This is a genomic window from Ensifer sp. Root142 (assembly GCF_001426785.1).
In the GTDB taxonomy this organism is placed as follows: Bacteria; Pseudomonadota; Alphaproteobacteria; order Rhizobiales; family Rhizobiaceae; genus Ensifer; species Ensifer canadensis.
The window spans coordinates 226343-284013 of sequence record NZ_LMFK01000048.1; the positions used below are offsets into that span (position 1 = coordinate 226343).

Sequence of the window (57671 nt, forward strand, 5' to 3'; positions counted from 1 at the left end):
GTCGCGGTCGGAAGACCGCTGGAAGCCAAGAACATCGCCGACAGCGAGCGAACCCGCGGTCGCCTGCAGGAAATCTGGTCCGTCGTCGGCAAGCCGGGCGCATTGCCCGGGCTGAAGCCGAAGAACATCGCCGATATCGCTGCGATCGAGCACCAGTTCTTCGGCGAAGGTTTTGCCATCGTCGACAGCGTCGTTTCGGTCGGCAGGCATACCGGGCATTACCCGATGACAGCGGAGCAATTCACCGACCGCTACGTTCCGAAGATGAAGCCACTCGAGATCCTTCGCCGCGATTTCATGGATGCCACGGTCGAGAGGCTCGCCAGCAGCAAGACGCAGGCTTCGGTCAAGCTGGCGATCGCCACCACCGCAACCTTCGCCCTGTTCATCGTTCTTCTCGTTCTCATGCGCCGCGCGCGATCGCTGGTCTTCGAGCCGCTGCTGCTTGCGCGCCACAGCATCATCGAGCTTGCCCATGACCGCCCGATCGCCCGATTGAGCGGCAAGGGCGGCGAAGGCGAAATGGGACGGCTGTTCGATGCGATCGACGTGCTGCGTCAGAGGCTCGACGAGCGCACGCTCCTGATGAAGCACCTCGAACGCCAGGCCGAGACCGACGAACTGACCGGTCTGCTCAACCGTCGCGCGCTGGAACTCATCGGCGGCGCCGAGGATGCGGCGGGTAACGACAAGAACGCCTGCCTGATCCTCATGGACATCGATCACTTCAAGCAGATCAACGACACCCACGGCCATCTTGTCGGCGACATCGTGCTGAAGGAAACCGCCCGCATCATCCGCTATTCCGTGCGCTCGTCCGATCTCGTCGCGCGTTTCGGCGGCGAGGAATTCGCCGTCATTACCCCAGGCGACGATCTCGAGGCAGCGCGCGCCCTTGCCGAACGCATCAGGTCCAATCTTGCGCGCGCGCCAATCACCTTTGCCGACGGCAAGGAGCTGAACGTCACCGCAAGCTTCGGCGTCGCCGGGGCCGACGCCAATCCGGGCTGGAAAGGCCTGATCGAAAGCGCCGACACCGAGCTCTACCGCGCGAAATCCGAAGGACGCAATCGCGTCTGCGGCTGACCCGACAGCCGGACACCCCGTCTCCTCGTCACCCGGACAACCGTGCTCGCGCTGCCAGAAAATCGAGCATCACCCTGACGCGGGACGGAAGCGCCCCGCCCTGGCCCTGAAACACGGCGTGAAAGGTCTCGCGGTCCCCCGGATTGAGATGCTCGACCAGCGGCACCAGCCGGCCGGCATCGATGTCATCCCTAACGGTAAAGGTCGCCATCCGTGCCAGTCCAACGCCGGCAAGCACCAGCCGGCGCAACCCCTCCCCGTCGCTCACGCGCAGCTTCTCGCTCGGCGGCAGCAATATCGCTTCGCCATTGGACAATAGCGGCCAGCCGTCGACGGACCTGATATAGCTGAGGCTTAGGCGATTGTGCGCCATCAGCGCGTCAAGGCTCTCGGGCCTGCCGCAGCGCTCGAGATAGGACGGCGCCCCAACGATGGTCATCGACGTGCTGCCGAGCTTGCGTGCAATCAGCCTCGAGGCTTTGAGCGGACCGGCGCGGATTGCGATGTCGACGCGCTCCGCCATGAGGTCGACGACGGCATCGGTCTGGATGATGTCAACCGAAAGCTCCGGATAGGCGCTCAGAAATTCCGGCAGCAGCGGCATCAGCACATGCGTGGCAAACGATGCGCTGGCGTTGAGACGAACGCGGCCCGCCGGTGCATCGCCAGCAGCCGCCTGTCTCTCCGCGTCATCGATATCGGCGAGAATGCGGGCCGCTCGCTCGTGGAAGGCGCAGCCCTCCGGCGTCAATTGCAGTTGCCGCGTCGACCGGTTGATCAGCCGAACGCCGAGCCTTTCTTCCAGCCGCTGCACCAGCTTGCTCACCGCCGATGGCGTCATGCAGCATTCGCGTGCCGCCGCCGAGAAGCCGCCGAGCTCGACAGCCCTGACGAAGACGGCCATTTCGCCGGATCGGTTGATCGAATTTCGCGACATGTGACTTCAACTCACAAATGATGTTCCTGCAGACGGTCTACCTCTCAAATGCCAGAGACACCACCTTCCTCCTGCCAATGCAGGCACGAACGCAACGAGGAGTTAGAATGATGGAATACAGACGGCTTGGCTCATCAGGATTGAAGGTTCCAGCGCTCAGTTTCGGCGCCGGCACCTTCGGCGGCAAGGGCCCGCTTTTCAGCGCCTGGGGCAACAGCGACAATGCCGAGGCACGCCGTCTTGTCGACATCTGCATCGAGGCCGGCGTCAATCTTTTCGACACGGCAGACGTCTATTCCGACGGTGCCTCCGAAGAGGTGCTCGGCGCAGCCATCAAGGGACGGCGCAACGACGTGCTGATCTCCACCAAGATGTCACTGCCGATGGGCGACGGTCCGAACGATGCCGGTTCGTCGCGCTCGCGGTTGATCAAGGGGATCGACGATGCCCTGCGCCGCCTCGGCACCGACACCATCGACCTGATGCAATTGCACGCCTTCGATGCCGGCACGCCGGTCGAAGAGGTGCTTTCGACGCTCGATACCTTGGTGCGCGCCGGCAAGCTGCGCTACGTCGGCGTTTCCAATTTCGCCGGGTGGCAGCTTATGAAGTCGCTCGCCGCGGCGGAAAAACAAGGATATCCGCGCTACGTCGCCCATCAGGTCTATTACTCGCTGGTCGGACGCGACTATGAATGGGAACTGATGCCGCTTGGGCTCGACCAGGGCGTCGGCGCACTCGTCTGGAGCCCGCTCGGTTGGGGCCGCCTGACCGGCAAGATCAGACGTGGCCAGCCCTGGCCGGAAGGAAGCCGCCTGCACGATACCGCCTCCTTCGGCCCGCCGGTCGATGACGACAAGCTCTACGATATCGTCGACGTGCTCGACGAGCTGGCGGCTGAGACCGGCAAGACCATCCCGCAGATCGCCATCAACTGGCTGCTGCAGCGCCCGACGGTGTCGAGCGTCATCATCGGCGCCCGCAATGAAGAGCAGTTGCGCCAGAACCTGGGTGCCGTCGGCTGGTCGCTGACACCTGACCAGATTGCACGGCTCGACAAGGCCAGTCAGAAGACGCCCACCTACCCGCACTTCCCCTATCACCTCCAGGAAGGCTTCGCCCGCCTGAACCCGCCGGCAGTGTGAACGCCTCCGCCCGCCGATCGACGCGCCGGAGAAATCCGGCGCTGTCTTTCGCGCTTGCTTTCTCCCTTCGCATTGCACAAACTTCCTTTGAATGGCGGCGCTAGACTTGCCATCAAGGGGACAAAATCCGGTATGTCGATCAAGGCAAGTATCTACCACCTGACCCACTATACCTATGACCGCCCGATCAGGCTTTCACCGCAGATCATCCGGTTGAAACCGGCGGCCCACTCCAAGACCAAGGTCATCAGCCACTCGCTGAAAGTCTCGCCTGCCAACCACTTCGTCAATCTGCAGCAGGACCCCTACGGCAACTACCTCGCCCGTTACGTCTTCCCGGATCCGGTGACCGAACTGAAGGTCGAAGTCGATCTCGTCGCCGACATGACCGTCTACAACCCCTTCGACTTCTTCATCGAGGAAGAGTCCGAGCATTGGCCCTTCGCCTATCCTGAGGACCTAATCGACGACCTGAAGATCTACATGACGCCGGAACCGATGGGGCCGGCGCTGTCTTCGTTCATGGCGACCGTCGATCGCTCCCGGCAACGGACCATCGACATGGTCGTCGGCCTCAATGCCCGGCTCCAGCAGGACGTCGGCTACGTCATCCGCATGGAGCCGGGTGTCCAGCCGCCGGAGGAAACGCTGACGTCGGCCAGAGGGTCGTGCCGCGATTCGAGCTGGCTGTTCGTCCAGATCCTGCGCAATCTGGGTTATGCCGCCCGCTTCGTCTCGGGCTACCTCATCCAGCTGGCGCCCGATCTCAAGGCGCTCGACGGCCCGTCCGGCACCGAACACGATTTTACCGACCTGCATGCCTGGGCCGAGGTTTATCTGCCCGGCGCCGGCTGGGTCGGGCTTGACCCGACCTCCGGCCTTCTGACCGGCGAAAGCCATATTCCGCTCGCCGCCACGCCGCATTACCGCAACGCCGCCCCGATTTCCGGCGGCTTCTTCGGCGATCTTGAAACTCGTACCGACTTTGCCTTCGACATGAAGGTCTCGCGCGTCGCCGAGCATCCGCGCATCACCAAGCCGTTCTCCGATGAAAGCTGGCAGGCCCTCAACGCGCTCGGCGAGCAAGTCGACCAGGTGCTGTCCGAAAACGACGTGCGCCTGACGATGGGCGGCGAGCCGACCTTCGTATCGATCGACGATTTCGAAGCAGAGGAATGGAACACCGAAGCTGTCGGGCCGACCAAGCGCGAGAAGGCGGATATCCTCATCCGTCGGCTGCGCGAACGCTTCGCGCCCGGCGGTTTTCTGCATTACGGCCAGGGCAAGTGGTATCCGGGCGAAAGCCTGCCGCGCTGGACCTTCTCGCTCTACTGGCGAAAGGACGGCGTGCCGATCTGGCGTCAGGCCGATCTCATTGCCGAGGAGAACGGCCAGCATGACGTGACGGCAGAAGATGCCGAACGCCTGCTGCATGTGGTGGCAGCCGAATTGAGCGTGCCGACTGAGATGGTCGTGCCGGCTTTCGAAGACCCGGCCGATTGGCTGCTCAAGGAAGCAAACCTTCCCGACAACGTCGATCCGGCCAATTCCAAGCTGAAGGATCCAGAGGAACGCAGCCGCATGGCCCGCGTGTTCGAGCGCGGCCTGACGGCACCGACCGGCTACGTGCTGCCGGTGCAGGCCTGGAATGCGCGTGCCACCGGCGTGCGGTGGATGAGCGAGAAGTGGCAGACCCGCCGCGGCCGCATCTTCCTCGTTCCAGGCGACAGCCCCGTCGGCTATCGCCTGCCGCTCGGCGCCCTGCCCTATGTCGCTCCGTCCGCCTATCCCTATATCCATCCGGTCGACCCGACCGTTCCGCGCGACGATCTGCCCGATTTCGCCGAAACCAGCGCCCGCCCGCAGCATTCGCGCTTCCAGGCCTCGGAAGCGCCTGAAACCCCGCAACCCCAGCCACGCGACGAGATCGCCGGGCTGGTGCGCACGGCGATCAGTGTCGAGCCGCGCGACGGCAGGCTCTGCGTCTTCATGCCGCCGACGACGAGCATCGAGGAATATCTCGACCTGATCGCTTCGACCGAACGGGCCGCCGCCGCACTCGGCCTGCCGCTTCACATAGAAGGTTACGCGCCGCCACACGACGAGCGCATCAATGTCATCCGCGTGGCACCCGATCCCGGTGTCATCGAGGTCAACATCCATCCGGCCGCCAGCTGGCAGGAGTGCGTCGATATCACCACCGCGATCTACGAAGAGGCACGTCAAAGCCGGCTCGGCGCCGACAAGTTCATGATCGACGGCCGCCACACCGGCACTGGCGGCGGCAATCACGTCGTCGTCGGCGGCGCCAATCCCAATGACAGCCCGTTCCTGCGCCGGCCCGACCTGTTGAAGAGCATTGTCCTCTATTGGCAGCGCCATCCGTCGCTCTCCTACCTGTTCTCCGGCATGTTCATTGGGCCGACCAGTCAGGCCCCGCGCATCGACGAGGCTCGGCACGATCAGCTCTACGAGCTGGAGATTGCGCTCGCGCAGGTCCCGCTGCCGGGTTCCGCAACACCGCCGCCCCTGCCCTGGCTGGTCGACCGGCTGTTCCGCAACCTGCTCGTAGACGTCACCGGCAACACCCACCGTGCCGAAATCTGCATCGACAAATTGTTTTCGCCCGACGGGCCGACCGGCCGCCTCGGCCTCGTCGAATTCCGCGGCTTCGAGATGCCGCCCAATGCCCGCATGTCGCTTGCGCAGCAGCTGTTGGTGCGCGCGCTCATCGCCCGTTTCTGGAAACACCCGCTCGACGGCCGCTTCGTGCGCTGGGGAACCGCCCTTCATGACCGCTTCATGCTGCCGCATGACGTCTGGCAGGATTTCCTCGAAGTGCTCGCCGATCTGCGCGCCCATGGGTTCGATCTTCGGCCGGAATGGTTCGAGGCCCAGCTCGAATTCCGCTTCCCCTTCTGCGGAGAGGTCGAATACGAAGGCGGCAGGCTGGAAATTCGTCAGGCACTGGAGCCTTGGCATGTCATGGGCGAACAGGGCGCAATCGGTGGCACCGTGCGCTATGTCGACAGCTCCGTCGAGCGGCTGCAGGTCAGGCTCGACACGCCAAATCCCGAGCGCTACACCGTCACCTGCAACGGCCGTCCCGTGCCTCTCGCCAAGACGGGTGTCAATGGCAGCGCCGTTGCCGGCGTTCGCTACAAGGCCTGGCAACCGGCCGCCGGCCTTCACCCGGTTTTGCCCGTGAACACTCCCCTTACATTCGATATCTATGATACATGGTCGAATCGGGCGATTGGCGGATGCGTCTACCACGTCGCCCATCCGGGCGGGCGCAGTTACGAGACATTTCCGGTCAACGGCAACGAGGCAGAAGCGCGGCGACTGGCGCGGTTCGAGCCCTGGGGCCACACTCCGGGAGGCTACCTGCTTCATCCGGAAAGCCCGTCGATGGAATTTCCGATGACGCTTGATCTCAGGCGTCCGCCAGGAGCGTAAATGGCGAAGAAGCAGACAGCAGCGGCAGGCCGGCTGGGCATCGATGACGATCCGGTTTTCGGCTACCGTGCACTTCCAGGCATTGCCGACGAGATGCTCGACGCGCACGGCAATGTCCGGCCCGTCTGGCAGCGGCTGCTTTCGACGCTCGGCCGCCTCGACGAAACGGACCTTGTCAATCGCTTCGCACGCGCCGACCGCTATCTGCGCGACGCCGGCGTCTTCTATCGGGTCTATGGCGGCAAGGACAGCTCGGAGAGAAGCTGGCCGCTGTCGCATATCCCGGTCCTGATCGACGAGCACGAATGGGCGACGGTCTCGCAAGGCCTCATCCAGCGCGCCGAACTTCTGGAGAAGGTCGTCGCCGACGTCTACGGCGAAAACCGCCTGGTGCGCGAAGGCCTGCTGCCGCCGGCATTGATCGCCTCCAACCCCGATTTTCTCCGACCGCTCGTCAGCGTCAAACCGGCCGATGGCCATTTCCTGCAATTCATCTCCTTCGAGATCGGCCGTGGGCCTGATGGTAACTGGTGGGTCCTCTCGGATCGCACAGAGGCGCCGTCCGGTGCCGGCTTCGCGCTGGAAAACCGGGTCGCCACCACGCGTGCCTTCTCCAATCTCTATGCCGAAACGCATGTGCATCGCCTCGCCGGCTTCTTCGGCGCCTTCCGCGACACGCTGCAGGCGCGCAAGCTGCATCCGGACGATCGCATCGCCGTGCTCTCGCCCGGGATCGCCAACGAGACCTATTTCGAGCACGCCTATATCGCCCGCTATCTCGGCTTCATGCTTCTGGAAGGCGAAGACCTGACTGTTGTCGGCGGACGGGTGATGGTGCGCACGGTCGCCGGGCTGAAGCCGGTCGGCGTGCTCTGGCGCCGCCTCGACGCCGCCTTCGCCGATCCGCTGGAATTGAACCAGTCGTCGCACATCGGCACCCCCGGCATCGTCGAGGCTCTGCGGGCCGGTTCCGTCGCGATCGTCAACGCGCTCGGCTCCGGCATCGTCGAAACGCGCGCCTTCCTCGCCTTCCTGCCGGCCATCTGCCGGCATCTACTCGGCGAGGAACAGAAGCTGCCATCGATCGCCACCTGGTGGTGCGGCCAGACATCCGAGCGTGCGCAGGTCGCCGCCAATATCGAGCGCATGGTCATCGGCCCGGCCTATGCGACGCGCCCGTTCTTCGACGACAACGGCCAGTCGGTGCTCGGAGCGTCACTGGGCGAAAAGGACAAGGCGTCGATCTCCGATTGGCTCGATGCCGAGGCCGGAAAACTTGTCGGCCAGGAGGCGGTCACGCTGTCGACCACGCCGGCCTGGGTGCGCGGCCGCCTGACGCCGCGCCCGATGAGCCTGCGCGTTTTTGCCGCCCGCACCCGCGATGGCTGGCAGATCATGCCCGGCGGCTTTGCCCGCATCGGATCCGGCGACGATGTTGCCGCGATCGCCATGCAGGCCGGCGGCACGGCGGCCGACGTCTGGATCGTCAGCGACCGGCCGGTCGAACGCACCACCTTGCTGCCGGCCGAGGAAAGCTTCACCCGCAACATGCCGGGAAGCCTGCCGAGCCGGGCGGCCGACAACCTGTTCTGGCTTGGCCGCTATATCGAGCGCGCGGAAGGGGCGTTGCGCATCCTGCGCGCCTGGCACGGCCGGTTTGCCGAGACTGCCGACCCGAGCCTGCCGCTGCTTCAGGACGTCACCGATTATCTTGCCGCCCTCGATATCGATACCCGCCAGGCGGTGCCCGACAGCCTGCTGGCCAATATCGCAAGCGCGCTCTTCAGCGCCGGCAACATCCGCGACCGCTTCTCGCCGGACGGCTGGCTGGCGCTCAACGATCTGTCGCAGACGGCACGAAAGTTTCATGCGACCGTGCAGTCGGGCGACGATGCCACCCGCGCCATGACCGTGCTTTTGCGCAAGCTCGCTGGGTTTGCCGGTCTCGTGCACGAAAACATGTATCGCTTTACCGGCTGGCGCTTTCTGTCGATCGGCCGCTACATCGAACGTGGGCTGCACATGACGCGGCTGCTTGGTCATATGTCCGGCCCCGACGCCCCCGATGGCGCCTACGACATGCTGCTTGAGATCGGCGACAGCGTCATGACCCACCGCCGGCGCTACAACGTCAACACCGCGGCACTCACCGTGACCGACCTGCTGGCGCTCGACCCGCTCAACCCACGCTCGGTGCTCTACCAGCTGAACGAGATCAAGACCGAGGTGGAGCTTCTGCCGAACGCCTATGTCAACGGCCAGATGTCGCCCTTCTACCGCGAGGCGATGCGCCTGCATTCCGGCCTTGCGGTCATGACGCCGGAGGCGATGAACCTCGGCGTCTACAACAGGCTGGAGCGGGACCTGGAAGCGCTCTCCAATATTCTCGCCAACACCTATCTCGGCTGACCGGCAGGATACACCCATGCTCTATGATATCAGCCTGAAGATCACCTACGGCTACGAAGTGCCGGTGTCCGGCGGGCGCCACCTCGTGCGCGTCATGCCGGCGACGCTGCCCGGCCGGCAGCGGCTCGTCGTCGGCTCGCTCAGTTGTCACCCGATGCCGGCGGAACGCTCCGAAAGCGTCGATTTCTTCGCCAATCCCTTCACCGCGATCCTGTTTCGCTCCGCCCATGACGACCTCGTGATCCGCATGCAGGCGCGGGTGCAGGTGGAGTCGTTGCCGCTGACGGCCGACTTTTCGGCCGATCTGTCGCGCCTGCCGACGGAGCTCGCCGCCTCGTGGTCCGTCGACCCGGAAGCGCCGCATCATTTCATCGGCCCCAGTCCGCTTCTGACGGAGGTCCCGGAGATTGCGGCCTACGCACAAGCCGTGGTCACTCCCGGGATGACGATCCGCCAGATCGCAACGGCAATCTGCGCCCGCATCCACCGGGACTTCGTCTACGACGCCGAGGCGACGACGGTAAGCACCACACCGGCGGAAGCATTCGAACTCAAACGCGGTGTCTGCCAGGATTTCACCCATGTGATGATCGTGGCGCTCAGGAGCCTCGGCATTCCCGCTGGGTATGTTAGCGGATTCTTGAGAACGATTCCTCCCGCCGGCAAGGAGCGCCTGGAAGGGGCTGACGCCATGCACGCATGGGTTCGTATCTGGTGTGGCACCACCGCTGGTTGGCTTGAACTCGATCCGACCAACAATATCCCTGCTGGAACCGACCATATCGTCGTCGGTCATGGTCGCGACTACGGCGACGTTGCACCCGTCATCGGCGTGCTGAAGAGCTATGGCGGGCAGAAGACCGAACAGGCCGTTGACGTCATTCCGGTCACCTGACCCGATTTGAGACACGACGTTCCCGTTTTCGCACGCCTCCGTGTCGCGTGAACCCGCTGTAACCACTGGTTTTCCTGCATTCCGCTAAAATTGAATCGATCGCCTGAACGATATCGTAAGTCACCCCCGCTAATGTCCCCCTCAAGCTTGCAACGCGTTCCTTGGGGTGTGCAGAGATGGGAAAACGATCCACGATCAACCGGTCCTTCATGGCTATGCTGAAGGACCGCGGCGGCAATTTCGGCATGATGGCGGCTTTGGCAACGCCATTGATACTTGCGGCCGGTGGCGTCGCCATCGACCTGGCGAACATGGTGACGATGAAGAACCAGATGCAAGATGCGGCCGACGCCGCAGCGTTGGCCGCAGCGTCTGCACTGGTGTCGAAAACTCCGCCTACGCCGGAAGAGGCCAAGGAAATCGCATTGAACTTCCTGAAGGCTCAGTCCACGGCCGCAGGCAGTGCCACTGACGGCTGGGGCGAGAATGGCGGAACTGCGGCATCGTTCAAATCCGCCGCCGATCCGGCCGCAGAAGACAAGCCGCCCGTCGATGAGGCAACCGTCGACATCATCGAGGGCAGCAACGGCGCGACGGGCAAGACCTTCAAAGTCTCGATCGTCAACAAGCACACGATCGAATTCAACGCGATGACCCGCCTGCTCGGGCGGAAATGGACCCAGCTCGAAACCCGGGCCACCGCGGACAGCGCAACCGAAACCAAGAACGCGCTGTCGATGTATCTCGTGCTCGATCGCTCCGGCTCGATGGCCTGGAAGACCAACGCGTTGGACACGACGAAAACGTCGTGCGCCAACTACACCGAGGACAACTGGAGCAAGTATCCGAACCTGAAGGCGACCAAGCCCTGCTACGTCACCAAGGTCGATGCGCTCAAGACCGCGGTCAAGGATCTGCTCGCGCAGTTGAAGATTGCCGACCCGAAGGATCTCTATGTCCGCACGGCAGCCGTTTCCTACAATTCGGCGCAGGATACGGCCGGTAATCTCGATTGGGGCACGACGGGAACGGCAACCTATGTCAACGCCCTCGTTGCAACCGGCGGCACAGCATCGGGCAATGCCTTTAAGACCGCATACAACAAGGTCACTGCCGCGACGGAAAATACCGCGCACAAGGCCAAGAACGGTCAGGTACCGACAAAATACATCGTGTTCATGACCGACGGCGACAACAACAACACGAGCGACGACACGACGACACTGACGTGGTGCGATACGGCACGCAAGAACAACATCCAGGTCTATACCGTCGCCTTCATGGCACCGGACCGCGGCAAAGCACTGCTCAAGTCCTGCGCCACCACCACCGCCAACTACTTCCAGGCGGAAGAAGCCGCCGACCTGATCGCGGCCTTCAAGGCGATCGGCGAGAAGGCTTCGGCCATGGCGACCCGCCTGACCAAGTAAACAACAAAAGCGCGCACCACTGTGCCGCCCGGTCCCGCCGGGCGGCATTTTTCGTTCGCGCAATCGTCAAGCCCATGGCTCTTCGTCGCGTATCCCTTCTATTCAGGCAATTCTAATCCTTTTAAAAACAGCTGTTGCAAGCGCTTCGGATCGATGCATAAATTGCCCATCCCCGGTCGGTTCCGGCCTGCGACCTCCCAACGCAAAAGGGTAAGACAGTTCTGATGATGAATAAGATTTCCGCCAACGAACTGCCGCAGCCCGCACTTCGTTCTTCCGAACCCGATCAGCTTGCCGTCGAAATTCTCGAACGCCTGAAGTATCGTATCGGTAAGGATCCGAAGGTCGCCAAGCCGCATGACTGGCTGACCGCGGCTATCCTCGTGGTGCGCGACCGCATCACCGACAAGTGGATGGATTCGACCCGCCAGACCTACGCGACCGGTGCCAAGCGCGTCTATTATCTGTCGCTGGAGTTCCTTATCGGCCGCCTGATGCGCGATGCCATGACCAATATCGGCCTGATGGAGGAGATGCGCGATGCGCTCGCCTCGCTCGGTGTCGATATCGATGTCATCGCCCTGCTCGAGCCCGACGCAGCACTCGGCAATGGTGGTCTCGGCCGTCTTGCAGCCTGTTTCATGGAATCGATGGCGACGGTGGACGTTCCAGCCTATGGCTACGGCATCCGCTACATGCACGGCCTGTTCCGCCAGCAGATGGCCGATGGCTGGCAGGTAGAGCTGCCGGAGACCTGGCTTGCCCATGGCAATCCCTGGGAGTTCGAGCGGCGCGAAAGCTCCTATGAGATCGGCTTCGGCGGCGTTGTCGAAACCGCCAATGTCGACGAGGAGATCCAGCGCTTCGTGTGGAAGCCGGCCGAGCGTGTGATCGCCACCGCTTTCGACACGCCTGCCGTCGGCTGGCGCGCCAAGCGCGTCAATACGCTCAGGCTCTGGACGGCGCAGCCGATCGACCCGATCCTGCTCGATGCCTTCAATGCCGGCGACCACATCGGCGCGCTGCGCGAAAGCAACAAGGCCGAAAGCCTGACCCGCGTGCTCTACCCCGCCGACGCGACGCCCGCCGGCCAGGAGCTTCGCCTGCGCCAGGAATATTTCTTCTCGTCCGCGTCTCTGCAGGACATCCTGCGCCGCCACCTGCAGCAGTATCCCGACTTCACCTCGCTGCCCGATGCCGTCGCGATCCAGCTCAACGATACGCATCCGGCGGTCTCGATTGCCGAACTGATCCGGCTGCTGACGGATCTGCACGGCCTAGATTTCGAACAGGCCTGGGAGATCACCCGCCGGACCATTTCCTACACTAACCACACGCTTTTGCCCGAAGCGCTCGAAAGCTGGCCCGTGCCGCTCTTCGAACGTCTGCTACCGCGCCACATGCAGATCGTCTATGCGATCAACGCCAAGATCCTGATCGAGGCGCGCAAGCAGAAGGGCGCCACCGACCAGGAAATCCGCAACATCTCGCTGATCGACGAAAGCGGCGACCGCCGGGTGCGCATGGGCAACCTTGCGTTTGTCGGCTCCCATTCGATCAACGGCGTGTCGGCGCTGCACACCGAGCTGATGAAGGAAACGGTCTTTGCCGACCTGCACAGGCTCTATCCAGATCGCATCAACAACAAGACCAACGGCATCACCCCCCGCCGCTGGCTGATGCAGTGCAATCCCGGCCTGTTCAGCCTGATCCGCGAGGCGATCGGCGACGAATTCATGGACAATACCGAGGCGCTGCAGGCACTCGATGCCTTCGCCGACAAACCGGATTTCCAGGAGCGGTTTGCCGCGGTCAAGCGCGCCAACAAGGTGAAGCTGGCGCAGCTTGTGCAAAGCCGCCTCGGCCTCAGGCTCGACCCGTCGGCGATGTTCGACATCCAGATCAAGCGCATCCATGAGTACAAGCGCCAGCTCCTCAATATCATCGAGGCGGTGGCGCTCTACGACCAGATCCGCTCGCATCCCGAGCTCGACTGGGTGCCGCGCGTCAAGCTGTTCGCGGGCAAGGCGGCGCCGAGCTACCACAACGCCAAGCTGATCATCAAACTGGCCAACGACGTCGCCCGCGTGGTCAACAACGACCCGGCGGTGCGCGGTCTTCTGAAGATCGTCTTCGTACCGAACTACAACGTCTCGCTGGCCGAGATCATGGTCCCCGCAGCCGACCTGTCCGAGCAGATCTCGACGGCCGGCATGGAGGCCTCCGGCACCGGCAACATGAAGTTTGCGCTGAACGGTGCGCTGACGATCGGCACGCTCGACGGCGCCAATGTCGAAATGCGCGACTGGGTCGGCGAGGAAAACATCAAGATCTTCGGCCTGACGGCCGAGGAAGTCACCAACGCCCGCGCCGAAGGCCACAATCCGCGCGCCATCATCGAAGGGTCGCGCGAGCTGTCGCAGGCGTTGCAGGCGATCGCTTCGGGTGTGTTTTCGCCCGATGACCGCAACCGCTTCACCAGCCTCGTCGATGGCCTCTACAATCACGACTGGTTCATGGTCGCGGCCGACTTCGAAGCCTATGCCCGGGCGCAGCGTGAAATCGACCAGCTGTGGACGACGCCGTCGGCGTGGTATTCGCAGGCCGTACGCAACACCGCGCGCATGGGCTGGTTCTCGTCCGATCGGACCATCCGGCAATATGCCGGGGAAATTTGGAGAGCCGGATGACCCCTTCGGCCGGCAAGGACCCGGAACCCGCAGCCGCAGCCCTGCTGTCAATGCCGGCCATTGCGGCCATTCTTTCGGGCACGCACGACGATCCCTTTGCCGTTCTTGGCGTGCATCCGGCGGGAAGAAACTACGTCGCCCGCTGCTTCATCCCGGATGCCGCTAGCGTCGTTGCGGAAACGCTGGCGGGCAAGGAACTCGGAACCCTCGAGCGGCGCGACGACGCCGGCTTCTTCGAGGGACCGGTCTCGCTGCGCAAGATCCAGCCGGTGCGTTATCGCGCCCGCAACGATGGCGGCGAGTGGATCGTCGTCGATCCCTACAGCTTCGGCCCCGTACTCGGACCGATGGACGACTACTACATCCGCGAGGGCTCGCATCTCCGGCTGTTCGACAAGATGGGCGCCCATCCGACCGACCATGAAGGCGCTCAAGGCTACCATTTCGCCGTCTGGGCCCCGAACGCCAAGCGCGTGTCGGTGGTCGGCCAGTTCAACGGCTGGGACGGGCGGCGCCATGTCATGCGGCTGCGGACCGACACCGGCATCTGGGAAATCTTCATCCCCGGTGTCGAGGCGGGCCTTGCCTACAAATACGAAATCCTTGACCGCCAAGGTACGCTGCTGCCGCTGAAGGCGGATCCCTTCGCACGCCGTTCGGAGCTTCGGCCCAACACCGCCTCGGTGACGACGCCTGAGATCGCACAGGTGTGGGAAGACGAGGCGCACCGCGCCCATTGGGCATCGACTGACGCCCGCCGCCAGCCGATCTCGATCTACGAGGTCCACGCCGGCTCGTGGCAGCGCCGCGACAATGGCGACATGCTGTCCTGGGATGAGCTCGCCGACCGGCTGATCCCCTACTGCGTCGACATGGGTTTCACCCATATCGAATTCCTGCCGATCTCCGAATTCCCCTACGATCCCTCCTGGGGCTACCAGACGACAGGCCTCTATGCGCCGACGGCACGCTTCGGCGAGCCGGAAGGGTTTGCGCGTTTCGTCAACGGCTGCCACAAAGTCGGCCTCGGCGTCATCCTCGACTGGGTGCCCGCGCATTTCCCGACCGACGAGCACGGGCTGCGCTGGTTCGACGGCACCGCGCTCTACGAGCATGAGGATCCGCGCCAGGGTTTCCACCCCGACTGGAATACGGCGATCTACAATTTCGGTCGGCAGGAAGTGCTGTCGTTCCTCGTCAACAACGCGCTCTATTGGGCGGAGAAATTCCACGTCGACGGGCTGCGCGTCGATGCCGTCGCCTCGATGCTTTACCTCGACTATTCGCGCAAACACGGCGAATGGGTGCCGAACGAATACGGCGGCAACGAGAACCTGGAGGCGGTCCGCTTCCTTCAGACGATGAACACCGAAATCTACGGCGTCCACAAAGGCATCCTGACGATCGCCGAGGAATCGACGTCCTGGCCCAAGGTGTCCCATCCGGTCCATGCCGGCGGTCTCGGCTTCGGCTTCAAGTGGAACATGGGCTTCATGCACGACACGCTGCAATACATGTCGCGCGAGCCGATCCACCGTCGCCACCACCACAACGACCTGACGTTCGGGCTGCTCTACGCCTTCAGCGAAAACTTCGTGCTGCCGCTGTCCCATGACGAGGTCGTGCACGGCAAAGGTTCGCTCATTGCCAAGATGACCGGCGACGATTGGCAGAAGTTCGCCAACCTGCGCGCCTACTACGGCTTCATGTGGGGCTACCCCGGCAAGAAGCTCCTGTTCATGGGGCAGGAGTTTGCGCAGTGGCGCGAATGGTCGGAGGAGCGCGCGCTCGACTGGAACCTGCTGGAATATCACCTGCATGAGGGCATGCGCCGACTGGTGCGCGATCTCAACGGCACCTATCGCTCGAAGCCGGCGCTGCATGCGCGCGACTGCGAAGGCGACGGATTCGAATGGCTGCTCGCAGACGACCGGGACAACTCGGTCTTTGCGTGGCTGCGCAAGGCGCCGGGTGAAAAGCTCGTCGCCGTCATCACCAATTTCACGCCCGTCTATCGGGAAAACTACACGATCCCGCTTCCGGTCGCGGGTCGCTGGAAGGAAATATTGAACACCGATGCGGAAATCTATGGGGGGAGTGGCAAGGGCAACGGCGGCGCCGTTCAGGCACAAAAGGATCAGACAGGAGCAATAGCAGCCACCATCACCTTGCCGCCTTTGGCAACGCTGATGCTGGAGCAGGACTAGAGCATCCCGCTTTCAAGTGGAATCACTGAAAGCGGATAAGATGCTCTAGAATCAAAGTGCTAGAGCGTCCTTTGTGCGTTCATCTGAACGCACAGTGCGAAGCGGTTTTCCGTCAGGAAATGCGCAAAAACAAAGGGATAGAGCGTTTCTTCGACTTGGTTCAAATCGGAAATGCTGCTGCATGTTTCCTTAAATCCTATTCGATTTAAGGATAAAAACATGCAGCAATTCAAAGTGCTACAGCGACCTTTGCGCGTCTAAGTCTAATAAGACGCGCGGCGCTGCAGAGTGTTCCAGCCCGACGGGGTGAACCGGACGGCGGGAGTGCAAGAAGAAATTTCGAGGGCCGCAAGGCGTCGCCAAAGGTCGCCGTGACGATCCCGAAGAACAATGATTTTGGGGAGGACAAATGGTGGAAAAGCGTACGCAACCCTTGGCCCGTGATGCCATGGCCTATGTTCTCGCTGGCGGCCGCGGCAGCCGCCTGAAGGAATTGACCGACCGACGGGCAAAGCCGGCCGTCTATTTCGGCGGCAAGGCCCGCATCATCGACTTCGCACTCTCGAACGCCCTCAACTCCGGCATCCGTCGCATCGGCGTCGCCACGCAGTACAAGGCCCATTCGCTGATCCGCCACCTGCAGCGCGGCTGGAACTTCTTCCGCCCCGAGCGAAACGAAAGTTTCGATATCCTGCCGGCAAGCCAGCGCGTTTCCGAAACGCAGTGGTACGAAGGCACCGCCGACGCGGTCTACCAGAACATCGACATCATCGAGGATCACGGCGTCGAATACATGGTCATCCTGGCGGGCGACCACATCTACAAGATGGACTACGAACTGATGCTGCAGCAGCACGTCGATTCCGGCGCCGACGTCACCATCGGCTGCCTCGAAGTGCCGCGCATGGAAGCAACCGGCTTCGGTGTGATGCATGTCGACGACAAGGATCGCATTATCGCCTTTGTCGAGAAGCCGGCCGATCCGCCGGGCATTCCCGGCAATCCCGAGATGGCGCTCGCCTCGATGGGCATCTACGTGTTCCACACCAAGTTCCTGATGGATCTGTTGCGCCGCGACGCGGCCGATCCGAAGTCGAGCCGCGACTTCGGCAAGGACATCATCCCGTATATCGTCGACAACGGTAAGGCGGTCGCCCACCGCTTCAACCAGTCCTGTGTGCGCTCGGACTTCGAACGCGAAGCCTACTGGCGCGACGTCGGCACGATCGATGCCTATTGGCAGGCCAATATCGACCTGACGCATGTAACGCCCGAACTCGACATCTACGACAGCACCTGGCCGATCTGGACCTTCGCCGAGATCAAGCCGCCGGCAAAGTTCGTGCATGACGACGAGAACCGCCGCGGCTCCGCGACCTCGTCGCTGGTGTCGGGCGACTGCATCATCTCGGGCGCTGCCCTCAATCGCAGCCTGCTTTTCACCGGCGTCAGAGTAAATTCATATTCGCGACTGGAAAATGCCGTCATACTGCCCGATGTGAAGATCGGTCGCCGCGCGCTGCTCAGCAACGTGGTGATCGACAGCCGCGTGGTCATTCCGGAGGGCCTCGTCGTCGGTGAAGACCCGGAACTGGATGCGAAGCGCTTCCGCCGTTCGGAAAACGGCGTTTGCCTGATCACCCAGACAATGATCGACAAACTGGGAATGTAGGTCCGCCGCTGATGAACATCCTCTCCGTTGCGTCCGAAGTGTATCCGCTGGTCAAGACCGGGGGGCTCGCCGATGTCGTCGGCGCCCTGCCGGCCGCACTGTCGCCGCACGGCATCCGCACCCGCACCCTGGTGCCCGGCTATCCCGCGGTGCTGCAGAAACTGAAGAAGAAAAAGAAGGTCGGCAGTTTTGCCAATCTGTTCGGCAGCCCGGCCTCGGTTCTCGCGGCCGATCTTGACGGCCTCGACCTGCTGGTGCTCGATCTGCCTGCCCTCTACGAGCGCGACGGCGGCCCCTATGTCGACGCCACCGGCCGCGATTATGTCGACAACTTTCGCCGCTTCGCCGCCCTGTCGCTGGCTGCGGCCGAAATCGCCGCCGGCGATGTCGTGTCCGGCTGGAAGCCCGATATCGTCCATGTGCACGACTGGCAGACGGCACTGACGCCGGTCTATATGCGCTTTGGCCGCGCCGCCTCGACGCCGACAGTGTTGACGATCCACAACATCGCCTTCCAGGGGCAATTTGGGCCGGAAATCTTCGCCGAGTTGGCACTTCCGCCCGAAGCCTTCTCGACGCAGTTCGTCGAATATTACGGCGATGTCGGCTTCCTCAAAGGTGGCCTGCAGACCGCAAATGCGATCACCACCGTCAGCCCATCCTATGCGCAGGAGATCCTGACTCCGGACTTCGGCATGGGTTTTGAAGGCCTGCTCAAGAGCAGGGTTTCCGACCTCTCCGGCATCGTCAACGGCATCGACGCCGACGTCTGGGATCCGGCCAGCGACCCCTTTATCGCCCAGCATTTCAGCGCGACGACATTGAAGCAGCGCGCCGCCAACCGCCGGGCGCTGGAGGAACGCTTCGGGCTCGAACAGGGTAACGGCCCGATCTTCTGCGTCATCAGCCGGCTGACCTGGCAAAAGGGTATGGACCTTCTCGCCGAAGTCACCGACGAGATCGTCGCGATGGGCGGCAAGCTCATCGTTCTCGGCTCCGGTGACACGGCGCTCGAAGGCGCGCTTCTCGCCGCCGCCTCGCGCCATCGCGGCCATGTCGGCATGGTTACCGGCTATAACGAACCGCTGTCGCACCTGATGCAGGCGGGATCCGACGCAATCCTCATTCCGTCGCGCTTCGAGCCCTGCGGGCTGACCCAACTCTACGGCCTGCGCTACGGTTGCGTGCCGGTGGTTGCCCGTACCGGCGGCCTCGCCGACACCATCATCGACGCGAACGAAGCCGGGTTGTCAGCCAAGGTGGCGACCGGATTCCAGTTCACGCCGGTCACCGCCGACGGGTTGCGTCTTGCGATCCGGCGCGTCTTCCGTGCATACAACGAACCGAAAGTCTGGGCGCGTCTGCAGACCCAGGGCATGAAATCGGACGTTTCCTGGGCCAGAAGTGCCGAGCGTTACGTCTCACTATATTCCGGTCTTCTCGGGAAAGGCTAAGTCAGAATGATAAGAACAGTCACCACCACACCCTATGGCGATCAGAAACCCGGCACGTCGGGCCTGCGCAAGAAGGTTCCGGTGTTCCAGCAGAAGAACTATGCCGAGAACTTCATCCAGTCGATCTTCGACGCGCTCGAAGGCTTTGCCGGTCAGACCCTGGTGATCGGCGGCGACGGCCGCTTCTACAACCGCGAAGTCATTCAGATCGCCATCAAGATGGCGGCCGCCAACGGCTTCGGCCGCGTACTCGTCGGCCGCGGCGGCATTCTGTCGACGCCGGCCGCCTCCAACGTCATCCGCAAATACGAAGCCTTCGGCGGCATCGTGCTCTCCGCCAGCCACAACCCCGGCGGCCCGACCGAAGACTTCGGCATCAAGTACAATATCGGCAATGGCGGTCCGGCACCGGAGAAGGTCACCGACGCGATCTATGCCTGCAGCCAGGTGATCGACACCTACAAGATCTCGGATGTCGCCGACGTCAACCTCGATGCCGAGAGCTCGCAGGAGATCGACGGCATGACTGTGACCGTCATCGACCCGGTGGCCGACTACGCCGCGCTGATGGAAAGCCTGTTCGACTTCGGCGCTATCCGCAAGCTGATCTCGGGCGGCTTCCGCGTCGTCTTCGATGCAATGAGCGCGGTCACCGGGCCTTACGCCAAGGAGATCATCGAGAAGCGTCTGGGCGCGCCGAAGGGCTCGGTCATGAACTTCATTCCGCTGCCGGACTTCGGCGGCCATCACCCGGACCCGAACCTCGTACACGCCCGCGCGCTCTACGAGACAATGATGGCGCCCAACGCCCCCGATTTCGGCGCAGCCTCCGACGGCGACGGCGACCGCAACCTCGTCATCGGCCGCGGCATCTTCATCACCCCGTCCGACAGTCTGGCGATGCTGGCCGCCAACGCCCATCTGGCGCCGGGCTATGCCAAGGGACTTGCCGGTATCGCCCGTTCGATGCCGACAAGCGGCGCCGCCGACCGTGTCGCCGAAAAACTCGGCATCGGCCTCTACGAAACGCCGACCGGCTGGAAGTTCTTCGGCAACCTTCTCGATGAAGGCATGGCAACGATCTGCGGCGAGGAAAGTGCCGGCACCGGCTCCAACCACGTCCGCGAAAAAGACGGCCTCTGGGCGGTCCTCCTGTGGCTCAACATCCTTGCCGTGCGCAAGGAAAGCGCGCTCGACATCGCCCGCAAGCACTGGGCGACCTACGGCCGCAACTACTACTCGCGCCACGACTACGAAGAAGTGGACAGCGATGCCGCCAACGGCCTAGTGGCAGCGCTCCGCGACCAGCTCGCGACCCTGCCCGGGAAATCCTTCGGCGCGCTCAAGGTCGCGACATCAGACGACTTTTCCTATCACGATCCGGTCGACCATTCCGTCAGCAAGAACCAGGGTATCCGCATCCTGTTCGAGGGCGGATCGCGCGTCGTCTTCCGCCTGTCGGGCACCGGCACATCAGGCGCAACGCTGCGTGTCTACATCGAGCGTTTCGAGCCGAATCCGGCCCGCCATGATATCGACACCCAGGAGGCGCTCGCCGACCTGATCCTCGTTGCCGATGAGATCGCCGGCATCAAGACCCGCACCGGCCGCACCGAGCCGAGCGTGATCACCTGACGGAGCGCCCATCAGGGGCGCGCAAGAGACTGATATAGCAAGAAAACCCGAGGGGTGACTGATTAATGCCGACCGATGCATTGTTACCCCTCGGCGCCACGCTTACCCCTGACGGTACACGGTTTGCCGTCTGGTCGCGCAATGCTGCGTGCATCGACCTCTGCCTGTTCGACAAGGCGGGCGCCAAGGCATTGCGTCAGCTGCCGATGTTGCGCGACGGCGATGTGCATAGCCTGATGGTTGCCGATGCGCCGAAGGGAACCCGCTACGGTTTTCGCGCTGATGGGGTCTATTCGCCCGACCACGGCCTCTGGTTCGATCCAGCGAAGCTGCTCGTCGACCCCTACGCCATCGAACTCGACCGGCCTTTCCGGCACGATCCGAGGCTCACCATCTTCGGCGAGGACACCGCCGATCTGGTGCCTAAGGCAATCGTCAGGGACGTCAAGACAGCCAAGCCGAAGCCGCCGATCTTCAGGGCGGGCGGGTTGATCTACGAGATCGCCGTCAAACCCTTCACAGCGCTGCATCAAGGCATTCCCGAGGCGAAACGCGGCACTGTCGCAGCGCTCGCCGAGCCCGTCATCATCGACCATTTGAAGCGGCTCGGCGTTTCCGCCGTCGAACTGATGCCGATCGTCGCCTGGATCGACGAACGTCACCTGCCGCTACTGGGGCTCAGCAATGGCTGGGGCTACAATCCGATCGCGCCGATGGCGCTCGATCCACGGCTGGTGCCGGGCGGGTTGAAGGAACTTCGCCAGACTGTCGAGGCACTGCGCAAGGCCGGCATCGGCGTCATCCTCGATCTGGTCTTCAACCATTCCGGGGAAAGCGATCGGCTCGGCACGACGCTGTCGATGCGAGGGCTCGACAACCTCGCCTATTATCGCCACGTCACCGACAGGCCGGGCGATCTCATCAACGACACCGGCTGCGGCAACACGATCGCCTGCGACCACCCTGTCGTCCAGGCGCTGATCCTCGACAGCCTGCGCCACTTCGTGCTGGCCGCCGGCGTCGATGGCTTCCGTTTCGATCTCGCCTCTGTCCTCGGCCGCGACATGACCGGTTTCCATCGGAACGCTCCCCTGTTTGAGGCAATCCAAGCCGATCCGGTGCTTGCCGACCGCGTGCTGATCGCCGAGCCCTGGGATGTCGGCCCCGGCGGTTACCAGCTCGGCAATTTTCCCGCTCCGTTTCTGGAATGGAACGACCGGGCGCGCGACGACGTCAGGCTCTACTGGCGCGGCGACCGGCACGTGATCGGTGCGCTTGCGACAGCGCTTGCGGGCTCTTCGGATACGTTTTCCCGCTGGGGCGACACCGGCACCCGAACGGTCAACTTCATCGCCGCCCATGACGGTTTTGCGCTTGCCGACATCGTTGCCTATGCCGGCAAGCATAACGAGGCCAACGGCGAAGAGAACCGTGACGGCCACAACGAGAACCATTCCTGGAACAACGGCGCCGAGGGCGCGACAACCGACCCCGAGATCACGGTTGCGCGCCGGCATGACGTGGCGGCGCTTCTCGGCACCCTGTTTGCGTCCCGCGGCACGATCATGCTGACCGCCGGCGACGAAGGCGGACGCAGCCAACGTGGCAACAACAATGCCTATTGCCAGGACAACGCCATCACCTGGATCGACTGGAGCGCGATGGATGAGACGCTGGTCGCCCATACGGCAGCGCTTTCGTCGCTGAGGAAGCGCTTCGGTGTGTTCGGCGAGACGACATTCTTTACCGGCAAGGACGATGTCGAATGGCTGCGCCTCGATGGTCGCCCGATGGCGGTGACCGATTGGGAGCACCCGGCAACGGACAACCTGACGATGGTGCTTGCCACACGCGACGGCAAGAAGACGCGATCGACGCGGCTTGCCGTCGTCGTCAATCGCAGCCACGCGCCGCACCCGATCCATCTGCCCGAAAGCCTCGACGGCCAGTGGCAAGATGCGCTTTCTGCAGAACTCCCACCCACCTTTGTCCCTCCTCGCTCCGTTTCCTTCTTCGTCGAAAATTTCTGAACTATTCCCACCACTTGCTAGAACTCACCCGACCGTCCTATAGATTCGTTGGGGGGCCACTTTCAGGACAGCCATATGCTGAAGGATATTTCACTTTCCGAAATCAGACCGCTGGTCGGCACCGAGATCGGCGTCTCCGACTGGATCACGGTCACGCAGGACACGATCGACAAGTTCGCCGAGGCAACCGGCGATTATCAGTATATCCATGTCGACCCGGTGCGCGCCGCCGCCGAGACGCCGTTCGGCGGCACGATCGCCCACGGCTTCCTGTCGCTGTCGCTGTTGTCGGCGATGAATTACAGCTGCCTGCCCAAAATCCGCGAACAGACGATGGGCATCAACTACGGCTTCGAGAAGGTGCGCTTCATCGCACCGGTGAAGAGCGGCACCCGCGTGCGCGGGCACTTCACCATCGCAGACGCGCGCTTCCGTGGCAGCAGCATGTTGATGATCACCTATGAGGTCACGGTCGAAATCGAGGGTGAACGCAAACCGGCACTGACGGCCACCTGGCAGACGATCATCCAGTTCGATCCGAAGGACCGCCCTGCCGATGCCTAAATCCTGCGATGGCAGCCCAAGCTCACCCTCTACGGCGCGGCTCTGATCAAAACGCAATCACGTGCCGGATGACCTTGCCCTGGTCGAGCAGGTCGAAGGCCTCGTTGATCTCCTCGAGCGGACCGGTGCTCGATAGCAGCCTGTCGACCGGCAGCTTGCCACGCCGATAAAGCCCGATGAAGCGCGGAATATCGCGGCTCGGCACGCAGCTTCCCATGTAGCTGCCGCGAAGCGTGCGTTCTTCGGCGACCAGGCTGACGGCTGGGATGGCAATCTGGCTTGAGGGATGGGCAAGGCCGGCCGACGCGGTCGCTCCGCCGCGGCGGGTGATGCGATAGGCAAGCTCGAACGCCTTGACCGAACCGGCCGCCTCCAGCGCATGATCGACACCGCCTGACGTCGCCTCGCGGATCGCATCCCCCACATCCGGATCGGTGGCGACAAAAGTGTCGGTCGCGCCAAGCGAGCGTGCCAGCGCCAGCTTGTCCTTTGAGAGATCGATCGCGACGACCCGCTCCGCGCCCGACGCGACCGCTCCGAGCACCGCGGCAAGCCCGACGCCACCGAGACCGACGACGGCGGCCGACTGGCCCGCCTGGACGCGGCAGGTATTGACGATCGCACCGACGCCGGTCAGCACCGCGCAGCCGAAGAGTGCCGCCTCGACCAGCGGCAGGTCCGCCTCGATCTTCACTGCCGAATGGCGCGAGACGACCGCATAGTCGGCAAAGCCGGAAACGCCGAGGTGATGATGGACTGGAACAGCGTCGCAACGAATCCGGCGCTCGCCGGAAAGCAGCGTTCCCCTGCCATTCGCCTCGGCACCTGGAATGCAGAGCGCCGGACGCCCTTCCGCACAAGGCTGGCAGTCGCCGCAGCTCGGCATGAAGCTCATCACCACCCGATCGCCGGGCTTGAGATCGCGCACTGCGCTGCCGACGGCCTCCACCGTGCCTGCCGCCTCATGCCCGAGCGCCATCGGCACGGGCCGTGGCCTGTCGCCGTTGATCACCGAAAGATCGGAGTGGCAGAGACCGGCAGCGCCGATGCGAACCAGCAGTTCGTCGGGTCCCGGTGTGTCGAGGTCGACGGTCTCGATCGAGAGCGGTCGCGACCTGGCATAGGGCCGCTCGACCGGTGCGTGCCTGAGCACTGCTGCCCTGCTGCCCGTGTCTTCAAGATGTCCTCCCGCTTGCAAACGGGGGCAGCTTAGCCGCCGGAGAAGGCCGGCGGCAAGGTCGGATTGCGGACCCGGCCACAGGGCGTTGCGCATCCCGAAGATCGCGCAGCAATTTGCCGGCCCGAGAGCGTTTCCAGCTTAACGCCTGAAAACGCTATATTTCTTTGTTGTACGCATTTCCTGACGAAAGAGCGCTTCGCAGTTTTCCTGGAAAAGCTTTAGTGGCCAGCGTCCGCCGCTCCTTCGGACAGCATGCCGAAGACATAGGGGGAAAACGACCGCCAGCATTCGACGCGGAACGTGTCCTCGGCGAGGCGCAGCAATACGATCTCGACCTTTCCGAGGATGGTGCGCGAGCAGGCGCCTACCGGGAAGATCGGCAGCGACAGGTCCTGCGGGCAGCCGCTGTTGATCGCGACTTCGGCGCCCGGACCGCTGACGATGACGGCGACGTTGCGATGGGAGACATCGACCGCCGAGTGCAGCGTGCCGCTCGATGCGGCCGCGGCCATCAGGTCACCTTCGCTCTCGTCGATCACCAGCCACTCGTCCGGCCCGAGCCAGAGCGCATGGCGTTTGCCGCTCAAAGCCGAGGTCTTCGGCCGTGCCGGCAAGGTCACGCCGAGTGCCGCCGAAAGACCGGAGAGCGCATCGGCACCGGCGCGCAGCGACAGGCGCGAAGCGGCGGGTGCCGGCGTCAGGACCACCTCGGCGAAACCGCCGCGGGCAGTAAGAGCAGCCTTGCGGGTTGCAGTTGCCAGATCAGCCATGGAGGCGACCCCCTTCCTTGTCAAAGAACACCATGTCGCTCACCTCGACGGCGATCGTCCTGTCGGCCATCGGCACGTACAGCGTCTGACCGAGGCGTGCGCGGCCACCAGCAACGACGGCGAGCGCGATCGAACGGCCGCAATTTTCCGACCAGTAGGACGACGTCACATGGCCAAGCATCGTCATCGGCTTCGGCTGGTTCGGATCGGCGACGATCTGTGCGCCCTCCTCCAGCACCACCTTCGGATCCTTGGTCAGGAGCCCGACCAGCTGCTTACGACCATCCTTGACGAGGTCAGGGCGCTTGAGACCGCGGATGCCGACAAAATCGGCCTTCTTCTTCGAGACTGCCCAGGACAGGGCAGCATCGTCGGGCGTCAGCGTCCCGTCGGTATCCTGGCCGACGATGATGTAGCCTTTCTCGGCGCGCAGCACGTGCATGGTCTCGGTGCCGTAGGCGCAGGCGCCCATGGGTTCGGCCCGCTCCCAGATCGCTTCCCAGACCGCCTGGCCATAATCGGCCGGCACGTTGACTTCGAAGCCGAGCTCGCCGGTAAACGACATGCGGAACAGCCGGGTCGGCACGCCGCAGATCTTGCCCTCGGTCACGCTCATATGCGGGAAAGCCTCGTTGGAAAGATCGATGCCTTCGACGAGCGGAGCGATGATCTCGCGCGCCTTCGGACCCTGCACGGCGATAACGGCCCATTGTTCCGTCGTCGACGTCAGCCAGACCTTCAAGTGCGGGAACTCCGTCTGCAGGTAGTCTTCCATATGGTGCATCACCCGCGGCGCACCGCCGGTGGTGGTCGTCACGTGGAAGCGGTCCTCGGCAAGCCTGCCGACCACGCCGTCGTCATAAACGAAGCCGTCGTCGCGCAGCATGATGCCGTAGCGGCAGCGGCCGGGCTTCAGCGTGTCCCAGGCGTTGGTGTACATCAGGTTGAGGAACTGGGCCGCATCCGGGCCGACCACCTCGATCTTGCCGAGCGTCGAGGCGTCGAACAGGCCGGCGACCTCGCGTACTGTCTTGCATTCGCGCGCGACCGCCTCATGCATGCTCTCGCCCGCCTTCGGGTAGAACCAGGCACGTTTCCAGTTGCCGACATCCTCGAACTCGGCGCCATGCGCCTCTTCCCAGGCATGAACAGGCGTCTTGCGGGCAGGATCGAACAGGCTTCCACGCGAATGGTTGACGATCGTGCCGAAGGTTACCGGCGTGTAGGGCTGGCGGAAGGTCGTCAGACCCACCTGCGGAATGTCCTTGCCAAGCGCTTCGGCGGCAATGGCAAGGCCATGCATGTTGGACAGCTTGCCCTGGTCTGACGCCATGCCGTTGGTGGTGAAGCGCTTGATATGCTCGATCGAATGCATGCCTTCGCGCACCGCAAGCCGGATATCCTTGGCGCAGACATCATGCTGGAAGTCGATGAAGGCCTTGACGGTGGTGTCGGGTCCGGCCCCTTCGGCAGCGCCGATCATGCCGCCGGTCCAGCTGAAGGCATTGTCGCCGTGGAGCGTCACCTGGGCGCCACCTTCGGCGCCTGCCGCGCGTGCGGTCAGTTCGCCGGCTGCCAACGCCTCGTCGATCGTTGCCTGCAGGTCGTCGGTGCCGTTGCAGGCGCCGATCGACAGGCAATCCTGCAGATAGGTGCCCGGCAGGAAGCGCTGCGTTGCCGCATCGAACTTCACCTTGCCGCGTGACTGCGAGAACAGGTGCACCGACGGCGTCCAGCCGGATGAAACCAGCAGCGCATCGACCGCGATCTTGCGCGCCGACCCGCCGCCATTGCGGGCAACGCTGATCGAGGAGACGCGCAGCTTGCCGCCGGCATTGACGACGAAGTGGCCGGTCAGCACCTCGATACCGAGGCGACGGGCTTCCGCAAGCACCGCTTCGCCGGGATTGTCGCGGCAGTCGACGATGGCAGGAACGGCAACGCCGGCGCGCTTGAGATCGAAGGCCGCCTCATAGGCGGAATCATGCGCGGTGTAGACGCCGACCTTGGAGCCGACGGCAACGCCGTAATGGTTGAGATAGGTACGTCCGGCCGAAGCGAGCATGATGCCCGGGCGGTCGTTGTTGGCAAACACCATGTGGCGTTCGATCGAGCCGTTGGCGAGGATCACCTTCTTCGCCCGCACCTGCCAGAGGCGCTCGCGCGGCAATGCCTTGTCGAGCACGGACAGATGGTCCGTCACCCTTTCGACGAGGCCGACGAAATTGTGGTTGTAGTAGCCAAAGCCGGTGGTGCGCGTGAGCACCGTGACGTTGTCCATCGCGGCAAGCGCCCTGGCTGTCGCCTGCGCCCAGTCCCAGCCGTCCTTGCCGTCGATCGTCGTGCCGCCTTCATAGCGCAGCGCGCCACCGACTTCCGGCTGCTCGTCGCAGACGATCACCTTGGCACCGGCCTTGGCTGCTGCAAGCGCTGCGGAGAGGCCGGCAGCACCGGCGCCGATCACCAGCACGTCGCAATGGGCATAGCGACTGGCATAATGGTCCGGGTCGGCTTCCGTCGGCGCGACGCCGAGACCGGCCGCACGGCGGATGAAGGGTTCGTAGATCGCGTGCCAGGCAGCCTTCGGCCACATGAAGGTCTTATAGTAGAAGCCGGCGGCAAAGAACGGCGACAGCAGGTCGTTGAACCCGCCGACGTCGAAGGCGAGCGACGGCCAGCGGTTCTGCGATTCCACCTTCATGCCATCGAAGACTTCCTGCACCGTCGCGCGCACGTTCGGCTGGCGGCGGGCCGCATCGCGCGAAATATCGAGCAGCGCGTTCGGCTCCTCGGCTCCGGCGGAAAGAATGCCGCGCGGACGGTGATACTTGAACGAGCGGCCGACGAGATGGATGCCGTTGGCAAGCAATGCCGAGGCGACGGTATCGCCTTCGAGCGCCGTCAGCGTGCGTCCGTCGAAGGTGAAGCGGGCGGTACGCGCCGGCGTCAGACGGCCGGCACCTGCAATACGGTTGGTGCCGCTCATCGTGCCGCTCCCTTGTCCTGCTCGCTGTTCAGAATGGCGGCAACATCGGGCTTTGGTTCGCCCGCCTTGTAGGTGGTGTAGAACCGGTCGCTGACCGTATCGCGCGCGGCATTGAAGAAGCGGCCGCAGCCGTGGATATGGCGCCAGCGTTCGAAGATCAGGCCCTTGGGGTTCTGCCGGAGGAAGAAGAATTCCTCGAACTCCTCGTCGCTGATCTCGGCAATGTTGGCAGGGCGGACGATGTGGGCGTCACCGGCATTGCGGAATTCGAGCTCGGAGCGCTCTTCTTCGCAATAGGGGCAATAGATCAAAAGCATCTCGAAATCCTTGGCAATCAGTGCGCAACGGCGGCAGCTGCCGCCTCGTCGATCAGTCGGCCGGTGCGGAAACGGTCGAGCGTCAGCCCGGCAGCCAGCCGATGCGGCTCGCCCCTCGCAATGAGGTGCGCAAAGAGGTTGGCCGAACCCGGCGTCGCCTTGAAGCCACCCGTACCCCAGCCGGCATTGAGGAACAGGCCCGGAACCGGGGTGACACCCTGGATCGGCGAACGGTCCTGTGTCACGTCGACGATGCCGCCCCACTGCCGCATCATCTTGACGCGGCGGAACATCGGGAAGAGTTCACAGATCGCATCCAGCGTATGGGTGATGATCTGCAGGCCGCCCGTCTGGGAGTAGGAATTGTACTGGTCGGTGCCGGCGCCGATGACGAGCTCGCCCTTGTCGGACTGCGAGATATAGGCATGCACCGAGTTCGACATGACGACGCAGGGGAACATCGGCTTCAGCGGCTCGGAGACCAGCGCCTGCAGCGGCTGGCTCTGCAGCGGCACGCGCACGTCGGCCATTTCCATCAGCACCGACGAGTGGCCGGCGGCAGAAACGCCGATCTTCTTGGCGCCGATGAAACCGCGACTGGTGTCGACGCCGGTCACCCGGCCGTTCTCGTCACGGCGGATGCCGGTCACTTCGCAATTCTGGATGATGTGCACGCCACGGTCGGACGCGCCGCGGGCATAGCCCCAGGCAACCGCGTCATGCCGAGCCGTACCGCCGCGACGCTGCAGCGCTGCGCCGTTGATCGGGTAGCGGGCGTTCTTGGCGATATCGAGCGGCGGGCAGTAGGCCTTGGCCTGTTCCGGCGTCAGCCACTCATTGTCGATGCCATAGAGGCGGTTGGCGTTGATATGGCGCTTGAACGACTGCTGGTCGTGGATGTTGTGCGAGAGCATCATGACGCCGCGCGGCGAATACATGACGTTGTAGTTGAGGTCCTGCGACAGGTTTTCCCAGAGTTTCAGCGAATGCTCGTAGATGTCCATGCTCTCTTCATAGAGATAGTTGGACCGGATGATCGTCGTGTTGCGGCCGGTGTTGCCGCCGCCGATCCAACCCTTTTCGAGCACCGCGACATTGGTGATGCCATGCTCCTTGGCAAGATAGTAGGCAGCGCCCAGCCCATGGCCACCACCGCCAATGATGATCACATCATAGTCCTTGCGGGGCTCGGGCGAGGCCCATTGCGGACCCCATCCCTTGTGGCCGCGCAAAGCCTCGCGCGCCACGGCAAAAACTGAATATTTGCGCATCCGCCTGTTACTCCATGAACCCCGGTGATCATTCTCGTTGGCGTTAGAAATCGCAAATCCGACGCCTGCGCAACGTTTCTTTTGCGACGCAAACGGGCGGACTTGCGCGGAGTTGCGACATCGCTGCATCACACCATCTGCGGCGCGATGATACACATAGCGTGGCGTCATTGCGGATTTTTCAGCACAGCCTCATGTCCTCGCTGGACTTTCCGCTGACGATCTGGTATCCGCACCTTCAATCGTCGAGCTTTCGGCTCAGCGAACGTAGCTTTTTTTGCCTCCGACACCTGACGTGAGGCAACAACTCGAAACAACCAAAGGAACGGGATTTCACGTGCAGGTACTTGTCCGCGATAACAATGTTGACCAGGCGCTCCGCGCTCTCAAGAAGAAGATGCAGCGCGAAGGCATTTTCCGCGAAATGAAGATGCGTGATTTCTACGAAAAGCCGTCCCAGAAGCGCGCCCGCGAAAAGGCTGAAGCCGTTCGCCGCGTTCGCAAGCTGGCGCGCAAGCGTGCACAGCGCGAAGGCCTCGTGGCCCGTTAATTTGTCGATTTTTCGACACTTTTCGATCTAAGTCGTGGCGGGGGCGAAATATCGCCGCCGCCTTTCTTTTGGTATGGACATCTTTTCCGTCGTCGGGCTAGCGTGACAATGCAGCCGGCAACGGTAGCCGGTCGCGGCGCTTGACGCCGGACGGTTTGCCGCAGGCCCTGGTAGCCTCGGCTGTGGGGCCCCGCGAAATTCGCCGGCCTCCTTGAACGGGAAGCCGTTGGCTTTCGGACCTAGTCGCATTGAGGGATCGACCTTTGACACTTGCTGCCATGACTGCGGACGTCGCCGGTTTCACCACCCAAGAGGCGCGCCGCCGCCACCAGCGCAAGCCGAAGCTTGCGGCCCTGTTCCTCCTCGGATCGGCTCTGCTTCTGTCGGCATGCCAGACCGAAGGGCCGGAATCGATGGCCAAGGTCGAGCGCGAACAGGGCTCCCAGGGAAATATCGCATCGCTGTCGAGCGTGATCGCCTCCAACCCGAGCGACCCCGAGGGCTATAACGTCCGCGGCTCCGCCTATGGCCGTGCAGGCGAATACCGCCGCGCCCTGGCCGATTTCGATCAGGCGATCCAGCTCAACCCGCGCTTCTACCAGGCATATGCCAACCGCGCGCTCGTTCACCGCAACATGGGCAACACCCAGGCCGCACTTGCCGACTACAACATGGCGCTGCAGCTGAACCCCAACTACGACGTCGCCTATATCGGCCGCGGCAATCTCTATCGCCAGGCCGGCCAGCTCGATTCCGCCTTCAACGATTTCAACAAGGCGATCCAGCTCGACACCACCGACCCGCGCGCCTACCACAATCGCGGCCTGATCTACCAGGCCCGCAACCAGCACGGCCAGGCGATCGAAGACTTCTCGACGGCGATCTCGCTGTCGCCGAGCTCGCCGGAGCCCTATAACGGCCGCGGCATCTCCTACGTCGCCCAGGGCGATGACGACAATGCCTTCTCCGACTTCAACACCGCGATCACGCTCGACGGCAAGGTTGCCGAATCCTGGGCAAACCAGGCGCTGGTCTACGAGCGCAAGGGCGACAAGGCCAAGGCAGCGAAGTCCTACTCGCACGCACTGCAGCTCGACCCGAAATACGAGCCGGCGCGCGCAGGTCTCGCCCGCGTGAAAGCCGCTTAGCCTCTTAGGAGAGAAAAGCACTTCTCCCGTTTCAACGCCCGCGACCGGTTCGCGGCCGTTTTCGTTTTTTCGTCACGTCGTTGCGCCGCGCGTCCGGCATGACGCGTAAAGGACGCCGTAACGCCCTGAACCTGCTGCGTAATTTTGTCCATAAATCGATGTCGATTTAAGGAATTAGCCATTTGCTCCTCCAATGACGAACGGAACCTTCCCGGCCACCATCCGTTTGCCCAGGAACGAAAAACGGAGACTGAGCCAATGATCAAGAAAACCTTCATCGCGACACTGGCCCTGGCAGCCCTTTGCGCCGGCCCGTCCGCAGCGCAGAATTATGTCGCGCTCGGCCGCCTTGTCTGCGGCTCCGACGGCGGCACGGGGCAGATTCTGACCTCGACAAAGAACCTGCTGTGCACCTTCAGGCCCGCCAACGGCGCGCCGGCCGCAAGCTATGCCGGCACCATTCGCAAGATCGGCATCGACATCGGCAAGACCGGCAAGAGCACGATGGTCTGGGATGTCCTGGCCAAGACAGGTACTCCGATCACCAAATACGCGCTTGCCGGTGAATATTACGGCATCGGCGCCGACGCGAGCCTTGCCGTTGGCGGCGGCGCCAAGGTGATCGGCGGCGGTACCAACAAGGCCTTCATGCTGCAGCCAGTTAACGTGCAGGTCCAGGAAGGACTGAACATCGCGATCGGCGTCGACGAACTGACGCTCGCCCCGGCTAGCTGATAAGGCGAGATGACGAAAAGTCGGCAAGACGACCTTCGCCGGCAGTTCGACGCATCAAACGAAAACGCCCGCCATGTGGCGGGCGTTTTCTTTTCCAACATTTGACCCAACGGATAGACGCCTTTGTGTCGCTCACCCGAATGGCAAGGAACCTCAGTGGTTCATGGCCTTGACGATGTCTTCCGTCACCTTCTTGGCGTCGCCGAGCAGCATCATGGTGCCGTCCTTGTAGAACAGCGTGTTGTCGATGCCGGCGTAACCGGAGCCGAGCGAGCGCTTGACGAACAGGCAGGTCTTGGCCTTGTCGACGTCGAGGATCGGCATGCCGTAGATCGGCGACGACGGGTCGTCGCGGGCTGCCGGGTTGGTCACGTCGTTGGCGCCGATGACATAGGCGACATCCGCCTGGGCGAATTCCGAGTTGATGTCTTCGAGCTCGAACACCTCGTCATAGGGCACGTTTGCTTCCGCGAGCAGCACGTTCATATGACCGGGCATGCGGCCGGCAACCGGATGGATGGCGTATTTCACGTCGACGCCCGCCGCCTTCAGCTGATCACCGAGTTCACGCAGCGCATGCTGCGCCTGGGCGACGGCCATGCCGTAGCCCGGGACGATGATCACCTTGGAGGCATTGGCCATCAGGAATGCCGCGTCGTCGGCCGCGCCCTGCTTGACGGTGCGCTGGACGCCATCGTCAACAGCGGCTGCCGCCGCCTCGCCGCCGAAGCCGCCGAGGATGACCGAGATGAACGAGCGGTTCATGCCCTTGCACATGATATAGGACAGGATCGCACCCGACGAGCCGACGAGCGCGCCGGTGATGATCAGCGCCAGGTTGCCGAGCGTGAAGCCGATGCCGGCCGCGGCCCAACCCGAATAGGAGTTGAGCATCGAGACGACCACCGGCATGTCGGCGCCGCCGATCGGGATGATGATCAGCACGCCGAGCGCCAGCGACAGGGCGACGATCAGCCAGAACACGGTCGTGCTCTGGGTGAAGACCAGCATGATCACCAGGACGACGAGCGCGATCGCCAGGCCAGCGTTGACGAAGTGACGGCCGGTCAACAGGATCGGCTTGCCGGACATGCGTCCGTCGAGCTTGAGGAAGGCGATGACCGAACCGGTAAAGGTGACCGCGCCGATGGCGACACCGAGCGACATTTCGACCAGCGCCTGGGCGTGGATGTCACCGAGCGTGCCGATGCCGAAGCTCTCGGGCGCATACATCGCCGCGGCCGCGACCATCACCGCCGCCAGACCGACGAGCGAATGGAAGGCGGCGACAAGCTGCGGCATCGACGTCATGGCGATGCGGCGGGCGATGACCGCGCCGGCACCGCCGCCGATGGCAAGGCCGAGCACGATCAAGAGGAAGCCGCCGAAGGTGGGCTTGGCCAGCAGCAGCGTGGTGACGATGGCAATGCCCATGCCGACCATGCCGTAGGTGTTGCCCTTGCGGCTGGTGGCCGGGTGCGACAGGCCGCGGAGCGCCGTGATGAAGAGCACGCCCGAGACGAGATAGAGGAAGGCTGCGAAGTTAGCGTTCATCGGCCGGCCTCACTTGTCTTTTTTCTTGTACATGGCGAGCATGCGCTGGGTGACCAGGAAGCCGCCAAAGATGTTGACCGAGGCGAGCACGAGCGCGATGAAACCGAAACCGGTCGCAAGCCCGGAGGCCGAGATGCCGACGGCGAGCAGTGCACCAACGACGATGACCGAAGAGATCGCGTTGGTGACCGCCATCAACGGCGTGTGCAGGGCCGGCGTCACCGACCAGACGACATAGTAGCCGACGAAAATCGACAGGACGAAGATCGCCAGTCGGAAGACGAACGGATCAATTGCGCCGCCGGTGGCGCCGTGCGCGAGCGCGCCGGCAGCTTCCGCGGCATCGGGAAGGTTCAGCGCTGCCTGCTGGACAGCGGCAACCGCCTTGTCGAGCGCATCGAGCGCTTTTTCCAATGCTTCGTTCGCCATCAAAGATCCCCCTTCTTCTTCGGCTCGAAATTCGCATTGACGATGGCGCCGCCATGGGTGAGCGCCGTCGCCTTGACGAGCTCGTCCTCCATGTTGAGCGCCAGCGCCTTCGTTTCCTTGGAGACCATGGTCTCGAGGAAGGTCACGAGGTTCTTGGCGTAGAGACCGGAAGCCGATGCGGCGATCCGACCGGGCACGTTGAGGTGGCCGATGACCTTGACGCCCTCGACATCGGCGACCCTGCCGGCCTCGGCGCCTTCGACGTTGCCGCCGCGCTCGACAGCGAGGTCGACCGCAATGGAACCAGGCTTCATCGCCTTCAACATTTCGCGCGTGACGAGGCGCGGCGCCGGCCGGCCCGGGATCAGCGCCGTGGTGATGACGATGTCCTGCTTGGCGATGTGCTCGGCGACGAGTGCCGCCTGTTTCGCCTGATACTCTTTGGACATTTCCTTGGCGTAGCCGCCGGCGGTTTCGGCCGCCTTGAATTCCTCGTCCTCGACGGCGATGAACTTGGCGCCGAGCGAGGCCACCTGCTCCTTGGCGGCGGGACGCACGTCGGTCGCCGAAACCATGGCGCCGAGACGGCGGGCCGTCGCGATTGCCTGCAAGCCGGCAACGCCGGCACCCATGACGAAGACCTTCGCCGCGGGAACCGTGCCGGCCGCCGTCATCATCATCGGCAGCGCCCGGTCATATTCGCAGGCCGCATCGATCACCGCCTGGTAGCCGGCAAGGTTTGCCTGGCTCGACAGCACGTCCATCGACTGCGCGCGGGTGATGCGCGGCATCAGCTCCATCGCAAAGGCGCTAAGGCCGGCCTTGGCCATTTCGGCGACCGCATCCTCGTTGCCGTAGGGATCCATGATGGCGATGACGATGGCGCCGGACTTATAGCCGGCGATTTCGGCGCTGTTCGGCCGGCGAACCCGAAGGACGACATCCGCCGTCTTCGCATCGGCAACAGCACCGATCCTGGCACCAGCCTTCTCATATTCTGTATCCGGAATACGCGACAGAAACCCGGCGCCGGTCTCGACGACGACGTCGAAGCCCAGCCCTTTCAGTTTCTTCACGCTATCCGGCGATGCCGCAACGCGACCCTCGTTCGGATCCGTTTCCTTGGCAATAAAGACAATTTCGCTCACAAGTCCCCTCCCTGGCCGCAATCGAGCCAAGGCTGGAATGCGGGCATCCTGTCCGACTGCAAAGCGGCCGCTCATGCGAGCAGGCGCCCTCCCATGTGCAAAGCACACATTCCCCTGGAGACAGGCTCAGCCTGTCCTCCACTCTCCCCCTCACGCAGTGAGGATAAGCGCCGCGCGTTCTCCAACGAACGCTTCAAGGCGCTGCGAACTTTCATCAGCCGAAGCAAGACCATCGACGCTCCCGGTCGATGTCATGCGGCTTCAATCCGGACCTTGAGTCCGGCAGCCAAGGGCAAGCCTCCACCCGGCCTGTCCCTGGCAAGTCGTGTCAGTAGTGCCGATTAACGAAGGAAGAAGAAACCAGCGACGTTGATAAGGATGAACAGCACCAGCGAGCTGAAGAAGCCCATCGTGGTGAAGAAGGCGGCAGCCATGGCGATCAGCAGAGCCACGCAGAACAGCGTGAGGTATTTCGTTGCACTGAGGAAGAAATTGTAGGTCTTCTCGTGTTCCGCATAATCCATCGGAGCGCCCATTTCGACCGGTCCAGAATGATGCTCAGCCATCGTCCAATTCTCCCAGAATGCTGCGGCCCGACCCTTGGCCCTCGCCGCCCTTCAACCTTGATCCACGAAACGGCTTTGGCGGAAAACCGCACGGAAGCCCTTTAGCTGCCCATACACAATGCCAGGCCCGGGCGCAACGAAAACCCGCCGCTGCGCCCGGTCACCTGGGGCGATATGCCGCGTGCGTCTCTAGCGGAATACGGATGTGCGATAGGAACGGCCGGAACCGTTCTGTGCGATCCGCGCCGTCGGCAGAATCGTCAAAGGCGCGAACGGCACTTCCTGTCGGCCCGCGAACATCAGGCGACGCTCGAACGGCTCCGAATCGAAGATCGGATAGCGATCGAGGATCGAGGGCCGCTGCCCCCTCACCTGCGCAACCAGCAGCGCACCGTCGGCATTGTAGACGCCGAGGTTCTCGCGCTTGGCGACAACGGTCTCCGACGCAAAAATGCGCTTGTAGAACGCCGCATGCCGCGGCCGGCAGGCGGTCAGGCACCGGTCGGCGGTGAAGTATTCGCATGCCATCGCCACCGGGCGCAGCGTCAGGTAGGGAAGCGCGCGCATCTCGTCGCCGGTGACATCGGGGTCGACAGCCAACCGGCCGGGGTCGACCAGCACCATGCCCGCGTCGAGAAAGACGTCGATCTCGGGCCCGAAGATCAGCCCAGACGTGCTCGCCCTGTGCTCAGGCGTCACGTGATGAACACGCACCGTGCTGACCAGGTTCTCGTCGAGATAGATACCGAAGACATAGGCGTGACTGTCGAAATCGAGATCGTCGATCAAGGTCGAGCCGGTGAGTTCCATCAGATTGACGGCCTTGTAGGCCTTGTAGCGGAGCCGGGCGATATCCTCCATGTCCTCGCCCGTCTCGACCCGCCGGTATTCGACGCGATCGAGAAGAAGCATCAGCTTCTCAGAAAAACTCCCAGGCTCCGCCCGGTGAAGACCTTCACCCATTTCCTGACCCTCATGGTTAACAGATCGTTAACCTATTGACGGTCGGCACAGCAGCAACAACAAAATGGCACACATTACGATTAACCTATTGTTAACCTTAATATTTCGTAAAGTTTTATGGTTAACGATTGGTTAAGCCCGCCACCTCACCATCTTGGACAAGCGGCGGAGCAAGGAAGAGGATGGAGGACGCGGATCGCGGAGGAAATGACGGGCGACGTGGCGAGTTGTCAGGCGATACGCTTGCTTGACGGCGTGGTGACCGGTTTCTGGACACCATTCTTGCAGAAGGCCGCGATGGCGGACGCCGGCATCGGGGCCGCGAACACAAAACCCTGTATCAGATCGGCGCAGTGGTAGTCGTTGATCAGCTGCAATTGATCCGCCGTCTCCACACCCTCGACGACGATCTTCAGGCCGAGAGCACGACCGAGGTTGGCTGTGCCGCGCAGCAGCTTGAAGCGGCGCGAGTCCTCGCGGATGTTGCGCACGAAAGAGCGATCGATCTTGATGATGTTGACCGGCAGCGCATCCAGGTAGCTGAGGCTGGAATAGCCTGTGCCGAAATCGTCGATGGCGATCGTTATGCCGCTGTCACGCAGCTCGCCGAGAATGGCCTGCACCTTGGCCGGCTCATCCATCAGGCAGCTCTCTGTGACTTCGAGATGCAGCCGCGAAGCATCGAGCCCGGTGGCCCGCAGCGTATCCGCCACCACCGTGACGATGTCGTTGCTGCGCAGGTCGAGCACCGACAGATTGACCGAAACGGAAACCTCGCCGGGCCAGCCCATGCAATCCTTGCACGCCTGCTCCAGCACGAAGCGGGTGATCTCGGTGACGAGCCCCAGTTCCTCGGCAAGCTGGATGAAGACATTCGGCGGTACCGGGCCGCGCTCGGGATGCGTCCAGCGCGCCAAAGCCTCGCAGCATTCGAGACGCGCGCCGTTCGGCGTGAACATCGGCTGGTAGGAAAGCGTCAGGGCACCAGCATTGATCGCATCGCGCAGATCGCTCTTCAGTTTCTGGCGGTCGAGATAGCGGGCATCCATCTCTTCTTCGAATACGGTGCAGCCGCCCTTGTTGCGTGCCTTGGTTTCCGACAGCGCAAGATCGGCCTTGATCTGGAGTTCTTCCAGCCGGAAGGCGCTGCTCGGCACGAGAACGACGCCGGCGCTCATGGTCACGTTGAAGGTAAAGCCATTCGCCATATAGGCACCGCGCAACCCGGCGTGAACCGCGCGCATCTGCTCTTCGAGATCCGGCCGATGCATCCTGTTGGGGAAGAAGACGACGAATTCGTCGCCCATCAGGCGCGCGGCGATCGCCGTATTGCCGACCAGTGTCTTCAGCCGCCCGGCAATCGCCTGCAATAGCCTGTCGCCGACGATGTGGCCGCGCATGTCGTTGACATGCTTGAACTCGGCAACGTCGAGCACCATCAGCCCGACCTCGACGTCCTCCTTGCCTTCGAGCGCCACAGCGCTGTGGGCAAGTTCGGCGAAGTAATCGCGGCTCGGCAAGCCGGTCAGCGTGTCGAAGCGCACCATCTGAAGGATCTGTCTGTCGGCCTGGACGCGTGCGGTCACGTCCTCGAATATCAGCACGACCTCACCGTTCTCGTGTCGCCCAGCGGAAAACTCGAGAAAGAGGTTGTCGGTGACCGGCACCAGAACCTGAGTCTTCTTGCCCTTGATCAGAAGGTCGAGCTGCCGCGAGATCGCGCGCGTCTCTTCGACACTGAGCGACATGCGCCGGACGCCGCGGCGCACGACGTCATCCAGCAGCCGATCCCTCAGGTCGGCCTTGTCGCCCAGCATCAGCAGCGCGCAGGCGCGCTCGTTGGCAACGACGATCCGGTTGTCGCGGTCGAGCATCAGCAGCCCGTGCGTCATGTTGTTGAGTGCTGCGTCGAACTGGCCGGCGATCGTTGCGATTTCTCGGGCGGCCAGCACGTTCTCGTAGAGAAACGCGCGCACATTGTTGGCCATCATCCAGGTCGAAAAGATGAATGGCAGGATCAGAACCGCCAGGATGAGCATGAAACCATCCTGAAGCGTGATCAGCCCGATCACGATCGGCAGGCAGGCGGACGAGGACAGAAGCAGCACCGCCCGTTCGGAGCCGTAGTTTCGCCCGACCAGCGAGATCATCGACGCGAGCGTGACGGAGATGCAGGCCAGTTCCGAGAAGGAATCCCGGCTGACGGCGATCGCGTAGCCGCAGGCAATACCACAGGTGAGCGTCACGCTGACGCCGCCGAGAATGTAGCGATTCTCCCATTCCCGGACCATCGCTCGGTCGGCGTTGGAGAAATCCTGGCGATCAAAGCGCGCCATGTCGAGGTTGCGCAGCCCCCAGAGCACAACGATGGCGGCCGTGCAGAAGAGATAGAGCGGGTCGGTGGTCTTGAAATAGACGAGCACGAAAGTCACGACATGCGAAAGCATGCCGATCAGCAGAGTCCTGCGATGTTCGTAGAGCGAGCTCACGGACGACAGATAGACATCCGTCGGGAGAGCGCCCCGTTCATTGCGCGTCATGAACCCATAGCTCCGGTTTTCCGGATTTTTAGAGGCGATGATTTAACGAAAGATTTCGTGAAAACACCGCCTCCAAGCCTTGTATTGCAACATTCAAACGGTGCCCCATGGGAGTTTTTCCCAAACTCAACCTAGTATTGCGAAACCAACGGCCGGCGGATGCCTTCTACAACCATGCATAGACAAAATCACGTTTTGCTTTCTGACATTGTATTTAAGGCAATTCTGCTTGGCAAACATCATATCCACCGATTCACTCAGGATGTGGTTACCCAAAGCTGAAGAAAACGCATCAATTCCTGCCATGCACATACGAGCCTAGTTGCGGCCGGTATCACCATCACATCTGCGCGCTTCGCAGTTGACTTTCAGCCACATCTGGCGGCAAGGCTTTGCAAAGCGAGATACGGAGCCTGATGATGTCGAAACCTGTCGTTGCCATCCCCTGCGATTTCCGCGAATTCGACGGCAATGTTTGGCATGTCGTTGCCAACCAGTATGTCCGTGCCGCCGTCGAAGGCGCCGGCGTCATGCCCTTCCTCATTCCGGCGCTTGAGACCGGCAACGATATCGACGAGATCCTCGATCGCGTCGACGGCGTGCTGGCAAGCGGCGCCCGATCCAACGTTCATCCCTCGCTCTACGGCCGCGAGGCCAAGGACACCGACGGCCCCTTCGATCCTGGCCGCGATGCCACCAGCCTGCCGTTGATCCGGCGCGCGCTCGAGCGCGGCGTTCCGCTGTTTGCCATCTGCCGCGGCATCCAGGAGCTCAACGTTGCCCTCGGTGGCACGCTCGCAAGCGAAATCCAGGAGCAGCCGGGTGTCTGGGATCACCGCAAGCCCGACGTTTCCGAGCTGGATGTCGCCTACGGCATCCGCCAGGACGTGATCGTCAAGGAAGGCAGCTGTCTTGCGCCGGTGCTGGGTGCCGGTCGCGTTCGCGTCAATTCCCTGCATCGCCAGGCCATCGGCGCAACGGCGCCGCGCCTCGCCGTCGAAGCCGTTGCCGACGATGGCACCATCGAGGCGGTCTCGGTGATTGGCGCCAAGGCGTTCGCCGTCGGCGTGCAATGGCATCCGGAATACTGGGTGCGGACGGACGCACCGTCGGCGAGCCTGTTCAGGGCTTTCGGCGATGCCGTGCGCGCCTACGCGGCGCGGCGCATGGCCGCCTAGGGCATTTCCAGGAAAAGTGCGAAGCGGTTTTCCATCAGCAAATGCGCAAAAACAAAGAGATGGAGCGTTTCTGCACCTCCGTCTGAACCGGCAACGCTTTAACCGGCTCGGCGCGTGAACGGCGTTTCCGGCACTGGCGTCAGTGCCTTGCCGGTCGAAAACCAGGCCATGAGGTTATCGACCACCAGATCCGCCATGGCGTTGCGGGTAACAACCGAAGCCGACGCCACATGCGGCAACAGCGAAACATTCGGCAACCCCAGCAGCGCATCGGGCACATGCGGTTCGTTGTCGAAAACGTCGAGCCCCGCCCCCGCAATCACACCGGCCTGAAGTGCTGAGACCAGCACTGCCTCGTCAACCGTCGAGCCGCGCCCGACATTGATCAGGACGCCATTGCTTCCCAGTGCCGAAAGCACCGCGGCGTTGACCGTCTTTCGTGTCGCCTCCGTTCCCGGAACAATGACAACAAGCGTATCGACGGCGGCGGCAAGCCGTTCGAGCGTCGGGTGATAGGCATAGGCAAGCCCATCGCGTGGGCTGCGCGTATGGTAGGCGACCGAGACGCCGAAGGCTTCGAGCCGCTTGGCAATGGCAAGCCCGATGCGTCCGAGGCCGTAAAGCCCGACCGTGCGACCCCGCAATGACAAGGGCGAAAGCGCAAAGGCGCCATCCCGCACCCAACGCCCCTGGCGCAGCCACTGTTCCGCCTGCGGCAGCAGGCGCAGCGTGTTGATGAGCAGGCCGATGGCGGTATCGGCGACCTCTTCGCTCAGAACGTCAGGCGTGTTGGTGACGACGATGCCCTTGGAGGCGGCATGTTTCACGTCGACCCCGTCATAACCGACACCGAAATTGGCAACGATCTCAAGACCGGGCAGCGCATCCATCAGACCGGCGGGAACGCGGCCAGAGACGGCGATACCCCTGATATCGGCCATGTCTGCCGTCACAAGGTCAGGGTCCGCACGGTCCAGCCGCACGATCTCGAACATCTCGGGCAACCGCAGCAGCACCTGTTCGTTGATTTTTCCGGGCACGAGGATGCGGGGAAGGCTCGCGGACATGGGCACTCCTGGTATTAAAGCGCGTCGCGATCTCCAGGATTCGCTTGCCGCACTTTAGGTTCTTGCTTTTGTGCATGTCGCCTTCGCAAAACCGCTGCACACTTTTGCGCGACATGCATTAGGGATTTCTTCAGGCGGTGACGCGCAACGGGCCTGTCGACTGGCGGATGCGCATTTCCGGCTTGATCAGGTGGATGCCGTCGGGTTCGTGGCTGCCGGAAAGCTTGTCGAGAAGTGCGCGTGCCGCACTGCGGCCGACATCGGCCTGGCCGTTCCAGACGGTGGTCAGCGCCGGTGTCGCGATCGAGGCCTCCTCGAGGTCGTCATAGCCGGTGACGGAGATATCGACGCCTGGAACAAGGCCCGCACGCGCGATGCCGTTCATCATGCCGATCGCCACCAGATCGTTCCAGCAGACGACTGCGGTCGGCTTCTGCGGCAGCGACAGCAGATGCACAGCCGCCTCGAAGCCGCCCTGCTTGGAGCGCGGGCCGGGAATGCGCAATTCCGGATCGACCTCGATGTTGGCCTTGCGCAGCGCGTTGACATAACCCTGATAGCGGTCGCGACCGGTCGAGGTCTGGTCGGTGCCGCCGACCATGGCGATGCAGCGATGGCCAAGGCCGATCAGATGGTTGGTCGCCAGCGAGATGCCATAGGCGTCGTCGCCGCGGAAGATCGGCACGTCGAGCCCCTCAATCGAACGGGCGATCAGGATCGCCGGCATGCCGTTGTCCTCGGCAAGCTGGATATCTTCCGGCGGCGTGCCGATCGCCGGCGACATGATGACGCCGTCGCCGCCGAGCTGCAGCAGCGTTTCGATAAAATCGCGCTGCTTGTCGACCGAATCGTAATGGTTGGAGAGGATGAAGGTCTGCTTGTCGCGGTCGAGCTCCGCTTCGATCGCCTTCAGGATTTCCCCGTAGAACGGGTTCATGATGTCGTGCACGACGACGCCGATGATGCCGGACCGGGAGGTTCTGAGGCTGGCAGCGCGGCGGTTATAGATATAACCGAGTGCGCGGGCCTGCTCCTTGATCTTATCGCGTGTGAGGGTCGCCACCAATGGGCTGTCACGCAATGCCAGGGATACTGTTGCCGTCGAAAGACCGAGTGTTTCCGCGATCGTCGAAAGCTTGACTTTTTGCGCCACGATGCCCCCTGTTTAAGCCTAGTTGCCTACCCTCAAATTTAAATCCTATTTAAACTGTTTAAATCGCCGCCGCAATATGCCGCGAAACAAGGCTCAGTCGGCTGCGCGTGCCGCCTGCAGGTTGCTGTCGACAGCCCGCAAAAGCTTCATCAGCGTGCGCACCTGCTTGTCGGTCAGTCCGCGCGTCGCAAGGTTTTCCGAATGCTGGCCGGCCTCGGCGATCGTCTGCAGCCGGTTGCGCCCCGGTTCGGTGAGATAGACCTTGGTCAGCCGCGCATCGTCATCATCAGGGCGCCGCTCGAGGAAACCTTGCGCTTCCATGCGACCGATCGTGCGCGTCATCGTCGGCGCCTTGACGCCGAGCTTGGCGGCAAGCCCGCCCGCCGTCAGCCCGTCCATTTCGGCAAGCGCCAGCATCACACCGTCCTGGCCGGCATAGAGACCGCTTTCGAGCAGATTGCGCGACATCACCGTGCGCATCGAACGCGCCGCCTGGACAAGGATCGAGGCAAGATCGTGCGGTTCGGCGAGAAGATCGTCCTTCTTCTTGCCGTTCTTGCCCTTCTTTTCGGCCTTGTTCTTCTTGCCCATTGGACCTCCTGCCGAATCCCGCCTCAGACATTTATAGCAATACAGCTTGCGATTACGAACTGTATGACTCAAATAACATTTTTACGACAATTGACGTGAAGGATCGAAGAGAGATGTCGATGCCCCAAGCCCGATGGCAGGACAATCCGACCGATCTTCCGCAACAGGCCCGCCGCGACTGGATCGCCGTGCTGCCGCTCGGCGCCCATGAGCAGCATGGACCGCATCTGCCCTTCGATACGGACACGCTGATTGCCGAGGGTATTGTCGAACGCTGCATCGCCGCCCTGCCCGCGAACTTGCCCGTTACTTTCCTGCCGACCGAACCCGTCGGCTATTCGATCGAGCATATGGATGTGGCCGGCAGCCGGTCGCTCGGCTACGACGAAGCCGTGCGTCGCTGGCTTGGGATCGCCGAAAACCTGCACGGTCTCGGCCTCAGCAAATTCGTGATGCTGAACGCCCATGGCGGCAATTCGCCGCTGATGACGATCGTTGCGACTGAGGCGCGAGTGCGTTTCGGCATGCTGGCGGTGGCGACCAGCTGGACCCGTTTCGGCCAGCCAGATGGCTGGATCGCGCCCGAAGACAAGGCGATCGACATTCACGGCGGCGAGATCGAGACGTCGGTGATGCTGGCGCTCCATCCCGAAAAGGTCGAGATGGCGAAAGCCCGCGCCTTCCCCTCGCGCCAGAGCGACTACGCCGGACGCTTCCGGCATTTGCGCGCCTATGGCCCGCATGCCTTCGGCTGGAAGATGTCCGACCTCAACCGTGACGGTGTTGCCGGCAATGCCTCGGTGGCAACCGCGGCGCGCGGCGAACAGTTGCTGGCCCACGCGGTTACGGGCGTGATCGAGCTTTTGACCGATGTCGCCGACTTCGACATGACCGAATTCGCCTGAAGGACCGGCAGGGCGCGCCGACAAAACACTTTGTTTGTGCTTTTGCGCTATCAGCATGGACAGCAGCAAACGACGACAGGCGGCGCTAGGCCGGAACCCCATGGCGAAGATCATCGCGCTCGGCGCCTATTTCTACCAGGCCCTGATCGCCTTCGGCCTGCTGATCGTCGTCGCCCACTGGCTGGCCCCAGTCGACTATGCCGCCTATTCGCTGTTCATCTCGCTCAGCCAATTCGGCGCGATCGCCGCTTTCGAATGGGTGCGTTTCTCCTGCATGCGCTTCTATCCCGGCCAGACGGCGGAAATCGAAGCGGCGGAGCGGCGAACGATCGTTGCGGAGGCAGCGGCCTGCGCGCTTTTCTGCCTTGTCGCTGCGGCCGCGTCGCTCGCCTTCGGCGTCTCGCCGCTGGTGGCGCTGGTCGGCGGCCTCGTTGCCGTTGCGCAAGGCGGCAGCGACCTGCACCTGACCATGCTGCGCTTCCGCCAGGATTTTCGCGCCTTCTCGGTACTCCAGGGATCTCGCGCCACCATCCTGGCGGCGGGAACGTTGATCGGCGCGCTCGTATCGCCAACCTTCCTGTCGACGGTCACCGGCCTGCTTGGCGGTTATGCTCTCTACGCTCTGCTCGCAACCCTACTTTCGCGCAGATCAGGCCCGCGGCCTTCCGCCTCGCTCGACATGGCGCGCGTGCGAAAGCACCTCGTCTATGGCAGCGTTTCGGCGGGTGCCGCCAGCGCCTCGATGTTTGCACCGCTTGCGCTGAAGGCGATATTCACCTCGGTCCTCGGCCCCGGCGGCGCTGCCGGTGCGCTGCTGGCGCTCGATCTGCTGCAGCGCCCGTTCGTGCTGATCGTCTCCGCCCTCCAGGCGATCCAGTATCCCGAAATCGTCGCTGCTCACGACAAGGGCGGCGATACCCTGGCGCTTCGCCGTGAGCTCGGACAATACTACGCGCTGCTCACCAGCTTCGCGCTGATGATGGCGGCAGGCATCTTCGCCGTTCTGGTGCCGGCGACATGGCTGGTCATCAGCCCTGACCTGCAGGCCGGCTTCCTCGCGACGGCCCCGTTCGTCATTATCCTTTCGCTCGCGCGCGTTCTGACCCAGATCATGCTGCCGACACCGCTGCACTTGAAGCAGCGCCTGACCGCGATCTTCGCGCTCGCGGCCATCGACTGCGCGCTTCTCAATCTCTTCGCGCTTGCCAGCGCGTTCCTTTTGGCGCCAAGCGCCGCCACACTGATGGCAGGCGGCGCGCTCGGCGCCATATTCGCATCCTTGATCGGCCTGCGCCTGATGGCGACCTTGCCCTTCGACTTCACCTGGTCGCCGGTTCTCCTCGCCGCTGCCGGCCTTGGAGTCACCATTGTCGCCTTCGTGCTGTCTTACCGGTCCGCCACCGTCGCTACTGCCGCCGGGATTGTCATTGGTGGGGTCTGCTGCCTCTTGGCGCTCAATCGCCTGCGGCTCGGCATGCGCGCGTCAACCGCCGCGTGATCTCGGGCGCGATAGTGAACCGGGCGCGATAAGGAAAACTGAACCTCTTTCGGTTTAGATCTGGGCAAACCGAGAGGCGAAGAACACCATGAAGATCATTGTCGGAATAGCCACGGCGGGTCGCCGCGAAGTGCTGTCCGAAACACTGCTGCACCTGAGCCGGCAGGATCGCCAGGCGGACGCGATCCTCGTCTGCCCCTCGTCGCCGCAGGACGTCGATCTCGACTTTGTCAGCACGCTCGCATCGGAGATCACCCTGGTCACGGGCAGCAAGGGCTCCTGTGCGCAGCGCAACGCCATCCTCGACCACACGGGGACCGCCGATATCATCGTGTTTTTCGACGATGATTTCCTGCCCCAGTGCGATTTTCTGGCTGAAGTCGAAACCCTCTTCGAGAAGAGGGCCGACATTGCCGTGGCGACCGGCCTGGTGCTGGCCGATGGCATTCATGGCCCGGGCATCCCGGTCAAGGAAGGGTTGGAAATCCTTGCGCGCGATCGGGCAACGGGCAGACAGGCCACCCTCGAACCCGTTTACAACGCCTATGGCTGCAATATGGTTTTTCGCGTGTCGGCCATTGAAGCCGACGCCACCCGCTTCGACGAAAACCTGCCGCTTTACGGCTGGCAGGAGGATGTCGACTTCTGCCGCCGCCTCGCCCGCCACGGCCGCATTGTGCGCAGCGCCACCCTGCGCGGCGTCCATCTCGGCAACAAACGGGGACGTACTTCGGGTTTGCGCTTCGGTTACTCACAGGTGGCAAACCCGCTCTACCTTTTCCGCAAAGGCACGGTCGGTCTGGGCTGGGCATTGAAGCTTTTGAGCTCCAACATCGCCGCAAACATCGTCGGCAGTCTGAAATCTCAGGGGCTTGTCGACAGACGGGGCCGCCTTAAGGGAAACCTTATCGCCCTCGTAGATCTCCTACGCGGCAGGATAGATCCGCTGCGCACACTCGAACTCTAATCGCGCGTTCAGTTCCGAATAAGCAAGCTAGTCAGCCCTGCCCTGCGACCAGCAGGTTGAGCAGAATGACCGCGCTTGCGTTCCATGAGAACCGCATTGCATTTTCATGCCCCGAACGCCCCAGCTGTCGCCGAAGCGCATCATCGGCGGATATCTTCCGCATAACCTCGACGAGGGTTTCCGCCTTCGCCGGATCGAAATAGAGAGCCGCCTCGCCGCAGGCTTCCCTGACCGGGGGTATGTCAGCGGCCAGCACCGGGCACCCTTGTGTCATCGCCTCGAGCGGCGGGATACCGAACCCTTCATAGAGGCTCGGGAACAGGAAGGCGGTGGCGTGGCGCTGCAGCCCGGCGATCTCGGCGTCCGTCAGCCGCCCGGGAAAGATCAGGTTGCCCCGCGACGTCGGGGCGATGTCGCGAAAAACGCTGGGATCCGTACCGCCGACGACCACGAGCTTGCTGCCGGTAGCACCCAGGGCTTCGAAGGCACGCACCGCAAACTCGACGTTCTTGTTGGGCTTCAGTGTGCCGACGAGAAGGAAGAAGGGGGTCTCGGCAAGCCCCAGCTTCGCAACGATCTCCCGGTCCGGCTGAAGGTCGGAAAAGTGATCTGTGGCGTTGTAGATCACGTCAATACCCGATGCTGGAACGCGAAAGACATCCGCCAGTTCACCGCGCGAAAAATAGGAAACGGTGCCGATCTTCGCGCGACGCGTCAGGATGTAGCCGAGCGCGCCGTGGAACAGCCGGTAGCCGCGCCCGAAGGAAGCCGGATGACGGAAGAGCGTGACGTCGTGGATCACCACCACTTGGTCGGAATGCAGCACCGGTCCGCTGCCCCCGAGGCCGACCAGCGTATCGCGCCGCGTCCGCCAATAGAGCGGCCCCTGCTCCCAGAGATGGCCCGGGCCTGAGCCGAAACGCTCGATCGATATCGCCGACAGTGGCAGATCATCCGGCGCGGACGCTGGAGCCAGCAACCGCCAGCGCACATCCTTCAGCGCCGGCGGCACGTCGCCCGCGGCAATGCGGGCATCGAGCGCGCGGGTGATCTCGCGGGCAAAGCGCTGCACGCCGGTGAGCGGCTGAGTCAGGAACCGGCCGTTGATGGAAATCGTCTTCACGCATGCACCCCTTCGGTAGGACGCGAACTCTCCCTGATTTTGATGAAAGGAGCGTTATCGCTGCCCGGTTCGCCCGTCCCGGAGGCGGCAAAGGCGTGGCCAAAATCGGCTTCGCCATTTGCGCATCGCCGCCGCATCTCCTATATGAAACGCGACATGGATGCCCGCTCCCCGCATCCCGAGATCCCAGAGGTTCCCATGACCGAAACATCCCCGCAGAAGCCGATTCCCGTCACCGTGCTCACCGGATATCTCGGCGCCGGCAAGACGACGCTGTTGAACCGCATCCTCAGCGAGAACCACGGGCGCAAATACGCCGTCATCGTCAACGAATTCGGCGAGATCGGCATCGACAACGACCTGATCGTCGAATCCGACGAGGAAATCTACGAGATGAACAACGGCTGCGTCTGCTGCACCGTGCGCGGCGACCTGATCCGCGTGGTGGAAGGCCTGATGCGCCGGCCCGGTCGCTTCGATGCGATCATCGTGGAAACCACCGGTCTTGCCGATCCGGTTCCGGTCGCCCAGACCTTCTTCATGGACGACGATGTGCGCGCCAAGACCGAGCTTGATGCCGTCGTCGCGCTGGTAGACGCCAAGCACCTGCCGCTCCGGCTGAAGGACAGCCGCGAGGCCGAAGACCAGATCGCCTTTGCCGACGTCGTGCTCCTCAACAAGACCGACCTCGTCAGCCCGGAAGAGCTGGAGCGGATCGAGGCGACGGTTCGCGTCATAAATCCGTCGGCCCGCATCTACAGAACGCAGCGCTCCGAGATCGACCTCACCAAGGTTCTCGACCAGGGCGCGTTCAACCTTGAGAGAGCGCTGGAAAACGACCCGCATTTCCTCGACCAGGACGATCACGAGCACGATCACACCTGCGGCCCGGATTGCGGCCACGATCACCACGATCATCATGACCATGATCATCACCACCATCATGATCACGACCATCACCACCATGACCACGCCCCCTCGCCGATCCATGATGTGACGGTGCAATCGATCTCGCTGCGCGGCGGCGAGATGAACGCTGATCGCTTCTTCCCCTGGATCCAGAAGATCACCCAGACGGACGGCCCGAACATCCTGCGCCTGAAGGGCATCATCGCCTTTGCCGGCGACGCCGAGCGTTATGTCGTGCAGGGCGTGCACATGATCATCGAGGGCGACCATCAGCGTGCCTGGAAGGAAGGCGAAAAGCGCGAAAGCCGCCTGGTCTTCATCGGCCGCGACCTCGACCGCGAAAAGCTGGAGCGCACGTTCAAGGCCTGCGAAGCTTCAGCCTGATTCCGGAAGCCGCGATGCGGCTCTAAGATCAAATTAAGGAGAGCATGGCGTCGGTCCTTTTCGGCATCATGCTCCAACAGCATGCCGAACCAGGGGACCATGACAATCTGATGCCGACAGTCGCTCCGCTCGATCTCGAAGGCCACGTCGTTGGCGTGGCCTTTCTCAAGGGCATACCTTTCTTCGCCGAAGCCACCGGCGCCATCCACCGCCTCGACCACGGCCACAAGACGACGGAAGTCCACGAGGGCCTGCTGTCTCTGGTTCTCGACGAGGCGAACGAAACGCTTCTGACCGGCGGCGAGGACGGCAAGGTGATGCGCACGGCTGCCGACGGCACCGCGACGCTGGTTGCCGAAGCGCCGCGCAAGTGGATCGCCCAAGTCGCAGCCGGCCCGCAGGGCGCCGTCGGCTATGCCTATGGCAAGACCACCCATGTGCGGCTGGCCGACGGCACGACGAAAGAATTTGCCGAGGAGCGCACGGTCGAGGGCGTCGCCTTTGCGCCGAAGGGCTTGCGTGTTGCCGCCGCCCGCTACAACGGCGTGTCGATGCACTGGGTCGCGACCGCGGGCCAGCCGATTGATCTCGACTGGAAGGGCGCCCATACCGGCGTCACCTTCTCGCCCGACGGCCGTTTCCTCGTGACCACGATGCAGGAAAATGCCCTGCACGGCTGGAAGCTCGACGCAAAGCCCGGCGGCGAGGCACGCCACATGCGCATGACCGGCTACCCGGCCAAGGTGAAGTCGCTCTCCTGGTCCGCGAAGGGCAAGTGGCTCGCATCTTCGGGCGCGCCGGCCGCCATCGTCTGGCCCTTCCAGGGCAAAGACGGACCGATGGGCAAGGCGCCGCTGGAACTCGGCACCCGCGCCGACATCATGGTGACTTCCGTCGCCTGTCATCCGGCCGAAGACATCGTCGCCATCGGCTATCAGGACGGCATGATCCTCGCCGCCCGTTTCGCCGACAGCAAGGAAGTGCTGTTGCGCCGTCCCGGCAAGGGTGCGGTCACCGCCATGGCCTGGAGCAAGGACGGGCGCCAGCTCGTTTTCGGCTCGGCCGAGGGCGACTGCGGCATCGTCGATATCGCCGGATAACATTCGCTCGACGCTCTTCGACGGCGTTAGCGCAGTTGCCCCTCACCCTAACCCTCTCCCCGCAAGCGGGGCGAGGGGACGTGGCATACGCTCTGTCAAAGAATGCCGAAATATCTGGCCGGACGAAACCGCGCCACGAGTCCCTTCTCCCCGCCTGCGGGGAGAAGGTCGCGGCAGCGGGATGAGGGGCCGCCAAATCGCTCATGACAGCGATCCACAAACAATCAGATTTTCACCACTGCCGCGGTCACGTACATGAAGGCGACGCCGGCAACGAGCCCGCTCATGACGGGCGGCGTCAGGAGGACCTCGATCCGCTTTCCGCTCTGGCGCATCAGGTAAGCGCTGACCTCGACGATCACCTGCAGGATCGCGCCGGCCCCGATCGCCAGCGCCAGCGCCGACCATTGCGCCGACGTTGCCAGGCTGCCGAGCCACATGCCGATCACCGCCGGCCCGCCGGCAAGCAGCGTCAGGCCGACAAAGACCCATAGCGAGGGCCGCTGTTTCAGGATCGGCGCGGCGATGCCGATGCCTTCGGTCACATTGTGCAGGGCGAAGCCGAGCACCAGGAAGGTACCGAGCCCGGCCGATCCTGCGGCAAAGGCAGCACCGATAGCCAGCCCCTCGCCGAGATTGTGCAGCCCGATGCCAAGCGCGATATAGGTGGAAAGCGCCAGCCCGGTCGGCACGCCGCCGCGCCGGCCGATCGCCATCAGCAACAGGAAGCTGCCAAGCCCCGCAAGCACCACCATGACCGGCCCCTGGAAAATTGCCGCGGCCTGCGACGCCAGTTCCAGGGCTTCCGCACTTGCATCGATCAGCAGGAAGGCGAGCAGGCCGATCGTCAGCGACAATAGAAACGCCATGCCCGCCTGGCCGACGCCACGCAGCAGCGGGTAGAACATCAGGCCGACGGCGACCGGCACGATGCCGACGATGATGCCAACCAGCGCCTGCAGTCGCAATTGACCTGCCGTCGCCTGCGGCGTCGGCACGGCAACGGCAATGTCGTGGGCGAAGGTGGCGCCAGTGTTGGTCACCACCTTCAGCGCATGCGCCTCGCCCAGCATCCATGGGAAGGGCAGGCTCAGCCATGCCGCCTTGCCCCGCGCGATCGGACCAGGCGGATCCTGGGTGAATTGCCAGTAGGCGTCATCCACCTGAACCTGCGCCACCGTCATCGGCTCCGATCCACCGGCGCGAACCAAGAGGCGAAGGCCGCTGTCGTCGAGCACGGTTCGTTCGAAGGTCAGGTTTTCCACCGGCGGCGCGCCGTTGCGAAAGCCCGACAGCGGATCGGCCGACAGGATCCAGGCGACGGCGATGGCCAACGCGATGAGCGGCAGCGCCAGCCAAACCAGATTGGTTTTCGCCGCACGGATAGCGGCCCTCGGCAGGGTTTCGTTCATGCCAGCGCCTCCACGACGTCGAACATGCCGACCCAACCCAGTTCGGTAAACTCGGTCTGGTGCGGATGGAACATGTAGAGGCCGGGTTCATGCTCGGCGAAGGTGAACTCCAGAATGCCGCGCTGTGCCTGGCACTGGGTGATGAGGTCGACAGTTCTAAGCGTCGGCGTCAACGTCGTTCCCTGGTCGTAATAATCGAAGAAGTTCGCGTGCAGATGGAACGAATTGATCGGATCGAACTCGATGACATTGATGAGGTAGATGCGCACCGGCTTGCTTTTCACGATCCGGATGGGCCGCTTCATGAAGGCATGGGCGACGGTGTTGACCGCGTAAAATTCGTTTTCGGCATCGAAGTTGGTGTCGAAGGCGTTCATCACCATCACCAGTTCCTGCCAGCCGGCGTTCTCCGGCGTGCCGATGAGCCGCGAGCGGGCGACGTCGATCTGATCCGGATGGCGCTCCGGGTCCGGGTCGATGACGAAGGCGCCGTACATGCCCTTGTGGATATGCCGACGCAGCGGCATCGCATGGCAATGATAGAGATGGCAGCCGAAAGGCTTGGCGTCGAATTCATAGACGAACTCATCGCCGGGATCGACCATGCCGGCCCCCGGTACGCCATCCATCCGCGCCGCGTGAATGCCGTGAAAGTGGATCGAATGCGGGTGTGAGGCGTAGTTGCGAAAGACGATGCGCAGGCGCTCGCCCTCCTTGGCCCGAAGCGCCGGGCCAGGCACGCGGCCGTTATAGGTCCAGGCCGGAAAGGTGATGCCCGGCGCGATTTCGATGTCGCGATCCTCGGCAGCCATCTCGAAGGTCCGGAGCGTTCGCCCATCCGGCAGTACCGAGACGGTGCCGGTGTCCCAGTCGGTCAGCATGTCGGTCGGATCGAAACCGTTGGCGGTGTTATCGACGTCGCCGACCGTCATCATGGCGCCGTGCCCCATCGCCGGCATCGGTGCCGCCATGCCTTCGGACGCCCGCGCGGCCATCTGGTGGCCGCCACCGTGGGACGCGATCTGCGCCGGCGCCGCGCCGGCGCAGATCGCGGTGCCGCCGGCGGCCGCCAGCCCACCCATCAGCAGGCTGCGCCGTTTCAGCAGATCTTGCCTCACCGAATTGTCCATAGAAGTCGCCCCTCGCCCGATACGGCTCCACGTGTCCGCTCCGGATTGCAGAGGCGATGCCACAAGGCCCGATTTGATCGGCTCGCCTTATTGCGAACCGTTCGCAACTACATTGATAATGCAAATGCAACTCATTCGCAACTAATGATGATGCCAACGGATGCGATGAACGGATTGGTGCATCAGTGGGGTATCGTCGCGCGAAAAGCTACGGTGATTAAGTCCCCGAAGCACTTGGCTTCGGGGAAGTCTGCTGAAAAGCCAACATCCGGCAAGTCGCAACCGTGATGATCGCACGGCAGCAGCAAGGGCCGCTCACCATTCCAGCTCCAACTGTGGGCGGCCGTTGGACGTCTTCTCGATCGTGCGCCCGGTCTCGTCGACCGTCGCGGTCACCCGCTGGCGAAACGCGGAGAAACTCTCGAAGGTAACGACATCGACCGGCTCGTCGAATTTCATCGTCAACCGGTAGCGCCCCGGCTGGGCCGTCAGCGCCTGCACTGAAAGGATTTCGCCTTCGAAGGGCTGACCGAGATAAAGGCCCTTCACCCGCGAGCCGAGCATCCAGGGATTGAACGGCGGCCGATTGCCGGCGGCAGCGTGAAGCGTGTTCCAATCGCGGTAGCCATATTGGGCGGCGACCAGTTCGAGGGAACGGGAGTGGTTGATATTCTCGCCTTCGCAGGATAGCCGCGATCGCAGGCGTTTCGCCTGGTCCTTGAGGGCATCGAGCGATGGTAGCGTGTTTGATCCGCGCATCATGACAGGGTCTCCTGCTGCGGCATGCATTATCAGAGATGGGAGCCCGCATTGCCACCGGTTCGCATGCCGTTTCGGCTGACCGTGTCTGAAAGAAGGGCTTCACCAAAGCATGACGCTCGCGGACGGCAGGGGCCCTTGCCCTCCGCGTCCATTAGGGCCAGCGACCTGAACTGTCAAATCCGGCGTTTTGCCTTGCCGACGAAGAAAAAGAGCGGATAACATGTCTGGGGGTCATCAGCTCATCGTCTCAAGACGAGACGCAGCACCTATTGCGCCTATCTCTACCGCGCAAAACGCAGGCGCTGACGGCATCGCTGCTGCTCGGGCCGGAGAGGAAGCCTCAACTCGAAGTCGATTACCCCCACTCCCTCCAGCGCGAGACCGATCCCGAGAAGGACCATCGCGTCGATCTCGTCGTCGCGCGCTCGGTGGATCTTTCTGAACGCATTCTGGCGGTTGCTCCGACGCCAAAGGTGTGAGACAGATTCGCCCTGCACACCGGAGTGTCCCATGGGCGGTACAACCATCCTCGCATTCGCCTTTGTCGCTTTCATCGGTATCGCCACGCCGGGCCCGACCGTGCTGTTGGCGCTGACCAACGGTTCGCGCTACGGCATCAAGCGTGCGCTTGTGGGCATGATCGGCGCCGTTCTCTCGGATTTCGTGCTGATCGGCGCGGTGGCGCTGGGTCTCGGCGCGCTACTCGCTGCCTCGGAATTCTGGTTTACGGTCGTCAAATGGCTCGGCGCCGCCTATCTCGCCTTTCTCGGCGTCATGCTGTTGCGGTCGAAGGGAACGCTCGATGTCGCCATCGACAAAGGCGCCGCCGACGTCGCGACGCCTGCGATTTTTCTGAAGAGCTTTCTGGTCGCCGTCACCAACCCGAAGGGTTATCTCTTCTTCTCGGCCTTCCTGCCGCAGTTCATTGACCTCGCCTTGCCGCAGGCGCCGCAATACGCAGTACTTGCCTTGGTCTTCGCCGCTGTCGATTTTGCCGTGATGCTCGGTTACGCGCTACTCGGCTCCCAGGCGGCTCGTTTTCTCAAGCATTCCGGGGCCGTCTGGCTCGAGCGTATCTGTGGCGGCGCCCTGCTTGCCCTTGCCGGTTCCCTCGCTTTCTATCGCCGCGCCACAAACTGACATGCTGTTCCGCAAGGCCATTCTCTACCAGATCGCCAAGGGCGACGTGACACTGGCCTTTCGGCGCTGGACCAGGCCAACAGTCAAGGCCGGCGGCAGCCTGCGCACAGCGGCCGGCATATTGTCGATCGACGCGATCGAGACCACCGAGGCCGAAGACATCAGCATAGAGGACGCACGTCGCGCCGGGTTCCCGACGCGTGAGGCATTGCTCGCCGAACTCGACGGCAGGCCCGATGGCACGCTTTACCGCATCGCCTTCCACCGCGCGGGCGACGATCCGCGTCTGTCCTTGCGCGATGACGCGACGCTTGCGAAATCCGACTGGGCCAAGATTGCCGCCAGGCTCGCCCGCTTTGACGAGGCCGCCGGTCAGATCTGGGCCGAAGCGACACTCCGCCTGATTGCTTCGCGCGACGGGATTACCGCCGCCGAGATCGCTGAACAGGTCGGCATGGATAAACTCAAGCTCAAGCCACGCATCCGCAAACTGAAGGAACTAGGGCTGACGGAAAGCCTGACGGTCGGCTATCGGCTGTCGCCGCGCGGACGGTCCTTCCTTAGCCAGGTATGAGCGATGCCAGCCAAGACAAGGGAGAAGACATGATCGGATATACGATGGTCGGAACGACCGATCTCAAACGCGCCGAACGGTTCTACGATCCGCTGATGGCGTTGATCGGTCAGGAGCGCTGCTGGTGCGACGAGCAGGTGGCGTCCTGGGGACGCAAGGATGATGACCGCGCGCCGCGTTTCTTCACCGGCTATCCCTTCGACGGAAATCCCGCCGGCATCGGCAATGGCGCCATGACCGCGTTCCTCGTGCCAAGCGCTGCGATCATCGACCGGCTGTTTGCAACGGCGATGGAACAGGGCGGCAGTGTCGAGGGCGAACCGGGCTTTCGCCCGCAATACGGAGACGGCTTCTACGCCGCCTATGTGCGCGATCCCGATGGCAACAAGCTTGCCTTCGTCTGCTACGACGCGCGACCGTCTGCCACGGAGGCGTGATCTCGGGTTTTTATGACCTGCTCCCCCACCCCTCGCATGAGGCGGATGGGGGAGCAGCGAAAAATCCGCCCCCGCAGGTTGGAGACGGAAAGAGATCAGGCCGCGCGCCTGACCGGCGGCAGCCCCAACTTGCGGCCATTGGCGACGATGAGGCCGGCAGCGCCCTCGAGCCAGGCATCCCGAAGCTCAAGCGCCAGGAAACGGTTGCGCTCGAACGGACCGGGCATGACCAAATGCTGCGTGCGCGCGGCGAAGAAGCCGAAACGCTCGTAATAGGCGGCATCCCCGACCAGCAGGATCGCGCCGTGACCGCGGTTCTTGGCCTCTTCGATCGCTGCACGCATCAGCATGCCGCCGATGCCCTTGCCTTCATGGGCGGGATCGACTGCCAGCGGACCGAGCAGCAGGGCTGGAATGCTGTGGCCTTCGCGGCTGACGCCGGCCTCGACATTCCACAGGCGAACGGTGCCGATCACGTGACCATCGAGATCGCGGGCGACGAAGGCGAGGCCTTCGGCAGGCACGCGGCCGCTGCGCAGCTTTTCCGACGACTTGCGACGCCGCTCCGGCCCCATCGCCCGATCGAGCAGGTTTTCGCGGGCAACGACGTCACCCGGGTTTTCGTTATCGATAACGAATGTGGACGGCGCGAAAAACGCGCGCAGGGCATCAACAACAGCGGCCATCCGGGCCTCCCGTCATCAAAACCGCTTCAGGCGGCATCTAAGGAAATTGTGAAATGGCGCTCCCGCCCGAGGACGGGAGCAAACCGGATCAGATCACGTAGGACTTCAAGGGCTCGAAGCCGTTGAAGGCGACGGCCGAGTAGGTCGTGGTGTAGGCGCCGGTGCCTTCGATCAGAACCTCGTCGCCGATCGAGAGCGTGATCGGCAGCGGATACATGTTCTTCTCGTACAGCACGTCGGCCGAATCGCAGGTCGGGCCGGCAAGCACGCAGGGCTCCATTTCGTCGCCGTCACGGGCCGTGCGGATCGGGTAGCGGATCGCCTCGTCCATGGTTTCGGCGAGACCGCCGAACTTGCCGATGTCGAGGAACACCCAGCGGTGGCTGTCGTTATCAGACTTCTTCGAAACGAGAACGACTTCCGCCTTGATCACGCCGGCGTTGCCGACCATGCCGCGACCCGGCTCGATGATCGTTTCCGGGATGTGGTTGCCGAAGTGCTTCTTCAGCGCGCCGAAGATCGCCTGGCCGTAGGCTTCAGCGGTCGGCACGTCCTTGAGGTACTTCGTCGGGAAGCCACCGCCCATGTTGACCATCTTGAGCTCGATGCCCTGCTTGGCCAGCTGCACAAAGACGCGCTTGGCATCGGCAAGAGCCGAATCCCAGGCGTCGAGCTTCGTCATCTGCGAACCGACATGGAACGAGACGCCGTAGGAAACGAGGCCATGCTGATGGGCGTAGACGAGCACGTCGACAGCCATCTGCGGGACGCAGCCGAACTTGCGCGACAGCGGCCATTCGGCGCCTTCGCCATCGGTCAGGACGCGGCAGAACACGCGGGCACCAGGGGCGGCACGTGCAACCTTCTCGACTTCCTCATGGCTGT

General features: G+C 63.0%; 47 protein-coding genes (2 of these 47 running past the window's edge). 26 read left to right on the forward strand and 21 right to left on the reverse strand.

Annotated elements, in window-relative coordinates; genetic code table 11:
- On the forward strand, positions 1–1086 hold the 3' portion of the coding sequence (locus ASD52_RS34665; protein WP_025424839.1) for a GGDEF domain-containing protein. 675 nt of this gene lie to the left of the window's left edge; the window shows 1086 of its 1761 coding nt (coding positions 676–1761); its start codon lies beyond the left edge, outside the window; it ends in the stop codon at positions 1084–1086.
- Positions 1087–1114: 28 nt separating this feature from the next.
- Here ASD52_RS34665 and ASD52_RS34670 read toward each other — a convergent pair whose 3' ends face one another.
- Positions 1115–2023, reverse strand: a complete 909-nt coding sequence (locus tag ASD52_RS34670) for a LysR family transcriptional regulator (RefSeq protein ID WP_025424840.1) — start codon at positions 2021–2023, stop codon at positions 1115–1117.
- 110 nt (positions 2024–2133) lie between these two features.
- On the opposite strand from ASD52_RS34670, the gene ASD52_RS34675 reads away from it, so the two are divergent.
- The 12 genes from ASD52_RS34675 to ASD52_RS34730 all read left to right on the forward strand — a co-directional run bounded on the left by ASD52_RS34675 (position 2134) and on the right by ASD52_RS34730 (position 23613).
- Positions 2134–3168, forward strand: a complete 1035-nt coding sequence (locus ASD52_RS34675) for an aldo/keto reductase (RefSeq protein WP_025424841.1) — start codon at positions 2134–2136, stop codon at positions 3166–3168.
- A 132-nt stretch (positions 3169–3300) separates the two neighbouring features.
- The gene (locus tag ASD52_RS34680) at positions 3301–6627 is read left to right on the forward strand and encodes a transglutaminase family protein (protein ID WP_025424842.1); all 3327 of its coding nucleotides are present in this window, start codon (positions 3301–3303) and stop codon (positions 6625–6627) included.
- A complete protein-coding gene (locus ASD52_RS34685; RefSeq protein ID WP_025424843.1) occupies positions 6628–9036 on the forward strand; it encodes a circularly permuted type 2 ATP-grasp protein in 2409 nt (802 codons plus the stop codon).
- Between the two features lie 16 nt (positions 9037–9052).
- Positions 9053–9931, forward strand: coding sequence for a transglutaminase family protein (locus ASD52_RS34690; protein ID WP_057226588.1), 879 nt, complete (start codon positions 9053–9055; stop codon positions 9929–9931).
- Between the two features lie 176 nt (positions 9932–10107).
- On the forward strand, positions 10108–11361 hold the full coding sequence (locus ASD52_RS34695) for a TadE/TadG family type IV pilus assembly protein (RefSeq protein ID WP_081788819.1): 1254 nt from the start codon (positions 10108–10110) through the stop codon (positions 11359–11361).
- A 227-nt stretch (positions 11362–11588) separates the two neighbouring features.
- Entirely contained in the window at positions 11589–14051 is a 2463-nt protein-coding gene (locus ASD52_RS34700; protein WP_025424846.1) for a glycogen/starch/alpha-glucan phosphorylase, read from the forward strand.
- A complete protein-coding gene (glgB, locus tag ASD52_RS34705; protein WP_025424847.1) occupies positions 14048–16258 on the forward strand; it encodes a 1,4-alpha-glucan branching protein GlgB in 2211 nt (736 codons plus the stop codon). Before ASD52_RS34700 ends, glgB begins: the two co-directional genes overlap by 4 nt.
- A 409-nt stretch (positions 16259–16667) precedes the next feature.
- Positions 16668–17930, forward strand: coding sequence for a glucose-1-phosphate adenylyltransferase (gene glgC, locus ASD52_RS34710; RefSeq protein ID WP_025424848.1), 1263 nt, complete (start codon positions 16668–16670; stop codon positions 17928–17930).
- 11 nt (positions 17931–17941) lie between these two features.
- Positions 17942–19384 (forward strand): glycogen synthase GlgA, encoded by a 1443-nt coding sequence (gene glgA / locus ASD52_RS34715; protein WP_025424849.1) that lies wholly within the window; start codon positions 17942–17944, stop codon positions 19382–19384.
- Positions 19385–19390: 6 nt separating this feature from the next.
- Entirely contained in the window at positions 19391–21019 is a 1629-nt protein-coding gene (locus tag ASD52_RS34720; protein ID WP_025424850.1) for an alpha-D-glucose phosphate-specific phosphoglucomutase, read from the forward strand.
- 65 nt (positions 21020–21084) lie between these two features.
- Positions 21085–23049, forward strand: a complete 1965-nt coding sequence (gene glgX, locus ASD52_RS34725) for a glycogen debranching protein GlgX (RefSeq protein WP_025424851.1) — start codon at positions 21085–21087, stop codon at positions 23047–23049.
- Between the two features lie 75 nt (positions 23050–23124).
- The gene (locus ASD52_RS34730; protein ID WP_025424852.1) at positions 23125–23613 is read left to right on the forward strand and encodes a MaoC family dehydratase; all 489 of its coding nucleotides are present in this window, start codon (positions 23125–23127) and stop codon (positions 23611–23613) included.
- Positions 23614–23659: 46 nt separating this feature from the next.
- On the opposite strand, the gene ASD52_RS34735 is transcribed toward ASD52_RS34730, so the two are convergent.
- The 5 genes from ASD52_RS34735 to ASD52_RS34755 form a co-directional block, all read right to left on the reverse strand.
- Positions 23660–24811: a zinc-dependent alcohol dehydrogenase family protein gene (locus ASD52_RS34735; RefSeq protein WP_051509185.1), complete on the reverse strand. Its 1152-nt coding sequence runs from the start codon at positions 24809–24811 to the stop codon at positions 23660–23662.
- A gap of 200 nt (positions 24812–25011) precedes the next feature.
- A complete protein-coding gene (locus ASD52_RS34740) occupies positions 25012–25563 on the reverse strand; it encodes a sarcosine oxidase subunit gamma (protein WP_025424854.1) in 552 nt (183 codons plus the stop codon).
- Positions 25556–28549: a sarcosine oxidase subunit alpha gene (locus ASD52_RS34745; protein ID WP_025424855.1), complete on the reverse strand. Its 2994-nt coding sequence runs from the start codon at positions 28547–28549 to the stop codon at positions 25556–25558. Before ASD52_RS34745 ends, ASD52_RS34740 begins: the two co-directional genes overlap by 8 nt.
- Positions 28546–28866 (reverse strand): sarcosine oxidase subunit delta, encoded by a 321-nt coding sequence (locus tag ASD52_RS34750; protein WP_025424856.1) that lies wholly within the window; start codon positions 28864–28866, stop codon positions 28546–28548. The genes ASD52_RS34745 and ASD52_RS34750 overlap by 4 nt, the downstream gene beginning before the upstream one ends.
- A 17-nt stretch (positions 28867–28883) precedes the next feature.
- Positions 28884–30137 carry a sarcosine oxidase subunit beta family protein gene (locus ASD52_RS34755; RefSeq protein ID WP_025424857.1) on the reverse strand — a complete coding sequence of 418 codons (1254 nt, stop codon included), beginning with the start codon at positions 30135–30137 and terminating at the stop codon, positions 28884–28886.
- A gap of 337 nt (positions 30138–30474) precedes the next feature.
- Here ASD52_RS34755 and rpsU point away from each other — a divergent pair, with 337 nt between their 5' ends.
- From rpsU to ASD52_RS34770, 3 genes are all read left to right on the forward strand, one after another.
- Positions 30475–30687: a 30S ribosomal protein S21 gene (gene rpsU, locus ASD52_RS34760; RefSeq protein WP_025424858.1), complete on the forward strand. Its 213-nt coding sequence runs from the start codon at positions 30475–30477 to the stop codon at positions 30685–30687.
- 263 nt (positions 30688–30950) lie between these two features.
- On the forward strand, positions 30951–31835 hold the full coding sequence (locus ASD52_RS34765; RefSeq protein WP_038575705.1) for a tetratricopeptide repeat protein: 885 nt from the start codon (positions 30951–30953) through the stop codon (positions 31833–31835).
- Positions 31836–32093: 258 nt separating this feature from the next.
- The gene (locus ASD52_RS34770) at positions 32094–32570 is read left to right on the forward strand and encodes a DUF992 domain-containing protein (RefSeq protein WP_025424859.1); all 477 of its coding nucleotides are present in this window, start codon (positions 32094–32096) and stop codon (positions 32568–32570) included.
- Positions 32571–32723: 153 nt separating this feature from the next.
- On the opposite strand, the gene ASD52_RS34775 is transcribed toward ASD52_RS34770, so the two are convergent.
- The 6 genes from ASD52_RS34775 to ASD52_RS34800 all read right to left on the reverse strand — a co-directional run bounded on the left by ASD52_RS34775 (position 32724) and on the right by ASD52_RS34800 (position 39770).
- Positions 32724–34124 (reverse strand): NAD(P)(+) transhydrogenase (Re/Si-specific) subunit beta, encoded by a 1401-nt coding sequence (locus ASD52_RS34775; RefSeq protein ID WP_025424860.1) that lies wholly within the window; start codon positions 34122–34124, stop codon positions 32724–32726.
- 9 nt (positions 34125–34133) lie between these two features.
- Positions 34134–34553 (reverse strand): proton-translocating transhydrogenase family protein, encoded by a 420-nt coding sequence (locus ASD52_RS34780; RefSeq protein WP_025424861.1) that lies wholly within the window; start codon positions 34551–34553, stop codon positions 34134–34136.
- Positions 34553–35701, reverse strand: a complete 1149-nt coding sequence (locus ASD52_RS34785) for a Re/Si-specific NAD(P)(+) transhydrogenase subunit alpha (RefSeq protein WP_025424862.1) — start codon at positions 35699–35701, stop codon at positions 34553–34555. Before ASD52_RS34785 ends, ASD52_RS34780 begins: the two co-directional genes overlap by 1 nt.
- Before the next feature lie 341 nt (positions 35702–36042).
- Positions 36043–36267: an aa3-type cytochrome c oxidase subunit IV gene (locus tag ASD52_RS34790; protein ID WP_025424863.1), complete on the reverse strand. Its 225-nt coding sequence runs from the start codon at positions 36265–36267 to the stop codon at positions 36043–36045.
- Positions 36268–36456: 189 nt separating this feature from the next.
- The gene (locus ASD52_RS34795) at positions 36457–37179 is read right to left on the reverse strand and encodes a hypothetical protein (RefSeq protein ID WP_234907904.1); all 723 of its coding nucleotides are present in this window, start codon (positions 37177–37179) and stop codon (positions 36457–36459) included.
- 281 nt (positions 37180–37460) lie between these two features.
- Positions 37461–39770 (reverse strand): EAL domain-containing protein, encoded by a 2310-nt coding sequence (locus ASD52_RS34800; protein WP_057226589.1) that lies wholly within the window; start codon positions 39768–39770, stop codon positions 37461–37463.
- Positions 39771–40189: 419 nt separating this feature from the next.
- On the opposite strand from ASD52_RS34800, the gene ASD52_RS34805 reads away from it, so the two are divergent.
- A complete protein-coding gene (locus ASD52_RS34805) occupies positions 40190–40948 on the forward strand; it encodes a gamma-glutamyl-gamma-aminobutyrate hydrolase family protein (RefSeq protein WP_025424867.1) in 759 nt (252 codons plus the stop codon).
- Positions 40949–41046: 98 nt separating this feature from the next.
- Here the strand turns inward: ASD52_RS34805 and ASD52_RS34810 are convergent, their stop codons facing one another.
- The 3 genes from ASD52_RS34810 to ASD52_RS34820 all read right to left on the reverse strand — a co-directional run bounded on the left by ASD52_RS34810 (position 41047) and on the right by ASD52_RS34820 (position 43759).
- Positions 41047–42015: a 2-hydroxyacid dehydrogenase gene (locus tag ASD52_RS34810; protein WP_025424868.1), complete on the reverse strand. Its 969-nt coding sequence runs from the start codon at positions 42013–42015 to the stop codon at positions 41047–41049.
- 130 nt (positions 42016–42145) lie between these two features.
- Positions 42146–43168, reverse strand: coding sequence for a LacI family DNA-binding transcriptional regulator (locus tag ASD52_RS34815; protein ID WP_025424869.1), 1023 nt, complete (start codon positions 43166–43168; stop codon positions 42146–42148).
- 93 nt (positions 43169–43261) lie between these two features.
- Entirely contained in the window at positions 43262–43759 is a 498-nt protein-coding gene (locus ASD52_RS34820; protein ID WP_025424870.1) for a MarR family transcriptional regulator, read from the reverse strand.
- A gap of 113 nt (positions 43760–43872) precedes the next feature.
- On the opposite strand from ASD52_RS34820, the gene ASD52_RS34825 reads away from it, so the two are divergent.
- The 3 genes from ASD52_RS34825 to ASD52_RS34835 all read left to right on the forward strand — a co-directional run bounded on the left by ASD52_RS34825 (position 43873) and on the right by ASD52_RS34835 (position 47129).
- Positions 43873–44664, forward strand: a complete 792-nt coding sequence (locus tag ASD52_RS34825; RefSeq protein WP_025424871.1) for a creatininase family protein — start codon at positions 43873–43875, stop codon at positions 44662–44664.
- Positions 44665–44764: 100 nt separating this feature from the next.
- Positions 44765–46162 (forward strand): hypothetical protein, encoded by a 1398-nt coding sequence (locus ASD52_RS34830; protein WP_057207580.1) that lies wholly within the window; start codon positions 44765–44767, stop codon positions 46160–46162.
- Between the two features lie 88 nt (positions 46163–46250).
- Positions 46251–47129, forward strand: coding sequence for a glycosyltransferase (locus tag ASD52_RS34835; RefSeq protein WP_025424873.1), 879 nt, complete (start codon positions 46251–46253; stop codon positions 47127–47129).
- Between the two features lie 31 nt (positions 47130–47160).
- Here the strand turns inward: ASD52_RS34835 and ASD52_RS34840 are convergent, their stop codons facing one another.
- Positions 47161–48252 carry a glycosyltransferase family 1 protein gene (locus tag ASD52_RS34840; RefSeq protein WP_025424874.1) on the reverse strand — a complete coding sequence of 364 codons (1092 nt, stop codon included), beginning with the start codon at positions 48250–48252 and terminating at the stop codon, positions 47161–47163.
- 198 nt (positions 48253–48450) lie between these two features.
- Here ASD52_RS34840 and ASD52_RS34845 point away from each other — a divergent pair, with 198 nt between their 5' ends.
- Together ASD52_RS34845 and ASD52_RS34850 are read left to right on the forward strand one after the other, a co-directional pair.
- Positions 48451–49545, forward strand: coding sequence for a GTP-binding protein (locus ASD52_RS34845; RefSeq protein ID WP_025424875.1), 1095 nt, complete (start codon positions 48451–48453; stop codon positions 49543–49545).
- Positions 49546–49655: 110 nt separating this feature from the next.
- Positions 49656–50645 carry a WD40 repeat domain-containing protein gene (locus tag ASD52_RS34850; RefSeq protein WP_025424876.1) on the forward strand — a complete coding sequence of 330 codons (990 nt, stop codon included), beginning with the start codon at positions 49656–49658 and terminating at the stop codon, positions 50643–50645.
- A gap of 224 nt (positions 50646–50869) precedes the next feature.
- Here the strand turns inward: ASD52_RS34850 and ASD52_RS34855 are convergent, their stop codons facing one another.
- The 3 genes from ASD52_RS34855 to ASD52_RS34865 form a co-directional block, all read right to left on the reverse strand.
- Entirely contained in the window at positions 50870–52057 is a 1188-nt protein-coding gene (locus tag ASD52_RS34855; protein WP_025424877.1) for a metal transporter, read from the reverse strand.
- The gene (locus ASD52_RS34860) at positions 52054–53187 is read right to left on the reverse strand and encodes a multicopper oxidase domain-containing protein (RefSeq protein WP_025424878.1); all 1134 of its coding nucleotides are present in this window, start codon (positions 53185–53187) and stop codon (positions 52054–52056) included. Before ASD52_RS34860 ends, ASD52_RS34855 begins: the two co-directional genes overlap by 4 nt.
- 315 nt (positions 53188–53502) lie before the next feature.
- Positions 53503–53949 carry a glyoxalase superfamily protein gene (locus ASD52_RS34865; protein ID WP_082523599.1) on the reverse strand — a complete coding sequence of 149 codons (447 nt, stop codon included), beginning with the start codon at positions 53947–53949 and terminating at the stop codon, positions 53503–53505.
- A gap of 269 nt (positions 53950–54218) precedes the next feature.
- Here ASD52_RS34865 and ASD52_RS34870 point away from each other — a divergent pair, with 269 nt between their 5' ends.
- From ASD52_RS34870 to ASD52_RS34885, 4 genes are read left to right on the forward strand one after another with little or no spacing between them, the layout of a single operon-like run.
- Positions 54219–54428 carry a hypothetical protein gene (locus ASD52_RS34870; protein ID WP_038575712.1) on the forward strand — a complete coding sequence of 70 codons (210 nt, stop codon included), beginning with the start codon at positions 54219–54221 and terminating at the stop codon, positions 54426–54428.
- Positions 54429–54459: 31 nt separating this feature from the next.
- Positions 54460–55089: a LysE family translocator gene (locus tag ASD52_RS34875; RefSeq protein ID WP_025424881.1), complete on the forward strand. Its 630-nt coding sequence runs from the start codon at positions 54460–54462 to the stop codon at positions 55087–55089.
- A gap of 1 nt (position 55090) precedes the next feature.
- Positions 55091–55663: a hypothetical protein gene (locus ASD52_RS34880; RefSeq protein ID WP_025424882.1), complete on the forward strand. Its 573-nt coding sequence runs from the start codon at positions 55091–55093 to the stop codon at positions 55661–55663.
- A 29-nt stretch (positions 55664–55692) separates the two neighbouring features.
- On the forward strand, positions 55693–56100 hold the full coding sequence (locus ASD52_RS34885) for a VOC family protein (protein ID WP_025424883.1): 408 nt from the start codon (positions 55693–55695) through the stop codon (positions 56098–56100).
- Positions 56101–56195: 95 nt separating this feature from the next.
- Here the strand turns inward: ASD52_RS34885 and ASD52_RS34890 are convergent, their stop codons facing one another.
- Positions 56196–56786, reverse strand: coding sequence for an N-acetyltransferase (locus ASD52_RS34890; protein WP_057226591.1), 591 nt, complete (start codon positions 56784–56786; stop codon positions 56196–56198).
- Between the two features lie 88 nt (positions 56787–56874).
- Positions 56875–57671, reverse strand: partial view of an ornithine/lysine decarboxylase gene (odc2, locus tag ASD52_RS34895; RefSeq protein ID WP_025424885.1) — the 3' portion only. It continues 337 nt past the right edge of the window; the window shows 797 of its 1134 coding nt (coding positions 338–1134); its start codon lies off the right edge, out of view; the stop codon is at positions 56875–56877.

Bases quoted from the DNA above. Each gene is read 5' to 3' on its own strand.
- ASD52_RS34670 (WP_025424840.1), bottom strand. From the start codon at position 2,023: ATGTCGCGAAATTCGATCAACCGATCCGGCGAAATGGCCGTCTTCGTC.
- ASD52_RS34675 (WP_025424841.1), top strand. From the start codon at position 2,134: ATGGAATACAGACGGCTTGGCTCATCAGGATTGAAGGTTCCAGCGCTC.
- ASD52_RS34680 (WP_025424842.1), top strand. From the start codon at position 3,301: ATGTCGATCAAGGCAAGTATCTACCACCTGACCCACTATACCTATGAC.
- ASD52_RS34685 (WP_025424843.1), top strand. From the start codon at position 6,628: ATGGCGAAGAAGCAGACAGCAGCGGCAGGCCGGCTGGGCATCGATGAC.
- ASD52_RS34690 (WP_057226588.1), top strand. From the start codon at position 9,053: ATGCTCTATGATATCAGCCTGAAGATCACCTACGGCTACGAAGTGCCG.
- ASD52_RS34695 (WP_081788819.1), top strand. From the start codon at position 10,108: ATGGGAAAACGATCCACGATCAACCGGTCCTTCATGGCTATGCTGAAG.
- ASD52_RS34700 (WP_025424846.1), top strand. From the start codon at position 11,589: ATGAATAAGATTTCCGCCAACGAACTGCCGCAGCCCGCACTTCGTTCT.
- glgB (WP_025424847.1), top strand. From the start codon at position 14,048: ATGACCCCTTCGGCCGGCAAGGACCCGGAACCCGCAGCCGCAGCCCTG.
- glgC (WP_025424848.1), top strand. From the start codon at position 16,668: ATGGTGGAAAAGCGTACGCAACCCTTGGCCCGTGATGCCATGGCCTAT.
- glgA (WP_025424849.1), top strand. From the start codon at position 17,942: ATGAACATCCTCTCCGTTGCGTCCGAAGTGTATCCGCTGGTCAAGACC.
- ASD52_RS34720 (WP_025424850.1), top strand. From the start codon at position 19,391: ATGATAAGAACAGTCACCACCACACCCTATGGCGATCAGAAACCCGGC.
- glgX (WP_025424851.1), top strand. From the start codon at position 21,085: ATGCCGACCGATGCATTGTTACCCCTCGGCGCCACGCTTACCCCTGAC.
- ASD52_RS34730 (WP_025424852.1), top strand. From the start codon at position 23,125: ATGCTGAAGGATATTTCACTTTCCGAAATCAGACCGCTGGTCGGCACC.
- ASD52_RS34740 (WP_025424854.1), bottom strand. From the start codon at position 25,563: ATGGCTGATCTGGCAACTGCAACCCGCAAGGCTGCTCTTACTGCCCGC.
- ASD52_RS34745 (WP_025424855.1), bottom strand. From the start codon at position 28,549: ATGAGCGGCACCAACCGTATTGCAGGTGCCGGCCGTCTGACGCCGGCG.
- ASD52_RS34750 (WP_025424856.1), bottom strand. From the start codon at position 28,866: ATGCTTTTGATCTATTGCCCCTATTGCGAAGAAGAGCGCTCCGAGCTC.
- ASD52_RS34755 (WP_025424857.1), bottom strand. From the start codon at position 30,137: ATGCGCAAATATTCAGTTTTTGCCGTGGCGCGCGAGGCTTTGCGCGGC.
- ASD52_RS34770 (WP_025424859.1), top strand. From the start codon at position 32,094: ATGATCAAGAAAACCTTCATCGCGACACTGGCCCTGGCAGCCCTTTGC.
- ASD52_RS34775 (WP_025424860.1), bottom strand. From the start codon at position 34,124: ATGAACGCTAACTTCGCAGCCTTCCTCTATCTCGTCTCGGGCGTGCTC.
- ASD52_RS34780 (WP_025424861.1), bottom strand. From the start codon at position 34,553: ATGGCGAACGAAGCATTGGAAAAAGCGCTCGATGCGCTCGACAAGGCG.
- ASD52_RS34790 (WP_025424863.1), bottom strand. From the start codon at position 36,267: ATGGCTGAGCATCATTCTGGACCGGTCGAAATGGGCGCTCCGATGGAT.
- ASD52_RS34795 (WP_234907904.1), bottom strand. From the start codon at position 37,179: ATGCTTCTTCTCGATCGCGTCGAATACCGGCGGGTCGAGACGGGCGAG.
- ASD52_RS34800 (WP_057226589.1), bottom strand. From the start codon at position 39,770: ATGACGCGCAATGAACGGGGCGCTCTCCCGACGGATGTCTATCTGTCG.
- ASD52_RS34805 (WP_025424867.1), top strand. From the start codon at position 40,190: ATGTCGAAACCTGTCGTTGCCATCCCCTGCGATTTCCGCGAATTCGAC.
- ASD52_RS34810 (WP_025424868.1), bottom strand. From the start codon at position 42,015: ATGTCCGCGAGCCTTCCCCGCATCCTCGTGCCCGGAAAAATCAACGAA.
- ASD52_RS34820 (WP_025424870.1), bottom strand. From the start codon at position 43,759: ATGGGCAAGAAGAACAAGGCCGAAAAGAAGGGCAAGAACGGCAAGAAG.
- ASD52_RS34825 (WP_025424871.1), top strand. From the start codon at position 43,873: ATGTCGATGCCCCAAGCCCGATGGCAGGACAATCCGACCGATCTTCCG.
- ASD52_RS34830 (WP_057207580.1), top strand. From the start codon at position 44,765: ATGGCGAAGATCATCGCGCTCGGCGCCTATTTCTACCAGGCCCTGATC.
- ASD52_RS34835 (WP_025424873.1), top strand. From the start codon at position 46,251: ATGAAGATCATTGTCGGAATAGCCACGGCGGGTCGCCGCGAAGTGCTG.
- ASD52_RS34845 (WP_025424875.1), top strand. From the start codon at position 48,451: ATGACCGAAACATCCCCGCAGAAGCCGATTCCCGTCACCGTGCTCACC.
- ASD52_RS34850 (WP_025424876.1), top strand. From the start codon at position 49,656: ATGCCGACAGTCGCTCCGCTCGATCTCGAAGGCCACGTCGTTGGCGTG.
- ASD52_RS34855 (WP_025424877.1), bottom strand. From the start codon at position 52,057: ATGAACGAAACCCTGCCGAGGGCCGCTATCCGTGCGGCGAAAACCAAT.
- ASD52_RS34860 (WP_025424878.1), bottom strand. From the start codon at position 53,187: ATGGACAATTCGGTGAGGCAAGATCTGCTGAAACGGCGCAGCCTGCTG.
- ASD52_RS34865 (WP_082523599.1), bottom strand. From the start codon at position 53,949: ATGATGCGCGGATCAAACACGCTACCATCGCTCGATGCCCTCAAGGAC.
- ASD52_RS34875 (WP_025424881.1), top strand. From the start codon at position 54,460: ATGGGCGGTACAACCATCCTCGCATTCGCCTTTGTCGCTTTCATCGGT.
- ASD52_RS34880 (WP_025424882.1), top strand. From the start codon at position 55,091: ATGCTGTTCCGCAAGGCCATTCTCTACCAGATCGCCAAGGGCGACGTG.
- ASD52_RS34885 (WP_025424883.1), top strand. From the start codon at position 55,693: ATGATCGGATATACGATGGTCGGAACGACCGATCTCAAACGCGCCGAA.
- ASD52_RS34890 (WP_057226591.1), bottom strand. From the start codon at position 56,786: ATGGCCGCTGTTGTTGATGCCCTGCGCGCGTTTTTCGCGCCGTCCACA.